62 protein-coding genes and 1 other annotated feature (1 of these 63 running past the window's edge) are annotated in these 57,671 nt (G+C 43.2%); of the genes, 58 read left to right on the top strand and 4 right to left on the bottom strand.

Annotated features, from left to right (window positions below; all coding sequences use genetic code 11):
* The first annotated feature begins 253 nt into the window (after positions 1-253).
* The 6 genes from B3F51_RS13630 to B3F51_RS13655 all read left to right on the top strand — a co-directional run bounded on the left by B3F51_RS13630 (position 254) and on the right by B3F51_RS13655 (position 6,828).
* Positions 254-601: a hypothetical protein gene (locus tag B3F51_RS13630; RefSeq protein ID WP_070371101.1), complete on the top strand. Its 348-nt coding sequence runs from the start codon at positions 254-256 to the stop codon at positions 599-601.
* A gap of 173 nt (positions 602-774) precedes the next feature.
* The gene (locus B3F51_RS13635) at positions 775-2,649 is read left to right on the top strand and encodes a CASTOR/POLLUX-related putative ion channel (protein WP_148636592.1); all 1,875 of its coding nucleotides are present in this window, start codon (positions 775-777) and stop codon (positions 2,647-2,649) included.
* A gap of 168 nt (positions 2,650-2,817) precedes the next feature.
* Positions 2,818-3,414 (top strand): dienelactone hydrolase family protein, encoded by a 597-nt coding sequence (locus B3F51_RS13640; protein WP_070371099.1) that lies wholly within the window; start codon positions 2,818-2,820, stop codon positions 3,412-3,414.
* 28 nt (positions 3,415-3,442) lie between these two features.
* A complete protein-coding gene (locus B3F51_RS13645; RefSeq protein WP_070371098.1) occupies positions 3,443-4,171 on the top strand; it encodes an NAD-dependent protein deacylase in 729 nt (242 codons plus the stop codon).
* Positions 4,172-4,180: 9 nt separating this feature from the next.
* Complete coding sequence (locus B3F51_RS13650; protein WP_250933548.1) at positions 4,181-5,419, top strand: PucR family transcriptional regulator; 1,239 nt, start codon at positions 4,181-4,183, stop codon at positions 5,417-5,419.
* 467 nt (positions 5,420-5,886) lie between these two features.
* Complete coding sequence (locus B3F51_RS13655) at positions 5,887-6,828, top strand: hypothetical protein (protein WP_070371096.1); 942 nt, start codon at positions 5,887-5,889, stop codon at positions 6,826-6,828.
* Positions 6,829-6,887: 59 nt separating this feature from the next.
* Here B3F51_RS13655 and B3F51_RS13660 read toward each other — a convergent pair whose 3' ends face one another.
* From B3F51_RS13660 to B3F51_RS13675, 4 genes are all read right to left on the bottom strand, one after another.
* Positions 6,888-7,973 carry a hypothetical protein gene (locus B3F51_RS13660; protein WP_148636594.1) on the bottom strand — a complete coding sequence of 362 codons (1,086 nt, stop codon included), beginning with the start codon at positions 7,971-7,973 and terminating at the stop codon, positions 6,888-6,890.
* Positions 7,974-8,139: 166 nt separating this feature from the next.
* The gene (locus tag B3F51_RS13665; protein ID WP_286947635.1) at positions 8,140-8,544 is read right to left on the bottom strand and encodes a formylmethanofuran dehydrogenase subunit E family protein; all 405 of its coding nucleotides are present in this window, start codon (positions 8,542-8,544) and stop codon (positions 8,140-8,142) included.
* A gap of 62 nt (positions 8,545-8,606) precedes the next feature.
* Positions 8,607-9,965 (bottom strand): PFL family protein, encoded by a 1,359-nt coding sequence (locus B3F51_RS13670; protein ID WP_070371093.1) that lies wholly within the window; start codon positions 9,963-9,965, stop codon positions 8,607-8,609.
* An 11-nt stretch (positions 9,966-9,976) separates the two neighbouring features.
* Positions 9,977-10,246, bottom strand: a complete 270-nt coding sequence (locus B3F51_RS13675) for an ACT domain-containing protein (RefSeq protein WP_070371092.1) — start codon at positions 10,244-10,246, stop codon at positions 9,977-9,979.
* 271 nt (positions 10,247-10,517) lie between these two features.
* Between B3F51_RS13675 and mraZ the strand changes: the two genes are divergently transcribed.
* The 52 genes from mraZ to B3F51_RS13935 form a co-directional block, all read left to right on the top strand.
* The gene (mraZ, locus tag B3F51_RS13680; protein ID WP_070371091.1) at positions 10,518-10,949 is read left to right on the top strand and encodes a division/cell wall cluster transcriptional repressor MraZ; all 432 of its coding nucleotides are present in this window, start codon (positions 10,518-10,520) and stop codon (positions 10,947-10,949) included.
* Positions 10,950-11,906, top strand: a complete 957-nt coding sequence (rsmH, locus tag B3F51_RS13685) for a 16S rRNA (cytosine(1402)-N(4))-methyltransferase RsmH (protein WP_286947637.1) — start codon at positions 10,950-10,952, stop codon at positions 11,904-11,906.
* A gap of 66 nt (positions 11,907-11,972) precedes the next feature.
* On the top strand, positions 11,973-12,305 hold the full coding sequence (locus B3F51_RS13690; RefSeq protein ID WP_148636596.1) for a hypothetical protein: 333 nt from the start codon (positions 11,973-11,975) through the stop codon (positions 12,303-12,305).
* 60 nt (positions 12,306-12,365) lie between these two features.
* Positions 12,366-14,774 carry a PASTA domain-containing penicillin-binding protein gene (locus B3F51_RS13695; RefSeq protein ID WP_148636597.1) on the top strand — a complete coding sequence of 803 codons (2,409 nt, stop codon included), beginning with the start codon at positions 12,366-12,368 and terminating at the stop codon, positions 14,772-14,774.
* A 156-nt stretch (positions 14,775-14,930) separates the two neighbouring features.
* Entirely contained in the window at positions 14,931-16,313 is a 1,383-nt protein-coding gene (locus tag B3F51_RS13700) for a UDP-N-acetylmuramoyl-tripeptide--D-alanyl-D-alanine ligase (RefSeq protein WP_070371087.1), read from the top strand.
* Positions 16,304-17,278 (top strand): phospho-N-acetylmuramoyl-pentapeptide-transferase, encoded by a 975-nt coding sequence (gene mraY / locus B3F51_RS13705; protein WP_286947640.1) that lies wholly within the window; start codon positions 16,304-16,306, stop codon positions 17,276-17,278. The genes B3F51_RS13700 and mraY overlap by 10 nt, the downstream gene beginning before the upstream one ends.
* Positions 17,279-17,289: 11 nt before the next feature.
* Positions 17,290-18,651 carry a UDP-N-acetylmuramoyl-L-alanine--D-glutamate ligase gene (murD, locus tag B3F51_RS13710; protein ID WP_286947642.1) on the top strand — a complete coding sequence of 454 codons (1,362 nt, stop codon included), beginning with the start codon at positions 17,290-17,292 and terminating at the stop codon, positions 18,649-18,651.
* Between the two features lie 18 nt (positions 18,652-18,669).
* Positions 18,670-19,809, top strand: coding sequence for a putative lipid II flippase FtsW (gene ftsW, locus B3F51_RS13715; RefSeq protein WP_286947644.1), 1,140 nt, complete (start codon positions 18,670-18,672; stop codon positions 19,807-19,809).
* A gap of 3 nt (positions 19,810-19,812) precedes the next feature.
* Positions 19,813-20,916, top strand: a complete 1,104-nt coding sequence (gene murG, locus B3F51_RS13720) for an undecaprenyldiphospho-muramoylpentapeptide beta-N-acetylglucosaminyltransferase (protein ID WP_286947646.1) — start codon at positions 19,813-19,815, stop codon at positions 20,914-20,916.
* Positions 20,916-21,761 carry a cell division protein FtsQ/DivIB gene (locus tag B3F51_RS13725; protein ID WP_286947648.1) on the top strand — a complete coding sequence of 282 codons (846 nt, stop codon included), beginning with the start codon at positions 20,916-20,918 and terminating at the stop codon, positions 21,759-21,761. The genes murG and B3F51_RS13725 overlap by 1 nt, the downstream gene beginning before the upstream one ends.
* A gap of 267 nt (positions 21,762-22,028) precedes the next feature.
* Positions 22,029-23,081, top strand: a complete 1,053-nt coding sequence (gene ftsZ, locus B3F51_RS13730; protein WP_035356806.1) for a cell division protein FtsZ — start codon at positions 22,029-22,031, stop codon at positions 23,079-23,081.
* Between the two features lie 5 nt (positions 23,082-23,086).
* Complete coding sequence (gene nrdR / locus B3F51_RS13735) at positions 23,087-23,569, top strand: transcriptional regulator NrdR (RefSeq protein WP_070371081.1); 483 nt, start codon at positions 23,087-23,089, stop codon at positions 23,567-23,569.
* Positions 23,556-24,104: an NUDIX hydrolase gene (locus B3F51_RS13740; protein ID WP_286947651.1), complete on the top strand. Its 549-nt coding sequence runs from the start codon at positions 23,556-23,558 to the stop codon at positions 24,102-24,104. Before nrdR ends, B3F51_RS13740 begins: the two co-directional genes overlap by 14 nt.
* 212 nt (positions 24,105-24,316) lie before the next feature.
* Positions 24,317-24,958: a site-2 protease family protein gene (locus B3F51_RS13745; protein WP_286947652.1), complete on the top strand. Its 642-nt coding sequence runs from the start codon at positions 24,317-24,319 to the stop codon at positions 24,956-24,958.
* A gap of 2 nt (positions 24,959-24,960) precedes the next feature.
* Positions 24,961-25,698: a segregation and condensation protein A gene (locus B3F51_RS13750; RefSeq protein ID WP_286947653.1), complete on the top strand. Its 738-nt coding sequence runs from the start codon at positions 24,961-24,963 to the stop codon at positions 25,696-25,698.
* Positions 25,688-26,338, top strand: coding sequence for an SMC-Scp complex subunit ScpB (scpB, locus tag B3F51_RS13755; RefSeq protein ID WP_286947656.1), 651 nt, complete (start codon positions 25,688-25,690; stop codon positions 26,336-26,338). The genes B3F51_RS13750 and scpB overlap by 11 nt, the downstream gene beginning before the upstream one ends.
* 14 nt (positions 26,339-26,352) lie before the next feature.
* Positions 26,353-27,042, top strand: coding sequence for a pseudouridine synthase (locus tag B3F51_RS13760; RefSeq protein ID WP_349680225.1), 690 nt, complete (start codon positions 26,353-26,355; stop codon positions 27,040-27,042).
* Entirely contained in the window at positions 27,039-27,437 is a 399-nt protein-coding gene (locus B3F51_RS13765) for a hypothetical protein (protein ID WP_250933534.1), read from the top strand. The genes B3F51_RS13760 and B3F51_RS13765 overlap by 4 nt, the downstream gene beginning before the upstream one ends.
* Entirely contained in the window at positions 27,397-28,008 is a 612-nt protein-coding gene (locus tag B3F51_RS13770) for a tRNA (mnm(5)s(2)U34)-methyltransferase (protein WP_286947658.1), read from the top strand. Before B3F51_RS13765 ends, B3F51_RS13770 begins: the two co-directional genes overlap by 41 nt.
* Positions 28,009-28,010: 2 nt before the next feature.
* Entirely contained in the window at positions 28,011-28,913 is a 903-nt protein-coding gene (locus B3F51_RS13775; RefSeq protein WP_070371075.1) for a MurR/RpiR family transcriptional regulator, read from the top strand.
* Positions 28,914-28,935: 22 nt separating this feature from the next.
* Positions 28,936-30,171 carry an NAD(P)/FAD-dependent oxidoreductase gene (locus tag B3F51_RS13780; protein ID WP_286947660.1) on the top strand — a complete coding sequence of 412 codons (1,236 nt, stop codon included), beginning with the start codon at positions 28,936-28,938 and terminating at the stop codon, positions 30,169-30,171.
* Positions 30,172-30,204: 33 nt separating this feature from the next.
* Positions 30,205-30,858, top strand: coding sequence for a (d)CMP kinase (cmk, locus tag B3F51_RS13785; protein WP_070371073.1), 654 nt, complete (start codon positions 30,205-30,207; stop codon positions 30,856-30,858).
* Entirely contained in the window at positions 30,855-31,436 is a 582-nt protein-coding gene (locus B3F51_RS13790; protein WP_148636603.1) for a lysophospholipid acyltransferase family protein, read from the top strand. Before cmk ends, B3F51_RS13790 begins: the two co-directional genes overlap by 4 nt.
* A gap of 61 nt (positions 31,437-31,497) precedes the next feature.
* Positions 31,498-33,699: a bifunctional 4-hydroxy-3-methylbut-2-enyl diphosphate reductase/30S ribosomal protein S1 gene (locus B3F51_RS13795; protein ID WP_414632379.1), complete on the top strand. Its 2,202-nt coding sequence runs from the start codon at positions 31,498-31,500 to the stop codon at positions 33,697-33,699.
* A 157-nt stretch (positions 33,700-33,856) separates the two neighbouring features.
* Positions 33,857-34,264, top strand: coding sequence for an RrF2 family transcriptional regulator (locus B3F51_RS13800; RefSeq protein ID WP_286947665.1), 408 nt, complete (start codon positions 33,857-33,859; stop codon positions 34,262-34,264).
* 20 nt (positions 34,265-34,284) lie between these two features.
* Complete coding sequence (gene nifS / locus B3F51_RS13805; protein ID WP_286947667.1) at positions 34,285-35,493, top strand: cysteine desulfurase NifS; 1,209 nt, start codon at positions 34,285-34,287, stop codon at positions 35,491-35,493.
* A gap of 34 nt (positions 35,494-35,527) precedes the next feature.
* Entirely contained in the window at positions 35,528-35,908 is a 381-nt protein-coding gene (locus B3F51_RS13810) for an iron-sulfur cluster assembly scaffold protein (RefSeq protein WP_070371069.1), read from the top strand.
* 74 nt (positions 35,909-35,982) lie between these two features.
* Positions 35,983-36,618, top strand: a complete 636-nt coding sequence (locus B3F51_RS13815; protein WP_286947668.1) for an acetolactate decarboxylase — start codon at positions 35,983-35,985, stop codon at positions 36,616-36,618.
* Between the two features lie 109 nt (positions 36,619-36,727).
* A complete protein-coding gene (locus B3F51_RS13820) occupies positions 36,728-37,255 on the top strand; it encodes a hypothetical protein (RefSeq protein WP_286947670.1) in 528 nt (175 codons plus the stop codon).
* Positions 37,255-38,328, top strand: a complete 1,074-nt coding sequence (locus tag B3F51_RS13825) for an AI-2E family transporter (RefSeq protein ID WP_286947672.1) — start codon at positions 37,255-37,257, stop codon at positions 38,326-38,328. Before B3F51_RS13820 ends, B3F51_RS13825 begins: the two co-directional genes overlap by 1 nt.
* A gap of 44 nt (positions 38,329-38,372) precedes the next feature.
* Positions 38,373-38,600, top strand: a binding site (T-box leader).
* Between the two features lie 89 nt (positions 38,601-38,689).
* Positions 38,690-41,329, top strand: a complete 2,640-nt coding sequence (gene alaS, locus B3F51_RS13830; protein ID WP_286947674.1) for an alanine--tRNA ligase — start codon at positions 38,690-38,692, stop codon at positions 41,327-41,329.
* 112 nt (positions 41,330-41,441) lie between these two features.
* Positions 41,442-41,693 carry an IreB family regulatory phosphoprotein gene (locus B3F51_RS13835; protein ID WP_026396169.1) on the top strand — a complete coding sequence of 84 codons (252 nt, stop codon included), beginning with the start codon at positions 41,442-41,444 and terminating at the stop codon, positions 41,691-41,693.
* A gap of 113 nt (positions 41,694-41,806) precedes the next feature.
* Positions 41,807-42,751, top strand: coding sequence for an aldo/keto reductase (locus B3F51_RS13840; protein WP_070371064.1), 945 nt, complete (start codon positions 41,807-41,809; stop codon positions 42,749-42,751).
* A gap of 29 nt (positions 42,752-42,780) precedes the next feature.
* Positions 42,781-43,197, top strand: coding sequence for a Holliday junction resolvase RuvX (gene ruvX / locus B3F51_RS13845; protein WP_070371063.1), 417 nt, complete (start codon positions 42,781-42,783; stop codon positions 43,195-43,197).
* Positions 43,198-43,282: 85 nt separating this feature from the next.
* A complete protein-coding gene (locus B3F51_RS13850; RefSeq protein ID WP_070371104.1) occupies positions 43,283-43,564 on the top strand; it encodes a DUF1292 domain-containing protein in 282 nt (93 codons plus the stop codon).
* Complete coding sequence (sfsA, locus tag B3F51_RS13855) at positions 43,545-44,255, top strand: DNA/RNA nuclease SfsA (protein ID WP_286947676.1); 711 nt, start codon at positions 43,545-43,547, stop codon at positions 44,253-44,255. The genes B3F51_RS13850 and sfsA overlap by 20 nt, the downstream gene beginning before the upstream one ends.
* Before the next feature lie 5 nt (positions 44,256-44,260).
* On the top strand, positions 44,261-44,719 hold the full coding sequence (locus B3F51_RS13860; RefSeq protein ID WP_286947678.1) for a Fur family transcriptional regulator: 459 nt from the start codon (positions 44,261-44,263) through the stop codon (positions 44,717-44,719).
* A gap of 34 nt (positions 44,720-44,753) precedes the next feature.
* Positions 44,754-46,451 carry a ribonuclease J gene (locus B3F51_RS13865; protein ID WP_070371102.1) on the top strand — a complete coding sequence of 566 codons (1,698 nt, stop codon included), beginning with the start codon at positions 44,754-44,756 and terminating at the stop codon, positions 46,449-46,451.
* Between the two features lie 69 nt (positions 46,452-46,520).
* Positions 46,521-46,889, top strand: coding sequence for a YlbF family regulator (locus tag B3F51_RS13870; RefSeq protein ID WP_070371061.1), 369 nt, complete (start codon positions 46,521-46,523; stop codon positions 46,887-46,889).
* Positions 46,890-46,991: 102 nt separating this feature from the next.
* A complete protein-coding gene (gene mltG, locus B3F51_RS13875) occupies positions 46,992-48,071 on the top strand; it encodes an endolytic transglycosylase MltG (protein WP_286947680.1) in 1,080 nt (359 codons plus the stop codon).
* A gap of 66 nt (positions 48,072-48,137) precedes the next feature.
* Positions 48,138-48,797 (top strand): O-methyltransferase, encoded by a 660-nt coding sequence (locus B3F51_RS13880; protein WP_070371059.1) that lies wholly within the window; start codon positions 48,138-48,140, stop codon positions 48,795-48,797.
* Positions 48,798-48,849: 52 nt separating this feature from the next.
* Positions 48,850-50,079: a peptidase U32 family protein gene (locus B3F51_RS13885; protein ID WP_286947683.1), complete on the top strand. Its 1,230-nt coding sequence runs from the start codon at positions 48,850-48,852 to the stop codon at positions 50,077-50,079.
* A gap of 253 nt (positions 50,080-50,332) precedes the next feature.
* Positions 50,333-51,697: a cation:proton antiporter gene (locus B3F51_RS13890; protein ID WP_187389168.1), complete on the top strand. Its 1,365-nt coding sequence runs from the start codon at positions 50,333-50,335 to the stop codon at positions 51,695-51,697.
* A 129-nt stretch (positions 51,698-51,826) separates the two neighbouring features.
* Positions 51,827-52,228 (top strand): hypothetical protein, encoded by a 402-nt coding sequence (locus B3F51_RS13895; RefSeq protein ID WP_148636615.1) that lies wholly within the window; start codon positions 51,827-51,829, stop codon positions 52,226-52,228.
* A gap of 177 nt (positions 52,229-52,405) precedes the next feature.
* Entirely contained in the window at positions 52,406-52,900 is a 495-nt protein-coding gene (locus tag B3F51_RS13900) for a LytR/AlgR family response regulator transcription factor (protein ID WP_243134730.1), read from the top strand.
* An 11-nt stretch (positions 52,901-52,911) separates the two neighbouring features.
* The gene (locus tag B3F51_RS13905; protein ID WP_243134732.1) at positions 52,912-53,127 is read left to right on the top strand and encodes a LytTR family DNA-binding domain-containing protein; all 216 of its coding nucleotides are present in this window, start codon (positions 52,912-52,914) and stop codon (positions 53,125-53,127) included.
* Between the two features lie 131 nt (positions 53,128-53,258).
* Positions 53,259-53,831 (top strand): DUF3267 domain-containing protein, encoded by a 573-nt coding sequence (locus B3F51_RS13910; RefSeq protein WP_263992726.1) that lies wholly within the window; start codon positions 53,259-53,261, stop codon positions 53,829-53,831.
* Positions 53,832-53,849: 18 nt separating this feature from the next.
* Positions 53,850-54,386, top strand: a complete 537-nt coding sequence (locus B3F51_RS13915; RefSeq protein ID WP_228881015.1) for a hypothetical protein — start codon at positions 53,850-53,852, stop codon at positions 54,384-54,386.
* Between the two features lie 101 nt (positions 54,387-54,487).
* Positions 54,488-54,922 (top strand): hypothetical protein, encoded by a 435-nt coding sequence (locus B3F51_RS13920; RefSeq protein ID WP_148636618.1) that lies wholly within the window; start codon positions 54,488-54,490, stop codon positions 54,920-54,922.
* 60 nt (positions 54,923-54,982) lie between these two features.
* Positions 54,983-55,441, top strand: a complete 459-nt coding sequence (locus B3F51_RS13925; RefSeq protein WP_228881012.1) for a hypothetical protein — start codon at positions 54,983-54,985, stop codon at positions 55,439-55,441.
* A 141-nt stretch (positions 55,442-55,582) separates the two neighbouring features.
* Positions 55,583-56,803 carry an exonuclease SbcCD subunit D gene (locus tag B3F51_RS13930; RefSeq protein ID WP_250933496.1) on the top strand — a complete coding sequence of 407 codons (1,221 nt, stop codon included), beginning with the start codon at positions 55,583-55,585 and terminating at the stop codon, positions 56,801-56,803.
* Positions 56,800-57,671 carry the 5' end (the start) of an AAA family ATPase gene (locus B3F51_RS13935; RefSeq protein ID WP_286945498.1) on the top strand. 2,641 nt of this gene lie beyond the right edge of the window, so the window shows 872 of its 3,513 coding nt (coding positions 1-872); it begins with the start codon at positions 56,800-56,802; the stop codon falls past the right edge of the window. The genes B3F51_RS13930 and B3F51_RS13935 overlap by 4 nt, the downstream gene beginning before the upstream one ends.

Genomic DNA, 57,671 nt, shown 5'->3' on the forward strand with positions numbered 1-57,671 from the left:
ATGAGCCTGATTCAAGTTCACTTAGAAATCAATGTTTATGTCTGTATTTTTTTATGGGGCGAAGCCCCAAACGGAGGCGTAGCACAGCGGAGCCGGAGTTGCACAGCTTCATCAAGCGGCAGTAACTTTAAGAGCTGTTTGAGTCGAATATATACTTAAATATCGATAACATGAGCGATTCATGTTATAATTAATAAATGCATTAATAACATTTCAGTCGTGAATGTCGTAGGAGCCGATGTAGGAGCCGATAATGAAAAAAAACTTACCATTATTATTGCCGGTATTACCATATCTGGTAATGACAGCCGTGATCTTTTTTATCTTGCCGATGCTGGAGCCGGATTCAAAATATTTTTTGTTCTTTATGCTCTTGATTATTCCCGGATATTGTTTAATAGCTGGGTTTGTATATGGATTTAAAAATGGTATCGTCTGGTTTTATCCGGTTTTTATAAGCATCATTTTTCTCCCGCTTGTATTCTCGATGATATATATGAAAGTAGTTATATATGGTTGCATATATGGGTGTTTATCATTAATGGGAATGTATTTGGGCAATCTTTTCAAAAAAAAGAAAGATAAAGATTCTGACGTGTAGGAAAAAAGATTCGAAATCGTCAATTGCAAAAAAAAGGGTGTCAACAGTGATTGAAGCGAATGGCTGAATGTGATAAAATGTAAAAATTATAAATGAAATAGAATAGACTCCTTCAAATAATTATCATTAGACGAGACAATCGGCTAAAACTAATAACTTTAAAGAGGTGTAAGATGGATGAAGTTGGATTTTTAGAAAAACTTAGGTACAAATTTGACAATTTGATGTCAAAAGGAACGGGTATACTATTATTGTCATTAGCCAGTGCGACGGCAATTATGATTGCTGTGATTTCCTTGATCGTCTGGATTACCCAATCCGGGCCAACCTCAAGTTTTACTGAGCTGCTGTGGATGGGATTAATGCGTGCCATTGATTCTGGAACGGTCAGTGGAGATACCGGTAGTGCTGGTTATATCTTTTTAATGTTTGTCACTACGCTTGGCGGTATCTTTATCCTCAGTATCCTGATTGGGATTTTAACAACTGGGATTGAAGCAAAATTGGAATCGCTAAGAAAAGGAAGATCCCGAGTGATTGAAAAGGATCAAACCATTATTCTGGGATGGTCAGAGCAAATTTTTACAATTATTGAAGAATTGATTGAAGCGAACAGCAATCGTAAACATGCTTGTATTGTTGTGATGGGGAATCATGATAAGTCCGAAATGGATGACGCCATTCGTGAGCGGATCACCGATCTAAAAACGACCCGAATCGTCACCCGTCAGGGAAATCCAATCGATATTGATGATCTGGAAATCGTCAGTTTAAATACGTCCCGATCAATTATCATCATTCCGGAGGATGATACCCGAGTAATAAAGACGATTCTGGCCATTACCAATAATCCGAATAAGCGCAGTGAGCCTTATAATATTGTTACCGTCTTGCGAGATCCTGAGAACGTTCAAGTGGCCCAAATTGCCGGAAACAATCAGGCGGAAATAATTCTCAGTGATACACTCATCTCCCGCATAATTGCTCAAACCTGCCGTCAGCCAGGTCTTTCGACAGTTTACACTGAACTACTGGATTTTGGCGGTGATGAAATTTATTTCAGTGATTGCGCAGAAATAATTGGAAAAACATTTGGCGAGACCCTGTTTTTGTTTGAGAAATCAACGGTGATCGGCGTTCAGTCCCAGGGGAAAACATATTTGAACCCGCCGATGGACACGGTACTAAAACCGGGAGACCAAATTATTGCCATTTCAGAAGATGATGATACGATTCGAGTAAAATCAGATCAGCAATCTTCGGTTGATGTTGAAGCAATTCGTCAAAACGCATCATCGCAACCGGACCGACCCGAAAAGACGCTGATCCTAGGTTGGAATGACAATGCTCACTTAATTATTCAGGAAATTGACAATTATGTACCGCAAGGTTCGCTTTTGACTGTTGTATCAGATTGTGTTGAAGACGAAGAGTTTCAAATTGCTCTTAGTCAGGTAGTGAATCAGCAAATCGAATTATTGAAGGGAGATCCAAAAGATCGCCGGATTTTAGACGAACTGATGGTCAAAAATTACGATCATGTCATCATCCTGTCAAATAATTCGGAACTCGATGTGCAGGAGTCAGATGCCAATACGCTGGTCGTTCTGCTTCAGCTTCGAGATATTTCCGAAAAACTGAACTGTCGTTTTTCAGTTGTCAGTGAAATGCTGGATTTTAGAAATAAGAAACTGGCCGAAGTAACCAGAGTCAACGACTTTATTGTCAGTGAAAAACTGATCAGTTTAATGCTAACTCAGGTTTCGGAAAACAGAATGATTAATACTGTCTTTGAAGACCTGTTTGATGCAGATGGTTCGGAGCTTTATATAAAAAGGGCGTCAAAATACATTCAGCCAGATAAAGCAGTTAATTATTACACGCTGGTTGAAGCAGCAAAAAGGAAGAACGAAATCGTTATTGGTTATGTGATTGCGGCAGAACAAAAGGATGCTAAAAAGGATTACGGTATTTATATTAATCCCAGTAAATCAACGATGGTTAGCTTGGGAGAAATGGATGGTTTGATTGTAATCGCCGAAGATTAAATGACGATGGATACTATTTTTATCTGTTATAGAAGTCGCTGCAAGAATAATTTTTGCAGTGGCTTTTTTATGGGGATGACGGTTTTTAACGAATTTATATGGGAGGATGCAATTATCGTAAAGATACGATGACATGCAGCGGTTTTAAAAGAAATGGTGTTGAAAAAAATGTCCCGGCAGGACTCAGAAGCAGAACGAGCGGTTATAATCATTCCGGAAATTTATGGGATGAATCAGTATATTCATGACTGGGCAGAGTTTTTTAGAGTGCAGGATTATGACATTTTTTGTGTGGATTTAAGTCCGGAAGAACGTGTTTATCAATACGCTCAAAGCAATGAAGCTTACCAGGCGTTTGTAGAGAATAACAGCTTTGAACGATATCGTGAAATTGCTACCGACATTGAAGAATTAAAGAAATTTTATAATAAAATTATTGTTTTTGGTTCAAGTGTGGGAGCAACCATCGCCTGGCGTTTGACAGAAAATCCATATTGTGATGGAATGATCGGATTTTACGGGTCACGAATCAGAGACTATCTTGATGTCAGCCCAGTCTGTCCCTGCCTGCTGATTTTTTCGGAGCAGGAGGCATCCTTTGAGGTGCGGTCAATCATTCCTCGACTTAATCAGAAGGAAACGGTTGATACTTTTGTGTTATCAGGATGTCATGGATTTGCTGATCGATATGGGGATTGTTATTGTGAACAGTCAGGAAATAAGGGACTGGATATGGTAAAATACTTCCTGAGAAAAATAGGTTAACAAAAAATATTAAAAAAGAGGTCAAATCATGAACGAGATCGAAATGTTACAAGAAATGATTGCCAAGGCTGGAAATATTGTGTTTTTTGGTGGCGCTGGCGTATCCACAGAAAGTGGTATTCCTGATTTTAGGAGTGTCGATGGGCTCTACAATCAAACCTATCGTTATCCGCCGGAAACGATTCTTTCCCATGAATTTTTTATAAATAACACAGAAGAATTCTATCATTTTTACCGGAATAAAATGCTCTATCTGCAGGCAAAACCCAATGATGCCCATCAAAAACTGGCAGAGCTGGAGAAACAACAGCTGTTGACAGCAGTCATTACTCAGAATATTGATGGACTCCATCAATTGGCCGGTAGTAAACGGGTGCTTGAGTTGCATGGATCGGTTCATCGCAATTACTGTATGCGCTGTCATCAGTTTTATCCGGTTAATATGATCGAGGAAAGTCAGGGAGTACCTAAATGCAGTTGTGGCGGAACCATCAAGCCAGATGTGGTTTTATATGGGGAAGGGCTCGATAGCGATGTGATGAATCAGTCGGTTGCGGCCATCAGTAATGCTGATGTGTTGATTATTGGCGGAACGTCGCTGGGCGTTTACCCGGCGGCAGGTTTGATCGATTATTATCGGGGTAGAAATCTGGTTCTGGTCAATAAATCCTCAACCCCGATGGATTCACGGGCGAACCTTGTCATCAACGATAGCATAGGCAAGGTATTTAAACAATTGAAATGGAGTAAAAAATAAAGCACAACGATGGAAAGTCAAACTGAACTGAGATACCGACAGAGCAATCGCTTATTAAGTCTATTACTGGATAATCACACAGTCGAAGAGGTGGTGGAAACCATCAGTTATCTGATGGAAAAACCGGTGGTTTTTATTGATATCAACTTTTCCATTCGCGGCGTCAGCCGAACCAATGAGATCACCGATCCCTCCTGGAATTTAGCCATCGCCAAAGGCTTTTGCAGCCATGAGTTTATATTTGAAATTGTCAACATTGAAGAAGTCAAACGTTTTCCCAAGGAACGAACACCTTATATAGTTGGTCTGGAAAGTGAGTCGAAGGTATTGGTGTCTCCGGTGATTATCCGGGAAAAATATGCTGGTGCCATGGTGATGTTTTTTCAAGATGCAGAAGTGACAAATCAGCATTTAGAGTTGTTGCTTTTGGCCAACGAGGTGTTAACAGAGATTATTCTAAAAATTCCCCAATATAAATATATTCGTGGCAACATGAATGAGGGTATTTTGATGGATTTGATTGAAGGCCGAGATAAGGAAAACGCTGATTTTAAATCATGGGTTCTGGAATCGGAGCTAAACAGCAGTAACAATCTGTGTGTACTGGTTTCGGAGCAAAATGACGATGGTCTGTATCAGGAAGGGATCAAAGATTCATTACGAGATGATTTTTATCATGTTTTTCCGAAATCCCATGCAATTTTTTATGGCAATCAAATGGTTGTTTTATGTACCGACCTGGAAAAAGAAAAAACCGAAAAAGGAATCAGACGTCTGAAGAGTTTTATGGAAAAACACGGCCTACGAATTGGTATGAGTGATTTTTTTAATGGGATTGAAAATTTTCAGTACTATTATTTACAGGCGGGGGCAGCTATCCGAATCGGTGTGTCTGTTCATCAAAAAAAGCGATTCTACCATTATGGGGATTACAAATTTTTTCATCTGATTGAAAAGATTCATGGTGACACAAGAAATAATCTTAAGGACTTTGTGCAAAGCAGCTTGCTGATCCTTGAGAAATATGACCGTCAGCATCAATCAGAATTGTTTTATACGTTAAATACACTGGTTGATCATGGATGTAATTACAAAGAAACCTGCGCAAATCTCCACATCCATCGAAATACGCTCAGCTATCGCATGGAGCGGATTAAGGCCCTTACTCAGCTGGATCTTGCTGATCCAAAGGTTCAATTTGATCTGGCCTACTCTTTTCGGATTTTAGAATTTCTAAGACATCAATAAGTGTTGTGATAAAAATGGGATGATAAACCGAAAAGTATTAAAAGTGTATAATGAATTGAGCAATTATCTGTGCAGAATGCACAGATTAACCATGCTGTTTTGTAACCAAGGGCTGATGATTTTAACTAAAAAATTGGATATGATAGCACATAGGGATTGTGACCCCTGTTTAGCATGGCGTAAAGTTTATACTAAACCCCTTAATTTAAGAGAGCTCAGGCTCTTTTTTTATTTTGCGAAGAATAAGTGTTAGATCATAAAACAGTTTGATGGATATTATTGATTGCCCATGATGCTAATCGTTTGACTTGTGATTAATGCACAAAGATGAATAGATATTTTGGCAATGATGACCATAGCAAAATTTTGTTCTTCTTGTTAAACTGATCTTGTAAACATTATCAGAGCCACTCGATGAACGTTAATGTGTTTACGATAATCTTAATACAATTAAAAGGAGAAAAGAAATGGACTTAACATTATTAATTGCTGCGTTTGGCGGTGGGCTGTTTGCAGCTGCCATCGGCGGTGTGCCATCATTTATTTTTACCGGGTTAACAGTTGTTGCCGCAATTCTTGCCGGAGATTTCGGAGCGCCAGCGATTGGTATCGTCAGCTTTGGATCATGGTTCTCGCCATGTATTGCTTTTGCTGGTGCAGTAGCAGCTGCCGGTTATGCTAAAAAAATTGGTAAATTGGAAGTCGGCGGCGATATTATCACACCGCTTGCTGGCTTAAAAGACGCTTCAGTACTGCTGGTTGGTGGAATCTTTGGTATTATTGGTTACTTATTAAACTTTACCATCGGCACCTTAATCGGAGCTAATGTATTTGGATCAGCAGCGTGGACCGATACGGTTGCCTTAAGCGTGGTTATTTCAGCGATTCTGGTGCGTTTGCTTTTCACAAATTCTGGTTTAACCGGAAAAACGCCAGCCGGTGTGACCCGGCATTATCTGCCTCAGGGTTCAGACATGATTTTCACCCTGGTGATCGGTGCCGGATTTGGGATTCTGGTTGGCGGAATCGTGGCAGCTTTTGGAAACATGGCGTTGGCCGGTTCTGAAGAAGCCGCATATATTTTCTCACAGATGGGTGGTTTTGCCTTTGGGATCGCCGCATTTGGTCTGATTTTTGCCTGCATGGGACTACCTTTCTATGGCTGTCATCATATCGTATTGCCAGCAGCATCCACCGCGATTGTTGTATTCTCGGGTACATTAAGCCCATTGGCAGCGATTATTGCTGCCGCCATCACTGGGGTTTTGGGTGCTTTAATCGGAGAGTTTGCCGGGTTAACCTTTAACAGTTATGCAGATAGTCACATTGACCCGCCAGCCTGTACGATCTGGGTGCTGCAATTGATTAATTTTTCCGTACTACCATTAATTTTGCCATCTATTATGTAGTTTATCATCGAGTGGTAGAGACTTTTGCTTCGGCAGAGGTCTTTTTTTGCGTACGTACATTACTTTAACGATAAATTGCGTTGCAAGTTGACGACAAAATCCTGGATATTGGTGATAATTGATTTGGAGCTGAGGCTGCCCCGATCTTTGAGTTTATTTACCACAAACTCGGAGATATCAACAGTATAAAAATAAACCGGTCGCACTGCGCCATTAATGACCTGGTAGGAGGGGGTCATATTGCCAGTGGCAATGGTATGGAGTTGGGTTGCCAGACAGATGATCGTGGTGGCTTTTCTGGTGTGTACCCGCAGCGCATCCTGGGCGCTGTAAACATCAGCATAGACGCCCGGTAAGGGGCCATCATCCCGAATCGAACCGGCTAAAACCAGGGGTATATTATTGGTAATACAGGAACTGACGATACCATCCGTAATTTTATATTTTTCGATCAGGTTTTTCAGGGAACCGCAGCTCCTGGCCCGATTGATGGTTTCAATATGATGATAGTGACCCAGGGACTTATTTTCTTTGGAGTAAATGTCCTGACCCAAAGCGGTGTTAAAAAAGTGGGATTCCAAATCGTGGGTTGCCAGTGCGTTACCTGCAAAGAGGGCATCGACATAGCCCATCTCGATCAGATGGGTCATGGCATTGCGGGAGTCCTGATCAAAGGTAACCGCCGGGCCGAGAACCCACAAAATATAGCCGTTCTCTCGTTCAAACTCGAGTAATTCATAAAGTCGGTCATAGTCCCGGGAGTAAGCGGTTTCCCGGGAGTTTGACGTTCGAAACGAGAAGTTATCGCCGTTTTCCTGTTTTTTTCTGAAAGCAAAATGATCGACATAAACACCGTTTTCGCCGTCTTCATGACGTCCAACCACAACCGCATCGCCTTTCTTGACGTTTCTGAATTCAATGGCATGGGGCCGATCATCGGCGATCACGACCACGCAGTCCATCCGGCTTTCAGCCATTAGCTGCCAGCTATCATGAATTTTAAAATATTCGGGGAAGATAGTGGTGGCATAAAAGTTTTCCGGAACCACCCCATCCATGGGAGCTGGCATGGTTCGAACACTGGGGGCTTTAACAAAAAAGCTTTCTGTAAAATCAGGAGCTGTGTAAGTTGGCAGAGTAAACATCGGTATACCTCGTTCGATAATTATAGGTTTATTGGTTGCCTATAGTATACCATATCAGCGTCGCCAGCTGGTATCATAAATCGGTGATCGCATAGCGATTAAAAAACACCGCCACCACAGTGATTAGAGACTGAGCTTGACGGTGTTATTAAAAATATCGAGGGAATTAAGCCTGTTCAGGCAATTCAAAATGGGGTTTTTCAAAATCAAATAAATTTGATGCATCAGGTTCATTCAGCAGGAAGTCTTCCATTTCATCACGCTCCATTGCTGGCAGCTCTTTTAAAATCAACCGAACACTCGCACCGGTGGTTTGATTAAAAACCGAAAAAGCCTGTTTTCCACCTTGAATGAAAAACAGATTGCCTTTTTGGCCAGTGCATTCCAGCACCACCCGGATTCCATCAACACTGCAGGATTCATTCTCGGCGACACAGACAATTTTGTCATTGCTGCTCATATCGAGCGAAAGCGCTTTGATCGCTTCCAGCGAAGCCCGGACGCCAATCGCCAGGCCCGGACAGTGATGTCCGTGAAAGGTTACACATTTTTTCCATAATTCTTGATTCATTTAGTTACTCCTTGTATAAAACAGGAGACCTGCTGTTGCAGGCCTCCTGGGTTGATCCGTTGTTAGTTTTTAAAGCTGTGAATCGGGGCTGGAATCTGACCGCCACGATTTACAAAAACTGAACAGTCATTTTTATTGATGGGCATAATCGGAGCTCGTCCCAGAAGGCCACCAAATTCGGCAGTATCGCCGACGTCTTTGCCATAAACGGGAATTACCCGAACCCCGGTGGTTTTATTGTTGATGACGCCGATGGCGGCTTCATCAGCTAAAATACCAGAAATGGTGGAAGCTGGGGTGTCACCCGGGATGGCGACCATATCGATCCCAACTGAACAGACGCTGGTCATGGCTTCCAGTTTATCAAAGGTCAGAGCGCCGCATTCGACTGCTTCAATCATCCCTTCGTCTTCACTGACCGGGATAAAGGCGCCACTGAAGCCACCTACCGAGGTGGATGCCATAATACCACCTTTTTTAACGGCATCATTAAGCATCGCCAGTGCTGCGGTAGTCCCATGGGTACCACAATGTTCCAGGCCCATTTCTTCCAGAATTCGAGCCACGCTGTCGCCGATTTCGGGAGTTGGTGCCAGGGATAAATCTAAAATACCAAAGGGGACATTCAGGCGTTCAGCGACCGTTGTGCCAACCAGATGACCGGCTCGGGTAATTTTGAAGGCAGTTTTCTTAATAATTTCGGCCATTTCGCCAAAGGAAGCGTCCTGGGCTTTTTCCAGGGCCCGCTTGACAACACCGGGGCCGCTGACCCCGACATTGAGAACCGATTCCGCTTCGCCGACGCCGTGAAAGGCGCCAGCCATAAAGGGATTGTCTTCGACGGCATTGGCAAAGGCCACAAACTTGGCACAGCCGATCGAATCAGCATTCCGGGTCAGGTAGGCGGTTTCTTTAATCACCTCACCCAGTCGTTTAACAGCGTCCATATTAATACCGGCTTTTGAGGAACCAAGATTAACCGATGAACAGACGCAATTGGTGGTTGCCAGAGCTTCAGGAATGGAGTCGATCAGAATCCGGTCGCCTTTGGTGAAGCCCTTGGGAACCAGGGCTGAAAAACCGCCGATAAAGTTAATCCCGACGGTTGCGGCAGCGGCATCGAGGATTTTGGCGTATTCAACATAGTTAAGATCATCACTGCTACCAGCGATGAGTGATATCGGGGTCACCGAGATGCGTTTATTGACAATCGGGATGCCCAATTCATTTTCAATCCGCTCCCCTTCTTTAACCAGGTTTTCGGCTAAGCGCGTGATCTTATCATAAATTTTCTGGCGGCTTTTGGCTCCGGAGGAATCAATGCAATCCAGCAATGAAATTCCCATGGTGATGGTACGGATGTCCAATCGCTCTTTTTCAATCATTCTTACCGTCTCAAGGACGTCTTTAAACATTGCCATAATCAGGCCGCCTAAATGGTGTGCATGGCATTGAAAAGATCTTCATGCTGAATGCGGATTGACATCCCGATGTCTTCGCCAACGGTTTCCAGGGCGTTTTTCAGGACATTAAAATCGACAGACATATTTGACATGTCCACCAGCATGATCATAGTGAAAAAATCATGCATAACCGTCTGGCTGATGTCTTCGATATTGACTTCATTTTCAGCCAGAATTTTAGATACATTATAAATTATTCCGGTGCGGTCTTTTCCAATAACCGTAACTACTGCTCTCATTTAAAATAACTCCTTAATTTTCATTATTTTATTAGTTTAAACCAAAACGGATACAATCACAAGTTATAATGTAGAAATTAAGAACAATCAGTAACAGGCGAATTTATTTTTAAGCTATTTGATGTAAAATCAATACAAATGTAGGGAATTTTTAACAAAATAAATATTTGTTTTTTGCTTAATAGCCGCTTTCGTAACTTGTGAAGGGTGGTGGAGTGTGGTATAATGTGGAAGAAAATGGAAGAGTAAAGTAAGAAGGAGGAGGATCTGAATGTTTTTTGGAGAGTATGAACATAATATCGACGACAAGGGACGATTGATCATTCCTTCAAAATTCAGAGAATCTCTGGGCGGAGAATTTGTTCTAACAAAAGGACTGGATTGCTGCCTGTTTGTTTTTTCCATGGAAGAGTGGGGTAATTTTGAAAGTAAATTAAAAGCACTGCCGGTATCGGATAAAGATGCCCGGGCGTTTACCCGATTTTTCTTTGCTGGTGCTGCTGACTGCGAATTGGATCGACAGGGTCGAGCCAGCATACCACTTTCTTTGCGAAAATATGCAAAAATTACCAAAGAGGTAACCATTATCGGGGTGTCAAATCGCCTGGAAATATGGGACAGTCAACTGTGGACGGACTATAACGATAATGAAGACTTAAACTATGAGGACATTGCCAATAACATGGCAATGCTGGGAATATAAATGAAACCACAAACATTTTCACATACCACTGTATTATTGCGGGAATCCATTGACGGTCTGGACATCAAACCAAAAGGCATCTATGTGGATTGCACTCTGGGTGGTGGTGGGCATTCCCAATGGATTTGTGAGTCACTCGATGAAAGCGGCATTTTGGTTGGCATCGATCAGGATGATTTTGCTTTGGAGTATGCGAAGAATCGCTTGGCGGCCTTTGCCTGTCAGCGACATTTTGTAAAAAGTAATTTTGCCAGTTTAGCCAAGGTTCTAAAGGGCCTCCATCTCTTTGGGATCGACGGTATTCTATATGACCTCGGGGTTTCGTCATTTCAACTGGATGACGATACCCGAGGCTTTTCTTATCATAACGATGGTCCGCTGGATATGCGGATGAACCAGTTGGCAGATCTAACCGCCGAAATGGTGGTAAATGACTACGCTCCCGGAGAACTAAAAAAAATACTATTTCTTTATGGCGAAGAAAAATTTGCCAGTCAAATCGTTAAAGCGATTGTTAAAGCCAGAGCGCTTAAGCGAATCACCACCACCCTGGAGTTAAGTGAAATCATCAAGAATGCTTATCCGCCCAGGGAACGTTTTAAAGAAAAACACCCTTCACGCAAAACTTTTCAGGCCATTCGGCTCGAAGTTAATGGTGAACTAAAGATATTGGAAGATGCCTTGAACCAGGGGCTGGAAGCCCTCAAACCAGGCGGCAGAATGTGCGTGATCACCTTTCATTCCCTGGAGGATCGGGTAGTCAAGCAACTGTTTAAAGATAAAGCCAACCCCTGTACCTGCCCTGCAGATTTTCCCCAATGTGTTTGTGGAAAATTGCCGGTGGTAAAACTTATTTCCAGAAAACCAATGGTTCCAGGGGCTGATGAGCTGGAAGAAAACCGACGTTCGCGTAGTGCTAAGCTGCGGATTGTCGAAAAGCTGGGAACAGAAAGTTAAACAAAGGAGTGTTCCATGGCAACTACGCAAAAAAGAGTTAAAATGCCGAAACAAAACAGGAAGCGGATGACCACAAGTTCATATGTGATGATCATTGGCCTGTTAGCGTTTGTGGCGATGATCGGCATCTTGTTTCAACATGCCGTCATAACCGAAAAAAACACGGAGATCCGGGAGCTTCAGAAAACACTGGAGGATGCCGTACAGGTTAATGACAGCAAAGAAGGTCAGCTGGTCACCAACATGAACCTTCAATCGATTGAGGCCCAGGCCAGAGGTTATGGGATGACTGAGCCGGTTCAGGAGCAATACCGGCGGGAGCTGGTAACTGAAAAAGCAGACGAATCACTGATGACAGACTCACAAATTGTCAGAAGCTGGTTTGAAAATTTGTTTTAGTTAGGGTTTATTTAAGCTGAATCAGGTAAGCTTAGCTAAATAAAAATGTGGAGAAAAAATGTGAATATAAAAAAGAAGGCACAACGAGAGATTGGACCGGTCGGCAAGCAGAATCGCATTATGATTGCCATGGTTGTACTTTCATTGTGCTTAATTATTGTTATTGGGAAATTATTTTCCCTGCAAATTGTAAACTCAACCGGAAAATATGAACGGCAAGTTGATCAGCTTGTTGAAGAAGTGCCAATCAAGGCATCCCGGGGCGACATTTATGACCGAAACAAAAATGTGCTGGCCAAGGATTCTTCGGCTACGGCAGTTAACGTCATTCCATATGAGGTCGAAGACCCGGAACGTCTGGCCAAAACACTTAGTAGCAAATTGGGCTTGAAGATTGAAGAAATTCAGAAAAAGATCTCCGTTCTGGAGAATGATATTGTTGAGGTAAAAACTGGGATCAGCCAGGGTGCGGCGGTCATTGTGCTCAGTCATAACTTTGCCGGGGTGACGGTTGAAGATGGTACCTTGTATTTTGAACCGATTAATATAAAAGATCCCGAGGCAGTAGCATCGGCAATTGCTAAAGATCTGGATTATAATTATGAAACGCTCTATGACAAAGCCACCCGAAAAGAAAACCAGCCGGTGCTGATTTTAGGGAAGGTGGACAACGCCCTGGCACTGGAAATCAAAGAATCGGAAGCGATTAAGGATGAAGATGGCGAAATCGAGAGTTACAATGGCATTGAACTGCTGGATGATTACCGGCGGTATTATACCAACGGGAACTTCGCCTCCTATATTCTCGGTTTTACCGGTACCGATTATAGTGGACTCTATGGTGTCGAAGCAACTTATGAAGATGTCTTAAGTGGTGAAGACGGGGTTGTTTATTTTCAGAAAGATGCTGATGGCAACCAGATTCCATCCCAAACCAAAATATTAAAAGAACCGGTTCAGGGGGAAGATATTGTCTTAACCATCGACAGTAATATTCAGCTGATGGCTGAAAAGGCGGTGGAAGAAGCGGCAGCAACCTGGAAAACAAAGAGTGTAACGGCGATCGTGATGGAAACAAAAACCGGTGAAGTGGTGGCCATGGCCACCACTCCGGATTATAACCTTAACGATCCGTTTACCCTGGATGCCAATTTTGCAGCTACCCATGCAGCGGATTTGACGGGCAAAACCGAGCAGGAAAAACTGGCTGAGATGTATAAAAATCAGGCCGTCAGTTTTATCTACGAACCCGGTTCGACCTTTAAAGCCCTGACCGGGGCGGCTGCTCTGGAAGAAGGGGTAGTTACCCCAGATACGGTGGTTTATTGTGGGGGATCGATTCAAATTGGTGATGCTGTAATCAACTGCGCGACTGGGCCCCATGGCAGTGTTACCGTATCGGATGCCATTGCCCATTCCTGTAATCCCGGACTGGTACAGATTATTGAAAAATTGAACCCCGATGTTTTCTATCAGTATGTCTATAATTTTGGACTGGGTGAAACCACTGGTATTGAGTTGGATGGTGAGGAAGCCGGGATTGTCAATCGTTTGTCCACCGCAAATGGTGGTGTCAACGAAGTCGATTATGCGACCTTTTCATTTGGGCAGGGTTTGGCAGTAACGCCAATTCAAATCGTCAGTGCCTTGAACTGTGTTGTCAATAATGGCTATTATGTCAAACCGACCATTATTTCCAGTGAAACCAAGGGACAGGCAAGTGAGTCCCCGAAACAGATTATTTCAAAAGAAACATCGGCTGCCACCAGAGAAATCATGCGCAAGGTGGTGGGTTATGATGCCGATATGACTGCACTCTCAGAAGGTTACAGCATTGGCGGGAAAACCGGGACGGCTGAAAAGTTTATCGATGGTGAGTATTCCAGTTCCAAGTATGTTACTTCCTTTTATTGCTTTTCCCCGGTGGAAGATCCCAAGTATTCGGTGTACGTCGTATTGGATGAGCCGGCGGCAGGGGCCTATGGGAGTACCAGTGCGGCACCAACTGCCATCAGTCTGATCAAACAGGCGCTCAATTATAACTCGGCAGATACCACGATCAATGGCGCAGTAACGGAAGAAATTCAAAAAGGAACCATCACGGTGCCCGACCTGGTTGGACAGAACATTGATTTTGCCGCCAGTATTCTCAATGAAAAGGGAATAAAATATATCGTTGATCCAGCCACCAGCGGTTCCACAGTGGTCAGTCAAAGCTTACCCACCAATTCGGTTTACGATCCGAATAGTGAATTGATCCTGGCATTGGGAAATGATGACAGTACGGCAGCTGGAACGGTCATTGTTCCTGACTTAAAAGGGTTATCGATTCAAAGTGCCAATGAAATCCTCACGGGATTAGGACTTAAGCTTAAGATAACCGGGAATGGTTTTGCATCAAGTCAGACACCAGCTGCAACAACGGTTGTGGAAAAGGGCAGTGACGTCAGCGTAACATTTACCCCATAAAAGATGAAAAGAAAAGCGAGGGGGAAATCCTTGCTTTTCTTTATGTTTAAAGTTTGATATAATATCTAGGTCTTTTTGGGCAACGTGTTTTGTTGGTAAGGACGGCACAACGCCGATGAACGGACTCAAATACGAAAGAAAGATCAGGTAGTATCCATGGAAAGTATCAGTATTGATGAAATACTTCAGATAACCCGGGGAGGATTGCTCCAGGGTAATCCCGCAATGTCGATTACAAATGTGGCCATCGACAGCCGTAAAATTAATAATAATGCATTATATATCCCCATTATCGGGGAAACCAATAACGGTCATGATTACATCAGTCAGGCCTTTTCAAATGGTTCGATGGTTTGTCTGACTCAGGAGCGAAACCGCTCCTTCCCAGCGAAAATGACGGTCATTTATGTGGACTCCACCCTGGCGGCGATGAAAGCATTGGCCAGCTTTAACCGGCATCGTTACAATCTGCCAGTGATTGCCATAACTGGCAGTAGTGGCAAGACAACCACCAAAGACCTGGTGGCCGCAGTGCTGTCGCAAAAGTTCAATACGTTAAAAACAGAAGGAAACTTCAATAATGAGTACGGTATTCCCCAGACCTTATTTAATTTGGGACCAAATCATCAAATTGCCGTGATCGAAATGGGCATGGATCATCTGGGAGATATAAAAAAATCAATCGAGTTGGTGGATCCATCAATCAGTGTGATCACCAATGTTGGTCTGAGCCATATTGAACGCTTGGGAACCCAGGATAATATTTTCCTGGCCAAAAAAGAAATTCTTCAAACCTTAACTGCTGATGGTGTAGCCTATGTAAATGGTGATGATGATTTTTTGAAGAAAATAAAAACAGAGAAGCGTCCTTACCAGGTTAGAACCTTTGGTATTGATGGGGAACATGCTGTTAAAGCCACCCACTATACATCAACTCAAGCGGGCCTGAAAATCCAGGTGGCCTGGGAAGAACGCAAAGAAGTCTATACATTTAACTACCCTGGCAAACATAATGTTTATAATTGCCTGGTAGCGATCGGTTTGGGGTATTTTTATGGAATGACTCAAGCAGAAATTCAAAGCGGGCTGGACGCTTTTGTTCCCAGCGGCAATCGGATGGATATTTTCACGATGGGCTCAATTAAGGTGATAAATGACTCATACAATGCCAATCCGGATGCCATGAAAGCCTCGCTGGATGTTTTAGCGGCGCTGGGGAGTGACTACCAGCGAAAGATTGCCGTTCTGGGGGACATGCTGGAAATGGGCGAACATGGACCGGCAGCCCATGTTGAAGTAGGAAACTATGCCAGGGATAAAGCAGAGCTTCTGATTGGTGTTGGCCAGCTGGGACAGGCGATTTGTCAGGGTTATGATCATGCCGGAAGCGTCTATCAGGTTGCCGATGCACTGGCGGCCGGGGCCTGTTTAAAAGAGCTTATTGAGCCGGGCGATATTATTCTGATCAAAGCATCCCGGGGTATGCGATTGGAACGGGTGATTGATTTTATCAAGGAAGGTGGAAAAGAATGGAAATGACAAGTTTGCAAACAGGGTTGATTAGTCTACTGATTTCCTTTTTGGTTGTCTATTTTGTGACACCCCGCTTTATCCCGATGCTTAAACGCCTGAAATTCGGGCAGGCGATCCGGGAAGAAGGCCCGCAAAGCCATCTGGAAAAATCGGGGACGCCAACCATGGGGGGCCTGGTGATTCAATTGGGCGTTCTGGTGGCGTTTATTGTTTTATCGGCGTTGATTGGAAGCTGGGATTTTTTTCCGATTCTGGTGATGCTCTATTTTGGTTGTGTCGGATTTATTGATGATTATATTAAGGTCGCAAAAAAACATAATCTGGGACTGCGGGCCTGGCAGAAAATGGCACTGCAATGTATTGGTGCGCTGGTCATTGCCCTCTATGCCTATTATTCACCAGCCATTGGTTCGGAACTGGTGATACCCTTGCTGAATCGGACTGTTGATTTTGGAATCTGGTATGTACCTTTTACTTTTTTTGCCGTGGTATCAATTGTCAATGCGGTTAATTTAACCGATGGTTTGGACGGATTGGCGTCAGGCGTTACCCTGATTGTTGCCATATTCTTTTTTGTGGGTTCACTGATTTTGCCCCAGGCCAATACCAGTATTTTTATTGGTGCCATCATTGGTGGCTGTTTGGGCTTTTTAAGACATAATTCCAATCCGGCGGACATTTTTATGGGAGACACCGGTTCGATGGCATTAGGCGGAGCGGTGGTGGTGATGGCCATCATCACCCAGCTGCAGATTTTTTTGCTGATTGCTGGAGCACTGTTTGTCATCGAGGCCTTATCGGTTGTCATTCAGGTGGGCTATTTTAAATCCACCGGGGGAAAGCGATTTTTTAAGATGGCTCCGATTCACCATCATTTTGAATTGTCAGGCTGGAGCGAAACCCGGGTGGTCACCGTTTTTTGGGTCGTCACCGCTATTTTTGTTACCATTGCATTTATTTGTTTAGGTTAGGAGAACGCATTATGAGAAAAAGAACTCTGGTGATCGGAGCCGCACGGAGTGGGGTTGCAGTCACCGAATTATTGTTAAAACACGAAGAAGCAGTGGTGTTAACGGACACCCGGGCAGCAGGGATTGTTTTAAAAGAATTTCCCCAGATTCTGGATTATGAAAAAAACCCCAATTTTGAGTCGATTTTTGGAATGCAACCAGGTCTGGAGATTTTAAAGGTAATTGATGAAGTGGTGGTCAGTCCGGGAGTTCCTCTGATTATTCCAATTATTCAAGCGGCCTACCAACAGGGTATTCCTGTCACTGGAGAGGTTGAAGCGGCCTATCGATTGACAAGAACACCTTTTATTGCGATTACCGGAACCAATGGAAAAACCACGACGACGACGCTGCTGGGAGAACTATTCAAAGCCTCTGGACGGGGAACCTATGTGGTGGGAAACATCGGCGATCCGATTACCAACTATGTCGACACTGCTACCGCCGATGAAGTCTTTGTGACCGAGATCAGCAGCTTTCAACTGGAGACCATTCATACCTTTCGGCCCCGGGCGGCAGCGATTCTCAATCTGACCCCCGACCATCTGGATCGTCACCTGACGATGGAGAACTATGTGAATGCCAAGGGACGAATCTTTGAAAATCAAACCAGTGAAGATCTACTGGTACTCAATGGCGATGATCACTTAGTCTGTCAATTGGGCGAAAGGGCAGTTTCTAAAAAAGCAGTGTTCAGCTATCAAAAAATGGTCGATTATGGTGCCTGGTGTTTAAATGGCGAAATCTATATTAATGACGGTCAGGGAAAGATCTTTGTTTGTCGGGAAGACGAGCTGGGCATTATCGGGCCCCACAATACCATGAATGCCCTGGCAGCACTGACTCTGGCTTATTTTTCAGGCGTTCAGCTGGATGTTATTGTAGAGGTGCTGAGAAGCTTTAAAGGCGTGGAACATCGGCTGGAAATGGTTGGCTGTTTTGCAGGGGTGACCTATATCAACGACTCCAAAGGCACCAACACCAATGCCACCATCACGGCGCTCAATGCAGTAAAAGAACCGATTATTCTGTTGGCCGGAGGCTATGATAAAAAAGAAAATTATTCCGAGCTGATGGAACTGGTGGCAAAACGGGTTAAACATCTGATTGTTTTAGGGGTGACAGCTGATGACCTGATTAAAGCGGCTAGGGCCAAGGGCGTTTTAGCCATCACCAAGGTGGACAATTACGAGGAAGCGGTTGCCTGTGCCAAAGCGCAAGCAGCGTCTGGCGATACCGTCTTGTTATCGCCAGCCTGTGCCAGCTGGGATATGTTTGACAATTACGAGATCCGCGGTCGGGTATTCAAGCGATTGGTGACCGAAAATCAATAAGAAACCGAGGAGTAAACCATGAAGAATGGAAAAATAGATCGACCCTTTTTGATTGCCCTGATGCTGTTGGCGGGTATCGGGGTGATTATGGTATTCAGTGCCAGCATGTACTCATCCACAATCAGTGGCGAAAAAGGCTATGCTCTGTTCTTAAAACAACTTATTTTTGTCATTTTGGGTGTGACTGTTATGGGGATTATGAGCAGGATTGATTACCGGGTTTATAAAAAATACTATCTGGTGGGTATTGTGATTTCTGTTTTTCTATTGATTATTGTTTTAATCCCAGGAATCGGTCTGAAGGTAAATGATGCCAGGCGATGGATTGATTTAAAAGTGACTACCTTCCAGCCATCAGAATTTGCCAAGGTTGCGGTAATACTTTATTTCAGCACCATTATTTCCCGAAAACCCGGTATTATTAAAGAAAACATGCCATTTTTATTAAATTGCATGCTGCCGCTGGGGCTGATCTGCGGGCTGACGGCCATTGAACCATCGCTAAGTGCAGCCATGGCCATTGCTCTGGCCGCCGGTGGGGTGCTTTATTTTGGCGGGATAAAATTTAAACTTTTCTACCCCTATCTGGGCTTTGGATTATTGGCGGTGGTCGGTTTAATGATCGCCGAACCCTGGCGGCTCGATCGTTTTAATGTTTTTTTGGGCAAAGGAGGGTATGATTACCAGATATCCCAGTCGCTTTTAGCCATTGGTACCGGCGGGATCTTTGGCAGAGGTTTGGGTAACGGAAAACAGAAGTATTTGTTTTTGCCGGAGTTGCAGAATGACTTTATCTTTGCGAATATTGCCGAAGAATTTGGTTTTATCGGATGCTTGCTTGTTTTGGGCATCTATGCTTTTGTTGTCTGGCGAGGCTTCCAGATTGCCCAAAAATCCCAGGATACCTTTGCCTATCTGTATACCAGCAGCGTTATGCTGTTGCTGGCATTCCAGGTACTGGTTAATGTCGGCGTGGCTTCAGCGATTATCCCGGTAACCGGGATGGCCTTACCCTTTATCAGTGCCGGCGGTTCCTCGATGGTCATTCTGTTTGCGATGATGGGTCCGATTTTAAATATTTCCAGAAATGTTGATCTCGGCAAGAAACTGGAGCTAAACAGAAAACCAGCATTAAACAAGAAAAAGATTGTGAGGTAGACTGTGAAAGTACTCATTGCAGCGGGTGGAACCGGGGGCCATATATACCCGGGACTGGCGATTGCTGAAAAAATAAAAACCGAAAATCCCGGGGCTGAAATTATTTTTATCGGATCGCTGGTGGGGATGGAAAAAAATATTATTCCCCAGTACGGCTATCCGATTGAGTATATCCGGGTCAGGGGCTTTGAGCGAAAAGCTTCGTTGGAAACCCTGGCGGCGATTAAAGGTATTTTTGACGGACTCAACGACGCCAAAAAAATAATCAGGAAACATCAGCCGGATCTGGTTATTGGCACTGGCGGTTTTACCGCCGGACCATTACTATTGATCGCCAGTCGCCGAAAAATAAAAACGATGATTCATGAACAGAATGCCTATCCTGGCAAAACAAATTTGATGCTGGGCAAACGGGTCGACCGAATTGCCATCAGTTTTAATGAGGCAAAACAATACTTTCCCGGAGAAGGCACCTTTCTGGCCGGAAACCCGGTGCGGGCAGAATATTATCAGATCAACCGCTGCGAATTGCGAAAGCACTTAAACCTTTCTGATGCTCAAAAAATGGTGCTGATTATGGGTGGGAGCCAGGGTGCTGGCTCCATCAATCAGAGTGCGCTATCGCTGATTGCATCATATCAGAATCGGGAGGATCGGGTCATTTATCATTTGACCGGGAAAGATCAGTACCAGTTGATCAAAAAAGAAGTTCAAAACCTGGGGCTTTTCCCATCCGGTCATATTTTCGTTGAAGCTTACAGTAATGAGGTGCATCGTCTTTTAGGGGCGGCGGATCTGGTGATCAGCCGTTCGGGTGCCATGTCAGTGGCGGAAATTCAAGCGGTGGGAGTACCTTCAATTCTGGTACCTTACCCAATGGCCGCCGGAAACCATCAGGAATTCAATGCCAGGGTGATTACGGATCCGGGCGGCGGGGTTCTGATTAAAGACAAAGATCTGACTGGAGCGCTACTGATTCAAACGGTTGAAACGCTGTTGGATGACGAAAAAAAACGTCAGACTATGGGTCAAATTACCAAAGCGCTCAGTATAAATAATGCCGGAGATCGGATTTATGATGAAATCAAGAAATTAATGGAGAATTAATGAAACGATCAAAGAAGAAGAAACCCAAAGAAAAAATCATCAATAAACCGCAAAACCACGAGCCGACAAAGCAGGAACTTCGGGAGCAACGGCGTCGGCAACGAAAGGCCAATAAGCGAAAACGGATCATGAAAGGGCTGACTACCATTCTGGTTATTTTAGGGGTAATTGGTGCGATCAGTTTTGGCGCTTATCAGGCTGTTAATCTGGGAATATTTAATGTTGCTGAAATAGAAGTGGTTGGAAATGAGATTGTTGATACTGAGACCGTTGTAAAAGCATCAGGCATCAACGTGGGCGAAAGTATTTTTTTGATCGATGTCAATCAGGCAAATTACAATATTAATGCCCTGATGAATCTGGATGAATTGGAAATTTCAAAGATCATGCCCAATAAGATTCTGATCCGCATGGTTGAGTCGGTACCGATTTGTGCAGTCAATTATGATAACAAGGTTTATTATCTCACTGAAGACAAAAAACTGATTGAAGACGGGGAGTATTTAAGAAAAACGGATATCCCATTAATTTTTGGCAGTGATGCGGTATCGATATCGGAGATCGGTAAGGAAGTGGTGGTTGAGCCCTACTGGCGCTTTGATACCGTTATGAATATTCTGAAAGATTTGAAAAGTGATGGTAACTTGGCAAAGATTTCCGAAGTGCGGATGACGGATGTGAACACTTACGAAATTGTCACTAAAAATGGAACCGTCATTATTCTTTGTGATTATAATAATTATCTCGATAATAAGGCTTACATTCAAACCAATCTGGATAAAAACACCAGTAACATGATTATTAATCTGGCCGCAGGGACAAAACCAGTCATTAAACCCCGCTAAAGATTCTGCTACATCCCGGCATTTCGGCAAGACATTATTGTGAACAATAAAATATTAACGTTATTTTACTTAATTTATTATTCAATAGTTGAAAAATTTGTCAATAAAGGTTAATATAAAGGGGTGAACATTTCTTTAAGCCCGAATGGGGGAAAGCGATGTTTTAAACGATTAAAAGCAACTGAAATTAGCTAAGTGTTTCAGAAAAAAAGATACAAGTAATATCAATTTAGTAGGGAAAGCTGTTTAGTAAGAGGAGGAATAAAAGTGTTTGAATTAGATGGGAATTACGATAATTTTGCAAAAATTCGGGTTATAGGTGTTGGTGGTGGCGGAAATAACGCCATTAATCGCATGATTGAAGCCGGAATGAAGGGCGTGGATTTTATTGCGATCAATACCGATAAGCAAGCCCTGGCCTTAGCTTTGTCTGAAAAGAAGCTTCAAATCGGGGAAAAAATCACTCAAGGGCTAGGTTCTGGAGGAAATCCTGAGATTGGACAGAAAGCTGCTGAAGAAAGCAAAGATGCCATTGCCGATATGATCAAAGACACTGATCTCCTGTTTTTAACAGCAGGAATGGGCGGCGGAACTGGCTCTGGAGCTGCTCCGATTATTGCAAAAATTGCCAAAGACATGGGCATTTTAACCATTGGTGTGGTCACTAAGCCGTTCTCTTTTGAAGGCCGGGTGCGGATGCGTAATGCTCAGATTGCCAGTGAATTTTTACAGGAAAATGTCGATTCGCTGGTAACAATTCCAAATGACCGTTTATTACGAATGGCCGATAAATCAACCTCGCTAAAGGATGCCTTTAAATTGGCCGATGATGTGTTACTCCAGGGGGTTAAGAGTATTTCGGATCTCATCGCTATGCCAGGTCTGATCAGCCTTGATTTTGCCGATGTTAAAACAATCATGAAAGATACTGGACTCGCTCATATGGGTGTTGGCCGGGCGACCGGCGATAACCGTGCTGAAGAGGCTGCTAAACAGGCGATTCTCAGTCCCTTACTGGAAACCCAGATTGATGGCGCAACCGGTGTACTGCTTAATATCACTGCTGGTGAAGACCTGTCATTATTTGAAGTGGATAAGGCTGCCAGCATCGCCAGAGAAGCGTCAGATCCAGATGCCAACGTTATTTTTGGGGCCACCATTGATGAATCGCTTGGCGATGAAATCAAGATTACCGTTATCGCTACCGGTTTTTTATCCGGCGGTGAAAAAGAAAAGAAGGCCGTTATTAAAAAAGTTGTCAAGAGCGCCAATGATTCCGTTGGTGAATTTTCAATTCCAGATTTTCTGACTCAAGAATAATCCCGATGAAATGTCCGTATTGTGCGTTCGATGACAGCAAGGTGGTCGATTCCCGGCCATCTGAAGAAGGAACAATGATTCGCCGTCGCCGGGAATGCAACCGCTGTAATAAACGATTTACCACCTACGAACGGGTTGAGAACATTCCCCTGATTGTTGTTAAAAAAGGTGGTCAGCGAACGGCCTTTGATAAAAACAAAATATTTAATGGGATGATTAAGGCCTGTGAAAAACGACCGGTGCCCATTGATGCCATTAAAACAGTGGTTGATGATCTGGAACGGAGTCTGTACCAGAGCGAAATGAAAGAAGTGCCTTCTTCGTTGATCGGGGAACAGGTGATGGTTGCCTTAAAGAGTATGGATCAGGTCGCCTATGTCCGTTTTGCTTCAGTATATCGACAATTTAAGGATGTTGCTTCGTTTATGGATGAACTGGAGCGATTGATTTCTGAAAAACAGACCGAGGGTGGACATGAAACAGTTTGAAAAAACCATAAAGAGCGACGCTATTTATGACGGCCGGATTGTTAAGCTACGGATTGATGAGGTTGAACTTCCCGATGGCAGCTTGTCAAAACGAGAGATTGTAGACCATCAGGGGGCAGTAGCTGTTTTGGCGGTTAAAGATGGACAGATGCTTTTTGTGAAACAATACCGGATTGCCAGTCAGCAGCTGTTGACCGAAATACCGGCCGGACTGCTGGAAAACGGAGAAGATCCGGAAGCGGCAGCAATCCGGGAATGTCGGGAGGAAATTGGCTATCGGCCACTTAATCTTTTTAAGTTGGGTGAGTTTATTCCGACGCCTGGTTATTGTACAGAGAAAATTACCCTGTTTTGTGCTACGGAGTTTGTTTGGGATCCTCTGGATGAAGATCCTGACGAATATATTCGAGTTGTTAAAATCCCCCTACGGACGGTGCGAACGCTGTTTATTAACGGACAGTTCATTGACGGAAAAACCGTGGCAGCACTGGGTTATTATTTCACCATTGCCGCCAGAAGAATGATAGCAAAGTAATAATGTTCAATGAGGATAGATGGTTTATTTCGATGCAGAGCATTAGAATAGATCATCTATTTTGTATTATGCATCATCGCTCCGACGCATCGGATAAACACCTAAGCGAAGGAGCTACAAAAAAGTAAAATTGGTTTGATCAAGTGGCAGCTTCAATGGAAATGCGGTTTGAATAAATCAAAGATGCAATCTCAAATTACGAGGTAAGGATAATGTTTAATTTTACACCAGACTATTTTTATAATCTAATCTTGAGCCTGCCGGGAATACTGATTGCCATCAGTTTTCATGAAATGGCTCACGGCTATGCCGCTGATTCAATGGGGGATCCAACCCCTAAAAATGCCGGGCGATTAACCTTAAACCCGCTGAAACACATCGATCCCCTGGGATTTATCTCGATGCTGCTGTTTCGCTTTGGTTGGGCCAAACCGGTACCAGTCAATCCCGGAAATTTCAAAGATCGCAAGAAAGGCATGATTGTGGTATCGCTGTCGGGGGTGATCACCAATCTGATTCTGGCATTTTTAGGAATGGCTGCCTATCTGGCGGTGGTTCCGCTTAACAATGAAGTATTGATGCCGGTGCTGCAGTATATTTATATTTACAACATCATGTTTGCGGTCTTTAATATTATTCCGATTCCGCCGCTGGACGGCTCTCAGATTCTGGTTTTATTTTTACCGCCAAAGGCATTGATGACTTATTATAAATATCAGCGCTATGGCATGATCGCAATTTTTGTTCTGGCTTTTACCGGGTTATTGGGACTCATTATCAATCCGGTTATTAATGGGATATCGAGCCTGTTTTTTGCGATATTACTGCCAATTTTTAATCTGATCTGGTCCTGATTATGGCATATGCAGTTAGTCTGGAGACGTTTGAAGGGCCTCTTGATCTGTTAATCAATCTGATCCAGAAAAATAAAATCGATATTTGTGATATTTCCATTGCCGACATCACCAATCAATATTTATTGCAGATTCGCAGCTGGCAGGACATGGATATGGATGTGGCCAGTGAGTTCATTGTCATGGCGGCCAGACTGCTGGAGATCAAGGCCAAGGCATTACTGCCCAAAACCGAGACTGAGCCTGAAGACGCCGAAGATCTTCAGGCCAGACTGGTTCGTCAACTGGTGGAATATAAGGTCTTTAAAGAGATCAGTCGTTATTTTGCGTCCCGGGAGCAAGAGGAGCTTTGTGCCATTTATCGGGATCCGGAGTACATTCCGCAAAATACCGAAGAAGCGCCACTGGTTATTGATCCCTACGCCCTGGAACAGTGCTTTAAACGGTTGTTGTTTCAGAAGGAAGAGGAATTGGAGGCGATTGCCCCGCCGCAGAAGATCATCAGGGAATTGTTCAGTATTGAAGAAAAAATTGCCGAAATAACGGAGATTCTGGTTCAGGCCGGCGATGATGGAGTCAGCTTTTCAGAGCTGCTGCATCCGAATATATCCCGGGAGGAAGTGGTGGTAACCCTGCTGTCGTTACTGGAGATGGTTAAAACCAGCGGTTTGCGATTGCTTCAAAATCGGGTGTTTATTGATTTTCAAATACATAGGGAGGTGGAGAAAAGTGAACAGTGATGAACTGGCCGGCGTCATCGAAGGGATTCTGTTCGGTGCTGGCGATGGGGTATCGATGTCGGAACTGTGTCGATGTCTTGACAAACCGGTAGCGGAAGTGCAATTTGCGATGGAGATTCTTAAACAGGATTATCAATCACAAGCCAGAGGCATTCGTCTGGTTCAAACAAAGGATACCTACCAGCTTTCCACAAAACCGGAATACTATACGTACATCAAAGAAATTACCCGCCAGCAGGAAAAAACCGGTTTATCCCGAGCTGCGCTGGAAACCCTGGCGATTATTGCCTACCGTCAGCCAGTTACCCGGCTGGCCGTTGATGAACTCAGGGGAGTCAGCTCCAGCAGTGCCATTCAGCGCTTGTTGGATCGGGGGTTGATTTGTGATGGTGGCCGTCTGGAAGCACCGGGTCGACCGATTCTTTATAAAACGACCAACGCTTTTTTAAAAACCATGGGCTTAAGCAGTTTAAAAGAAATGCCGGAATTTGAGGTGTTTTCTCAGGGTAAACAGGAAAGCTTTGATCTGGAGTTGCTCAAGACTGATTCGCAAAACACAACAGAGTCCAGTGAAGCGTTACTGGCCGGGATGCTGGAAAAAACCATGGGCGATGCCCGGATTTTGGAGGCAGCCCAGTGAGAATTCAAAAATACATGGCGCAATGCGGGGTGGCATCCCGGAGAAAATCTGAAGAATTGATCCAGAAGGGATTGGTTCAGGTCAATGGGATCACGATTCATGAGCCAGGTTTCCTTGTTGAACCGGAACAAGATGAGATTATTGTTGCCGGAACACGACTGAGTACAGCTGTAAAAATTTATGTGATGATTAATAAACCCAAAGGGGTTTTATCGACGTCAGAGGATACTCATGGTCGCCAACGGGTGCTGGATCTGGTGCCGATAAAAGAACGGCTTTATACCGTCGGACGCCTGGACATGGATACCGAAGGCTTGCTGCTGCTGACAAATGACGGCGACCTGACGTTTCGGCTGACCCACCCCAGCCATGAGTTTGTCAAAACCTATATTGGTCTGGTCAAAGGCTGTCCCGACAACAGCAGTCTGGAAGCCTTCCGTCACGGTATCGATATTGAGGACTACCGCACCGCCCCGGCTGCCATCAAGGTGCTCAAAGTGGATCGGCAGACCAGTCTGCTGGAAATGCGGATTCACGAAGGAAAAAAACGACAGATCCGCAAAATGTGCGCAGCGATCGGTCACCCGGTCATTGACTTAAAGCGGGTGGCTGTTGGTGAGCTGACTTTGGGAAATCTAAAACCCGGGGAATGGCGGTATTTGAATCATGACGAAATTACTTATTTAAAAGGAGAAAAGCAATGATAAAAATAGGATTTCCAAGAGCCTTTAGTCAAATTCAGGCATTGTTTCCAGAAAAAGAAAAAGAACGGGATCTGTATATCGTGGCAGAGGACACAGCCAAGTCTGAAGTTTTGGGAGCCGTGCGCTTTTTTTATGGTGAAGAACAGGTTGATATTTACGAGATGATTATGACCTATCAGGGGGATCAGGCGATGGCGGTATTTGATGGCATTATTCGAACCCTGCTTTATAAAATGGCTGAAGAAGGCTGTACAACCCTATCGGTACAGGGGGCCACTGGCGAATTTGCCACATACTTTAAAGATCATGAATTAACAGAAGAAGGGGAAATGCTGATCCATCGGGATTTTGTCGGTGAGTTTTTCAAACCCTGTGCCGGTTGCAGTGATAAATAAGCCCTTGCGGGTCACTGATCTGGCTTGGGAATTTTTGCGACCGGTACTGAAACCGGGAGACACTGTAGTTGATGCCACCGCTGGAACCGGTCAGGATACGCTGTTCCTGAGGCAATGTGTGGGTGAAAGCGGCCGGGTTTTTGCTTTTGATATTCAGGCGGTTGCGTTGCAACAGACTAAAAGTTTGCTGGATAACAGCAAATCTGCAGATAACGTAACGCTGATATGTGATAGTCACGAATTGATAAGAATACGACTAGCTGATGCCGGGGTAGGCGAGCAGGCTGTTAAAGCAGTCATGTTTAATCTTGGCTATTTCCCCGGCGGTGATCCAGCTATTATTACAGAAGGTGAAACAACGATCAAAGCACTTAATAGCGCATTGCGACTATTATCGACTGGAGGAATGATGACCATCTGTCTTTATCCGGGACATCCCGGGGGATCAGAAGAAGCGCAGGCAGTGATTGGCTGGTGCGAAATGCTGGAAACCCCTTTTGTGGCCCATCATTTTCAAACATTAAATCGAAAATCCCCCCCGACATTAGTCATCATCCAGAGAACGAGGTAGAAATGAAAGATGTTTCAAGTGTAAAAGAAAGCCGGGATATTTTTTCAGCAATTAAGAAGCGCTATCCAAAGCTCAGTAAATCCCATAAATTAATCGCTGATTTTATGCTCAGCCATTATGAAAATGCGGCTGAAATGTCGGCGGTGTCAGTAGCTAAAAGTGTTGGTGTTAGTGAAGCAACGGTGGTGCGTTTTTCGGTAACCTTGGGATATGAAGGTTATCCGGAGTTTCGTCGAGCGATAAAAAATGAAATCAACAGCAAGCTGACAACCATCGAGCGAATTGACATGACCCTGCGAAATGAGCAAAAAGAAAAAGCCTTGCAGGAAACCGTGCAAAATGTTTTAAAGTCAGATCTATCAAATATCAATGCCACTTTTGAGGAGTTTGATTATGAAATTTTCAAGTCCTGCATTGATCTGATTCTTGATGCCCGAAAAGTGATTATCATCGGTTTTCGTACGACGACCCTGCTAACTGAGCATCTTGGTTATTATCTTAATCTGATTCTTGATAATGTGCGGGTGGTCAATTATGGAGTGTCCGATATCTATGAGCATTTGATCCGGGTTAATGAAGAAGATGTGGTTATTGCCATCAGTTTTCCCCGCTATGCCCAAAAAACTTACGAGGCGGTTGAATTTTTAAAAAACAAAGGGGTAAAAATCATTACGATTTCAGATAATGAGAATGCACCGATCAATGTATTTACCCAACATCGGCTGATTGCTAAAAGCAATGTTTACTCCTTTGTTGACTCACTGGTGGCACCGCTATCGCTCATCAATGCCCTGGTGATTTCGGTGGGGCTTCGAAATATTGGCAAAACCAGAGAAACCTTTAATGAACTTGAAGAAATTTGGCGAGAGCATTATATTTACACCGGCGATGAATTGGAAAAATAGTTCGGGAAAGGAAAAATAATCAATGAGTAGGATAGCAGTAATTGGCGGAGGCCCCGGCGGCATGATGGCGGCGGTGGCAGCGGCGGAAAAAGGGCATCAGGTTGATTTGTATGACAGCAACGAAAAACTGGGAAAAAAACTCTATATCACCGGAAAAGGTCGCTGTAATCTGACGAATGCTGTTGACATCGGCGACTATTTTGATAGCATTGTTCACAATCACAACTTTATGTATAGTGCCTTATATTCATATACCAATGTGGATTTCATGACCTTTCTTGAGAAAAATGGGGTACCCTTAAAAATTGAGCGGGGAGATCGGGTTTTTCCGGTTTCGGATAAATCCAGTGATGTCATCAGCGGCTTTAAGACGGCATTAAAAAACAACCGTTGCCGGGTTTATCTAAATACCAGAATAATTGATCTGTTAATTACGAATAATACCGTCAATGGAATTGTGTTGGAAAACGGCGAAACCCGGAGTTATGACGCAGTAATTCTGGCAACCGGTGGCAAGAGTTACCCATCCACCGGTTCGGACGGTAATTTTTTTAAGAATCTAGAAAAAAGCGGGCATCAGATCACACCGTTGTCCCCAGGATTGGTGCCAATTAATAGCAAAGAAGATTGGCCCCGAGATCTACAGGGGCTGGCACTAAAAAACGTGGCTCTTACCCTCTATAAAAAAACACCAAAGGGACAAAAAAAGGTCAAGTCAATGCTGGGTGAGATGCTGTTCACCCATTTTGGAATCTCTGGTCCGCTGGTTTTATCACTGAGTTCTTATCTGATGGGGAATACCAAAGATTATAGTCTGGAATTGGATTTAAAACCGGCTTTAAGTATTGATCAAATGGATGCCCGGATTCAACGGGATTTTCTTAAATATCAGAACAAGGATTTTGGAAATGCGCTGGGGGATTTGTTGCCATCGAAAATGATTCCCGTGATGGTAGCCCTGTCGGGGATTGATCCGGCGGTTAAGGTTAACCAGATCACCAGAGAACAGCGACAAAAGCTGGTGGCGTGCTTTAAACAGTTAAGAATCGGCATTGCCGGTTTGCGGGATTTTAATGAAGCCATTATTACCGTTGGCGGTGTGAATGTTAAAGAGGTGGATCCGGGAACTATGGAATCAAAAAAGATTAAAAATCTTTATATCGCTGGAGAGATGCTCGATGTCGATGCTCTGACCGGTGGTTATAATATTCAAATTGCCGTTTCCACCGGCTGGCTGGCCGGAAACGCAGTTAAATAGTTTTTTGTAAAGAGTTGAAAGAGGGAGAGTAAGATGCAAATTGCCATTGACGGACCTGCTGGCGCAGGAAAAAGTACGATCGCAAAAAAAATAGCCGCCGCCTATAACATGACTTATCTGGACACGGGTGCCATGTATCGGTGTATTGCCCATTGCGTTTTAAATCAGATCGGTGATCGTTTTGATAACGAGGATGATATTATAAAAATTGCCCAGTCGACTGTGATCCGCTTTGAGGGGAATCAGGTATTTTGTAATGAAAAAGATGTTACCCAGGAAATTAGGACGCCCCTGGTTTCCCGGCATACTTCCGATGTGGCCAGGATCAAAGCGGTTCGGGATCTGATGGTTGCTCAACAACGGGAATATGCCAAAGATCATGAGGTGGTCATGGATGGTAGAGACATTGGTTCAGTGGTTTTACCGGATGCGCAAGTGAAGTTTTTTCTGGATGCCGATGTTCTGGAACGGGCAAAACGCAGAAAAATTGAATTGGATGAAAAAGGCAACGGTAAAGCGCTGGCAGAAATCAAAAACGACATCGAGAAGCGCGACACGAATGATCGCAATCGCTCAGAAGGTCCATTGGTGAAGGTTGCCGATGCCATTGTCGTTGACACCACCGGGAAAAGCATCGAAGAAGTATACCAGGAAATGAAAACCTATATTGATGAGGTTTGCCGATGATTTATAAAATTGGCCGATTTTTAACTTATCTGCTTAGTTTGATTCTTTTTCGGATCACCATTACCGGCAAGGAGAACATTCCAAAGAGCGGTGGTGCACTGATCTGCCCCAATCACATCAGTAATATTGATCCGGTCGTCATTTCCTTTACAACCCCCCGGGAAATCCACTATATGGCCAAGGCGGAGCTGTTTAAAAATCCCTTGTTGAGCTGGTTTTTCAAAAAGGTCAATGCCTTTCCGGTTAATCGCGAAAAGGTCGGGGTGGAAACCATTAAGACATCCTTAAAAATTCTCAAGGAAGACAAGGTTCTGGGGATTTTTCCGGAAGGGCATCGGGTTAACCCGGAAGATCGAACCCCACCGGCCAGTGGTTTTGTCGTCTTTGCGATCAAGACAAAATCGCCGATTGTTCCGGTGCGGATCAAAGGACACTACCGGTTTAGAAGTAAAATCGAAATTATTATTGGCAAGCCCGTTTATCTGGAAGAATACTATGGAAAAAAACTGACAGATGAAGAAACCCGGCAGCTCAGTGAGAAAATTATGGATACAGTTTATGGATTGGAATTGACTTGAGGTTAATATGGAAATAATTATAGCCGACAAGGCGGGTTATTGTTTTGGAATCGAAAACGCCATGAAAATGGTTCAGGATACACTTGAGTCCGGTCCGGAAAAAATATATACATTGGGACCCATCAGCCATAACCGTCAGGAAACCAACCGTTTGGCTGATCAGGGCGTAACAATTATTGCAGACGAGGATATTGTAAACATTGATAGCGGCTGTATCATTCTGCGCTCACATGGGGTTGGCAAGAATATTATTGAAGCGATCAGGGAAAAAGGACTTCCTATCATCAATGCTACCTGTCCCTTTGTTCGGGCGGTTCAAAAAAAAGTTGAAAGCCATGATGCGGCCGGATATCAGATCGTTATTGTGGGAAACAAGGATCATCCGGAGGTAATTGGAGCTAACGGCTGGTGTAGGGAAAAAGCTTTAATAATTAATGATATAAATCAGTTGGAAAATATTGAAAGATATGATAGAATATGTATCGTGGCTCAGACCACCATCATCGAATCCAGATTCAATGAAATTTGTGATGCGATCCGGTCAAGAGTCAAAGAAGTTGTTATATTTAATACTATTTGCAGTGCCACCGCTGAAAGACAAGCAGCGGCAGCAAAAACTGCAAAAGAAGTAGAATATATGATCGTAATCGGTGGATACCACAGTTCGAACACCCAAAAATTGGTGGATATCTGTAAATCCCATTGCGAAAAAACTTGTCACATAGAAACCATCCGGGATTTAGATCTCTCTGAGGTAATGAAATACCAAAAAATTGGTATTACGGCAGGAGCGTCAACACCGGATTGGATCGTTAAGGAGGTATTGGAAGGTATGGAAGAGCAAAACAAAATTGCTGAGGAAAACGTGGTCGTAGAAGTGGCGACTGAAGAACAGCCACCTGTTGTAGTTGAGGAAGTGGTGGAAACCATTGAAAAAGACGAGTATGATGATGCTAATTTCGATTTCGCTGCTGAAATTGAAGAATCATTAAAAACAATTCGTCGGGGTGCTGAAATCGAAGGTGAAGTTATCCACATTGCCGAAGATGAAGTAATCTTAAACATTGGCTACAAAGCAGATGGTATCATCAAAAAGAATGATTTCACATGGAGAAGCGATGAGGTATTATCTGAACTTGTACAATTAGGAGACAAGGTTTGGTGTATCGTAACGGATTTAAATGAGGGTTCAGGAAATGTAAAACTTTCAAAAATCAAATATGATAACCGTCTCGTACAGAAACAGTTAAGTGACGCCTTTGATAATAAAACGATCTTAGAAGGAACAATCAAAGATATTTCTGGAAATGGTTTAATTGTTGATATCGGATTTACCGATATTTATATGCCAGCTTCACAATATCATGTTCGTTACGTTAAAGATTTGAACACCCTGATCGGCGAAAAAGTTAAAGGGATCATCATTGATTACAATCCTAAACGACGTCGTGCGATTCTTTCTCAAAAAATTATTCTGGAAAAAGATATGAAAGAACGTCGGGAACAAGTCAAAGAAATGAAAGACAAGCGTTTTGACGAATTAAACGTGGATGATGTCGTCAAGGGTGTGGTTAAAACCATTACGAACTTCGGAATCTTTGTCGATCTTGACGGTATCGATGGGTTTGTTCATCGCTCCGATCTGACTTGGGAAAAAATTAATGAGCCGAAAGATATTGTTGAAAAAGGCCAGGAAATTGAAGCCAAGGTAATCGCTAAAAATGATGAAGACAAAAAAATCAAATTAAGCGTTAAAGCATTAATGGATCGTCCCTGGGATGATTTCATTGCTAAATATAATGTTGATGATGAAGTAGAAGTTACCATCACGAACATTTTAGATTTTGGTGCCTTTGCTGAAGTGATTCCAGGTGTTGAAGGTTTAATTCACGTTTCTGAAATCAGCTACAACCGGGTTGAATCGGTTGCTTCAGTTTTAAATACTGGTGATGTCTTAAAAGTAAAAATCATCGGCATTAATCCTGAAAAAGAAAAAATCAGCTTAAGTAAAAAAGCAACTGAAGAAGCGCCTGCACGTCCGGCTCCTACACCACGAAGCAGTAACAGCGGCAATGCCAGCTCAGGTGATCGCGAAAGATCCAGCAACTATGGTGGCGGTGATAGAAATCGTAGACCGCAACAAAACCATAGCAGCAACAATCGGAATAAAACAGTTTATGAAGAAACCGCTAATGTAACTCTTGGGGATTCATTCGGTAACTTATTCGATGGTCTTTTCGGAGATAGCGAAGACGAAAAATAAGAATGCATTAATTAAAAGATCCATGCTCTGGTTTTCCGGAGCTTGGGTCTTTTTTTTGAAACTTTTTTTATTTACCTCTTGAAAAATAATAAATTCGTGCTATAATGACATTAAATCCCGGTGGAATACTCGGAAATAATCCAGGGAGGTGTTGCAATTGAGACTTTCAACAAAAGGACGATATGGTGTGCTTGCCATGGTGGAATTGGCGCTTCAATTTGGAGATGGTCCGGTTTCAATTAAGGAAATCGCCGAAAAGCAAAATTTTTCGGATTCGTATATGGAACAGCTATTTTCAACCTTAAAAAACGCCGGTCTGGTCAAAAGCATTAGAGGTGCCCGGGGTGGCTATGTGTTAGCTCGGGAGCCTGGTGATATTACTGTTGGTGAAATTATCAGAGCACTTGAAGGTCCGATCGAATTAGCAGAATGTATTGATGGCGGTGGGAAGCTTACCTGTGTCAAATCACCTGAGTGCGTGACCAGAGGGCTTTGGAAAGATATTAGTGACAGTATCAGTAATGTCATTGACAATCGCTCATTACAGGATTTATTAAGCAAATAAATAAGAAAGAGGTAATTGTTATGAAACGAATATATTTAGATCATGCCGCAACAACGCCAGTTGATCCGGCCGTTGTTGAAACCATGTTGCCATTTTTTACCGAATATTTCGGAAATCCTTCTTCCGTTTACACAGAAGGACGGGGCGTAAAAAAAAGCATTGAGGCAGCCCGGCTCCTGATTGCCAAAGCCATCAACGCGGATCCCCGGGAAATATATTTTACCGGAAGCGGATCAGAAGCGGATAATTGGGCCATTAAAGGCATTGCCATGAAAAATCAGGCGAAGGGAAAACACATTATAACGTCTACCATCGAGCATCATGCGGTGCTTCATACCTGTGAGTATCTGGAAAAGCAGGGCTTTGAAGTAACCTATCTGCCGGTTGACGAATATGGCTTGATCTCGTTGGATGATTTACGAAATGCCATCCGCAAAGACACGATTCTGGTGACAATCATGTTTGCCAACAATGAGATCGGAACCATTGAACCGATCAAAGAAATTGGCGAGATTGTCAAGGAAAAAGGAATTATTTTTCACACCGATGCGGTTCAGGCCCTGGGGAATATCCCGGTTGATGTAAAGGATTTAAACGTTGATTTATTGTCGGTATCGGCGCATAAAATATACGGCCCGAAAGGGATCGGTGCTTTATTTATTCGAAAAGGGGTACCCATTGATAATTTAATCCATGGTGGCGCTCAGGAGCGAAAAAAACGGGCTGGGACAGAAAATACCGCCGAAATAGTGGCTTTTGGTAAGGCCGCCGAAATGGCCACGGAACAGCTTGAAGAAAATGCTGCTCATATGAAGAAATTACGAGATTTGCTGATTAAAGGGGTCATGGATAATATCCCGCAGGTTCGTTTAAACGGTCATCCGGAAAAACGGTTGCCCGGAAATGTGAATTTTTGTTTTGATTATATTGAGGGGGAATCGATTCTACTCAGTTTGGATATCATCGGCGTGGCTGGATCCAGTGGGTCGGCCTGTACATCAGGGTCGCTGGATCCATCCCATGTGTTGCTGGCGATTGGCTTACCGGCGGGAGTTGCCCACGGATCACTGCGACTTACGATTGGCAAACACACAACAGCAGAAGATATTAACTATGTAGTTGACAATCTGATCCAGATTATTGAGCGTTTGCGAAAAATGTCCCCAATCAATGCCGATTGTCCGATTGATGATGCGGTTTTTGATAAAGCCGACCACCACCATCATTAAAAATAAACTAAACTATAAATAAGGAGAAAATAAAATGGAATATACAGATGTAGTAATGGAGAATTTTACCTGTCCCAAACACGTGGGTGAGATTGAAGGAGCAAACGGTATTGGTCAGGTTGGCAGCCCTGCTTGTGGTGATATTATGAAAATCTTCCTGAAGATTAACGATGACGGTATCATCGAGGATGCGTCCTTTAAAACCTTTGGCTGCGGGGCTGCAGTAGCCAGTAGTAGCATGGCTACCGATATGATTATCGGTAAGAGTATTGAAGAAGCGGGAAAATTTAAAAACTCGGATGTCGTTGATGCCTTAGGCGGATTGCCTGCTGAAAAAATTCACTGTTCAGTGCTGGCAGCGGAAGCGATTCAGGCTGCGATTGAAGACTATCACAATAAAAAAGCACAACAATAGTCATATAGACGGCAAAGACGCAGTTTCTGTTACTGGAGACTGCGTCTTTCTTTTGAAAAAATGGAGGACTTCGCATGAGGAATAATAAACTATTTCAGGTTTCAACGCTGACGGCTTTTAAAAACAAAGGGTATGATGGAATAATCTCGATAAAAAAGATGTTAACCTTTGGCGACACCGGATTTGGCACGTTTGATAAACTCAATGGCGAAATGATTGTTGTCGATGGCGTGGTATATCGTGCGTTAGGAGATTGCTCCATTGAAGTGGCGGGTTTGGCAGACACAACACCTTTTGCAACCCTGGGTGCTTTGGGGAAATGTGAGGGTCAGATATTGGCAATAAACGGCGATATGATTTGTGCGGGTGAAAAGCTTAGTCACGCTATTGCCCATCCTGAAAACCCGATATTGGCCAGAATTTCAGGGGAATTTGAGAGTATTGAGATTCATGGAGTGTGGCCTCAGAAAAATCCGTATGAAGCACTGGAAAGAATTGTCAGTAATCAACCAGTACAAGTTCTAAAAAACATCAGCGGCTGCCTGGTAGGGATTTTTTGTCCGGCATCGGCTCAGGGTATGAACATGGTGGGTTGGCACTTTCATTTCCTTTCTGATGATAAAAAAATCGGCGGCCATGTCAATACTTTTAGCGCAAGGCATCTCAAAGTAGCCTTTAATGTAAAAGACGAATTGGCTATTATTAAATAGAAGTTGCATTAGAGTATCCTTTTGTTTATAAATAAAGAAAAATCGACATTGCCATAAAAAAAGTAATAGGGTAAAATAAACACAATGACAAAAAAGAAAGGAACATCAAATGAAAGCGAACATTTTACTCAATGTGGTAGTTATTTCTCAAAATAATGGCCGACGACATGGACTGGTTAAGAGTCTGGTGGTGGTGGATCACGTTGTGAAATATCTGGTAATCAATCCCGGAGGGATTCTCTCCAAGGCTCAATTTTTCAAACCAGAAAACATTGTCGACGTCAATTACAAACGGATGGTGATTGAAAACGAAAAAGACATTATCAAAGTCAACGGCAAAAAAGTGAAAGCGTATCTGGAAGAGGCTTTTCCACTGATGGATTATCAGGTCGTGGATACAAACGGGGAGGCTTTTGGGCACGTGGTCAATGCGACCATTGAAGATGATACATTTGCTATTACTGAATATGAAATTTCCCGAAGTTTTTTTGATGACATCGATCATGGCTTTGCGATCATTCCGGCCGCTGATCTGGTCTATAAGGATCAGGTCTTATATTACGAAAAAGAGATGTTTGATATCGGGTTTAAAAATCAGGGGACAGGCATCGCCAATAAATTGCTGGGGGTTAAATAATGGAAGATTCATCAAACAAAAAGAGATTGTTATTTCTTAACCTTATTGTCGTCGTTTTAATTGCGGCGCTGTGCTTTTTTATCTGGCCAACGCTGGCCGGAATGTTCGCACCCTTCTTTTTTGCGATTGTGTTGGCTTATCTGCTTAATCCACTGGTCAGGATTCTTGAAAATAAAGGGTTAAGCCGGGGCAGTTCGGTATTGATCGTGTTTTTTGCGGTTCTGGCACTGGTGATTGGCGCTTTCATGAGTTTTATTCCCAGTCTGATTACCAATATAGCCAGTATGATCAAGAGCATTCCAAGCTTTGTAACGCAGATGCAGACCTACATAACCAATCTATCGGACTATATTTCAAATTTTACTGGATATGATATTACTCAGTTTTTCAATCTGGAGCAAGTGTTGGGAAATGTCCTGCAGGGATTTGCAACAGCACTTCAGGGGATTTCGAATGCGCTGATTCAGAACAGTGGGCAGCTGATGAACATTATCATTGTTCCACTGGTGACCATTTTTCTGATGATCGATAAAGAATTCTTTATTAAGGGGATTATGTATCTGGTTCCACTACAGTATCGTAATAGTATGCTAAAAATGTGTTGTGATATTGATCTGGTCATTGGCGGTTTTATCAAGGGACAGGGTTTGACTTCGCTGATCGCTGGGATTGCCACCGGGATTGGAACTTTTTTTCTGGGACTCCCCTATGCCAGTATTATCGGCGTAATCGCCGGGGTTACCACGATGGTGCCTTATTTTGGACCAGCGGTGGGTACCATTGTGATTATGCTGCTGGTACTATTCACCAATCCAATGATGATGATTCCAATGTTGATTGTGATTGGCGTGGTTCAGGTAGTGTGCGGCAATTTTTTGGCACCAGCCCTGATGTCCGGCAATGTGGGGCTTCATCCGGTCTTTATTATTTTCTCAATCTTCTTTTTCGGCGCCATGTTTGGCGGTGTCGGGATGATTATGGCAGTGCCGATAATGGGTACGATTAAGGTAATTGGTGGTTATATTATTTCCTTATTTGCCTCAAAAGACGTCACGGATCTAAAAAAGGATTGACATTTAAATATGGAATTAATATAATCATCCTTACAGGTTAATATTAAAATGCATTGAGAACGAAGGCTCTAAATACAACCATTTCAGAGAGAGAGACGCGGCTGAAAGTCTTTTATCGTTGGTTTAGAGTTGCCCCGTTTGAGCAGCTGAAGAAGAAAGTCGTAATCCCATATTCGATCAGTATTTTCAGTCGGGAAACCGTTATTGATAAAGTGAGTTGCCGATTATTCGCAGCTAATTTGGGTGGTACCGCGGATCAAACCGTCCCTTGCAGATTTGCAGGGGATTTTTTGTTTTTAGACACTCCAGATTGCAAATCGGGATTTATAACCAGAGACTAAAATTAGAACAAGGAGAAAAAATGAAACCATTAGGATTAAATGAAATCAGAGAGAAATATCTGGCATTTTTTGAAGAAAAAGGACATTTGCGATTGAACAGTTTTCCGTTAGTGCCAATTAATGACAAGAGTCTGTTGTTGATCAACTCAGGGATGGCACCGCTGAAACCTTATTTTACTGGTGACGAAATACCACCACGAAATCGGGTGACGACCTGCCAGAAGTGTATTCGTACCCCGGATATTGAGAACGTCGGAAAAACGGCCAGACACGGAACCTTTTTTGAAATGTTGGGAAATTTTTCCTTTGGCGATTATTTCAAAAAAGAAGCGATTCCCTGGGCCTGGGAATTCTGTACCAGGGTCATGGAAATTCCGGAAGACAAAATCTGGATTACTATTTATCTGGATGACGATGAAGCCTTCAAAATCTGGAACGAAGAGGTCGGCATTCCTGAAGAAAAAATTGTCCGGATGGGAAAAGAAGATAATTTCTGGGAACATGGTCTGGGACCCTGCGGCCCCTGTTCGGAGCTTTATTTTGACCGTGGTGAAGAATATGGCTGTGACAGTCCCACCTGTGGGGTTGGTTGTGATTGTGACCGTTATGTTGAATTCTGGAACCTGGTTTTCACCCAGTTTGATAAAGATGAAGCCGGCAACTATAATCCGCTGCCAAAACCAAATATTGATACCGGAATGGGGCTGGAACGGTTAGCCGTCGTGATGCAGGGGGTTGGGACCATTTTCGAAATTGATACGGTTGGCCATGTGCTAAACTATATCTGTAAAAAAGCGGGCGTAAACTATGGCGATGATCCCCAGGATGACATCTCCATCCGGGTTATCACTGATCATATCCGTAGTGTCACCTTTATGATTGCTGATGGCGTCATGCCAGGAAATGAAGGCCGCGGCTATGTCTTGCGGCGATTGCTGCGCCGGGCAGTACGACACGGTAAATTGTTGGGAATCAAGGATCTTTTCCTTTATGATGTCGCCAAAGAAGCGATTCTAGTTTCAGAAGGTGCTTATCCCGAACTCAAAGAAAAACAGGATTTTATTCAAAAACTGATCCGTATTGAAGAAGAACGTTTTAAAGAAACCATCGATCAGGGTCTGGCACTGCTCAATAAGGAACTGGACAAAATTATTGAAATGGAAGAAACCGTCTTCCCCGGCGGCGGTGCCTTTAAACTTTACGATACCTATGGTTTTCCTTATGATCTGACGAAGGAAATTGTTGAAGAACGGGGCCTGACCATCATTGCCGAAGAATTTGAAAAAGAAATGCAGGCTCAGCGGGAACGAGCCCGACAGGATCGTCTCAATAACGATTTAGCAGTCTGGGCGGACGATCCCTTTAATCCTCTGGGTCCGGATGCGGTTAATACCTTTGTCGGCTATGATAACCTCGAAGCTGAAGGAACCATCTTAGGGCTCTATGTGAATGAAGCCCTGGTGGATGAAGCCAAGGCCGGAGATGAGGTGTTGGTATTACTTGATCAGACATCGTTTTATGCTGAAAGTGGCGGACAAACTGGCGATCATGGCGTGATCCAAAAAGGCGATGGTTTAATTGAAATCCGTGATTGTAAAAAAGGCAGCCTGAGCCGCCATATTCATTCAGGGATCGTTAAATCGGGAACCTTTAAGGTTGGCGAAAGTGTCATTACCGAGGTTAATAAAGAATTAAGAGATGCGGTACAGCGAAACCACACCTCCACCCACTTATTGCACAAAGCCTTAAAACAGGTCTTAGGTGATCATGTCGAACAGGCCGGATCGTTTGTATCACCGGATCGTTTACGTTTTGACTTCAACCATTTCCAGGCGATGACCCGGGATGAAAAACGACAGGTGGAAGATATTGTTAACACCGCTATTTTAGCAGCTTATGATGTCTCGATTTTTGAAACCAATATTGACAAGGCCAAAGAACTGGGAGCAACCGCTTTATTTGGCGAGAAATATGGTGAGATTGTCCGGGTTGTCAAGGTTGGTGATTTCAGTACCGAACTTTGCGGCGGCTGTCATATCAGTAATTCAGCCAAGGTGGGGATGTTTAAGATCATCAGTGAAGGCGGTGTAGCAGCCGGTGTCCGTCGAATTGAAGCGGCAACCGGTTTTAACGCCTGGCATCTGGTCGAAAAAATGGACGACACCCTGATTGAGGTGTCCAACTTGATGAAAACCAATCCCGATCAATTGTTGGAAAAAGTAACGGAACTGGCTGAAACCAACAAACAGAAGGAACGAACCATTGCCGAACTGAAACAAAAATTTGCCGGCAATGCGATTATGGATATTCACCAGAAAATGGAGATCATCAGTGGTGTTCAGGTGACCATTGCTGAAGTGGAAAAAATGCCCATGGAAGAGCTACGAACCATCGGGGATTTATTAAAAGATCGAATGGGCTCCGGGGTTGTCTTGTTGGGCAGTGCGCTGGATGGTAAGGTTAATTTTGTTGCAACAGCTACTCCGGACATCGTTAAACGCGGCTTCCACGCTGGTAAAGTCATTAAAGAAGTGGCGACAATCGCTGGCGGAGGTGGTGGAGGACGCCCGGATATGGCGCAGGCTGGGGGGAAACTACCAGAAAAACTGGCAGAATCCTTGTCAAAGGGTGAGGCCTGCATTCGGGAGCAGTTGAATTAATTTATTAAGAAAAAGAAAAATTACGTCATATGACTTGTCTTTTCTTTTACGATGGGTTAAAATGATATAAATTGATTGTGAAGGAGGTCAGATGACAATGGGAGAAAATACGGTGATTGATCGAGGAACCATTATGTTTGAGGTCGATAGCGAAAAGTCTCAGAAGATCGACGAAGTGATGCGCAATGTACATAAGGCTCTAGTTGAAAAAGGGTATAACCCCGTCAATCAAATTGTAGGTTATGTCATGTCAGGAGATCCGACCTATATCACAAGTCACAGAGAAGCGCGAAATGCCATACAGAAAATTGAGCGGGATGAGTTACTCGAAGAACTTGTACGACGTTACTTAAAAAGTATTTAGTAGGCTGAAAATTTGGGGCTGTCTCAACCGAGGCAGTCCTATTTTGTTTTGCTTAGGTTAAGGAAAACAAAGGCGCACAAACATTAAGCTTGTGGTTAGGAAACGATTTGCAGATGAAAATGAATACGCTTGGTAATACCGGCATTATGGTATCGCGAATGTGCTTTGGTAGCTTGACCATAGGTCCCCTTCAGAAGAACAAACCCCTTCGGGAGAGTCGGGAAATCATCGCTGCCGCCTTAGATGGTGGCGTGAATTTCTTTGATACCGCCGATCTCTATAATAATTATGATCACTTGCGGCAGGCAATTCAGATGCAGCATGAGGTGGTGATTGCTACAAAGTCCTATGACTATACAGCAGTTGGGGTCCAGAAAAGTCTTCATCGGGCCCTGACTGAGTTGGGTCGCGATTATATTGATCTTTACCTGCTCCATGAGCAGGAAAGTCGCAAAACCATCGAAGGTCATTGGGAAGCCATCGAGGCGTTGATTGCTGCAAGACAGGCGGGAAAAGTCAGAGCCATTGGGATTTCCACCCATCGGGTGGAAGGTGTTTCTGGGGCCAGTCTTTTTCCCGAATTGGAGGTGATTCATCCACTGATCAATTTGACTGGTATCGGTATTGAAGATGGAACGACGGATGAAATGGTCGCCGCCATTCATCAGGCCAAAATCCTGGGGAAGGGCATTTATGGGATGAAGCCATTAGGTGGCGGGAATTTGCTTTCTCAAAAACAGGCCAGTTTTGAGTTTGTTTTAAATTTAAGCGATCTGGATGCCATTGCCATTGGGGTTCAATCAGTTGACGAAGTGCAGTATAATGTAAAAAAATTTAACGGTGAAGTGATACCCGAAGGGTTGGAGAGTGCGGTTGCCAGTGCTCCCAAAAAGCTGCATATCAGTGACTGGTGCAGCGGTTGCGGGGAATGTGTGCGGCGTTGTAACCAGCAGGCCCTGAGCGTAGCGGATGGCAAAGCTCGGGTGGATCAAAAGAAATGTGTGCTTTGTTGCTATTGCAGTGCTGCTTGCAGAGATTTTTGTATTAAGGTGATTTAAACAGCCAAAATAAACAGATGGGATTATGAATGGAAAGAATTTTAGGAATTGATGTCGGCGACAAACGGATTGGGGTGGCTGTGACGGACCCCTTACAGATTACTGCCCAGGGGGTGATGACCCTTAAGCGAAAGACCCGGGATGATGATTTAGAAGCGTTTCGTGACCTCATTGCCAGATATGAGATCAAAAAAGTAGTAGCCGGACTGCCCCTGAATATGGATGGTTCAGAATCGGCTCAAACCCGAAAAACAATAAACTTTTGTCAGTTTATCAAGAAACGGCTGAAGATTGAAATCATCTACATTGATGAACGATTAACCTCATCCTGGTCTGAAAAAGTGCTGATTGAAGGTAACGTTTCCCGGGAGAACCGCAAAGACTACATTGATATGCTGGCTGCCCAGATGATCCTCCAATCCTATATGGATCGGGCCGTTAAATAGTTCATAAATAATGGATTGTTTAAGCATAAAAAGGTATAATTACAAGATTATGAACGAAAAAAATAAAGTTGAAAGAGAAGTTGATATGGAAGAAAAAATTATTTTAGAAGATGAAAATGGCGTTGCAAGAGAGTTTGATTTAGAGATTTCATTTCCGCTCGGCGAAAAGACCTATGTGCTGTTAACCGAAGGTGAAGAAAGTGATGATGTTTTTGCTTTCTTTATCGATGAAGACGAAGAAGGAGAAATTCTGGTTCCGGTTGAAGATGAAGCAGAATTTGCTTTAATTGAAGCGGAATATGATCGCATTATGGACGAAGAATACGAAGATTTTGAGGAAGACGAAGATGAAGGTGAAGTTGAGTAAATATCCCCTTGTAAGTGGGATATTTCTTAGCCGACCCAATCGGTTTATTGCCAAGGTAATGATTAATCAGGAAGAGATCGTCGCTCATGTGCCCAATACCGGTCGCATGAGCGAGCTTCTTGTTTCTGGGGTACGGGCCATTTTGGCATGGAATCCGGCGCCGCATCGTAAAACCGACTATACCCTGTTGCTGGTCGAAAAAGATGGCCATTGGGTCTCGGTCAATTCGATGTTGGCTAACCAGATTGCCTACGAATTTTTAAACGCTCAAGCAGATGTTTCAGAACTCAAGCAAGAAGTAACCTACGGCAACAGTCGGTTTGACCTGGCCTGTCTTAAAGGTGGCGAATATGCCTATTACGAGGTCAAAAGCGTCAATCTGGTGGTGGATCAGATTGCCATGTTTCCCGATGCACCAACGGAGCGGGGATCTAAACACCTTGCCGAATTACTCAGGGCTCACCAGGAGGGTTACCATACCGGGGTTATTTTTGTTGTGCAACGCAATGATGCGAAATCGTTTCAACCGAACAAAAAAATGGATCCCAAATTTTCACGTTTATTGGGTCAATGTCATAGTCTGGGAATAGAGATCCGTGCGCTTTCCTGTGATATTGATGGAGTAAATATAGAAATGATCAGCGAGTTGCCTGTAACTGTTTTATCAGAAGAGACTGTAAAAGAGGTGTGACAACCATGAATAACCAAAAACAAATTGTGGATGCGCTCAGAAAAAGAGGGAACAAAGTAACCCCTCAGCGTCTGGTTGCCATTGAGGTTTTGATGACCTTCAGGGAGCAGCACTTTAGTGTTGAAGAATTATTTCAGGGTGTTAAACAGCGCAATCCTGATGTGGGAATGTCGACCATTTATCGAACGGTGCAAATATTGGAAGAAATGGGATTCATTACCAAACGTAACTTTGATGATGGCTTTGCTCGGTACGAACTCTGCGAGTTGGATGAAAAACACTGGCATCATCATTTAATTTGTTTAAAGTGCGGAAAGGTTATCGAAATGCAAGACGATTTCCTGGAAGTTCTGGAAAAAGAAATCGAAGAAAAGAAGGAGTTTATTATAATCAATCACGAACTTAAGGTGTACGGATACTGTTCGGATTGTTATGGAATAACGAAAGGAGAACAATTTGACTGAAAACAAAAACTTAATAACAACGGGGGCCCAACGACTGGAAGGTCGTTCACGATCCAGACGAAAACCTCAGGCTCAGAAAAACAAAGATAAGCTGAGATTAATACCACTAGGAGGCCTAGGTGAAATCGGGAAGAACTTAAACGTATTTGAGTACAAGGATGACATCATTCTTGTCGATTGCGGTCTCAAGTTTCCCGACGATGATATGTTCGGAATTGATATCGTCCTACCGGATTTTAACTACCTGATCGAAAATCAGGAAAAGATTAAAGGGGTCGTTATCACCCATGGCCATGAGGATCATATTGGGGGGCTGGTTTATCTCTTGAAAAAGATCAATATCCCCATTTATGCGACCAAATTCACTGTGGGCCTGATCGATAAAAAGCTGAAGGAACATGGCTTATTAACAAAAACTACCCGAATTATTGTTAAGCCCAAAGATCGGATTGATATTGGCGAATTTAATGTTGAGTTTATCCGGGTCAACCACAGTATCGCCGATGCTGTGGGACTTTGTATTAAATGTGCAGCAGCAACCGTTGTCCATACCGGTGATTTTAAAATTGATTATCATCCCATTGGCGGCGAAATAATCGACTTGCAGCGATTTGCCAAAATTGGTTCCCAGGGTGTGGATCTGCTGATGTCAGACAGTACCAATGTTGAAGGGGCTGGGTTTACACCCTCAGAAAGTACCGTGGGACCAACCTTGTATAATTTGTTTCGAGGAGCTAAAGGGAGAATTATCGTAACCACCTTTGCCTCCAATGTCCATCGTCTGCAACAGGTAATTGACGCTGCGGTTGAATATAATCGAAAAGTCATTATCTGTGGCCGAAGTATGGAAAACGTCACTGAAGTGGCCATGGATTTGGGATACATGAAAATACCACCCAATGTATTGGTTCAACTAAAAGACATCAAAAACTATAAGGACAAAGAACTGGTTATCATTACCACCGGTAGCCAGGGCGAGCCGATGGCAGCACTGGGAAGAATGGCATTGGGTGAGCACCGTCACCTGACCATAAAAAAAGAAGATATGGTTATTATTTCGGCATCACCAGTACCAGGAAACGAGAAAATGGTTTCTGAAGTGATTAATAAACTGGTGGAACTGGGATCGGATGTTGTTTACGGACGCTTTGCTGAAATCCACGTTTCTGGTCATGCCCGTCAGGAAGAATTAAAACTGATGATTACCTTGGTCAAGCCCAAGCACTTTCTTCCTGTCCATGGTGAAAGTCGGATGCTGATGCAGCATGCTGAGCTGGCCCAAAATGTGGGAATGAATAAAGAAAGAACCTTTATTGCTGAAAATGGCAATATTCTGGAAATTGATAAACGGAGTGTCCAGGTTGTCGGCAAAACTCAGGCGGAGCCGATTCTGGTTGATGGACTGGGTGTTGGTGATATCGGTAATATTGTTCTTAATGACCGGAAGCGATTGTCAGAAGATGGTCTTTTCATTGTAGTGTGCACGATGCATAAAGGCAAAGCGGTTTCAGGACCGGATATTATCTCCCGGGGCTTTGTTTATGTAAGAGAATCAGAAGAACTGATCAATAATGCCCGGGAAGAGGTCAAGAAAGCCTTGATATCTTGTGAAGAAAAGGGTATTATTGACTGGAATTCCATCAAAAATGTGATTCGGGAAAGCCTGTTTAAATATCTCTACGAAAAAACCCAAAGAAAACCGATGATATTGCCTATCTTGATGGAAGTATAAATTGAATCGGGTGATTGTTTAAAAAATTTGATAACAGTTACCACTATAATTTTAAATGAGGAGTAAGGTATGAATGTATATGATGAAGCCAACAATTTGGCACGAGCCCTGAAAGAATGCACCGAATACAAGAATTTTGTAGCGGCAAAAGAAAAACTGGAACAGGATCCGGAAAAATTTGAAATGGCCAAGGATTATATGCGCAGACAGATGGAAATTCAGTCCTTTCAAATGCTGGGCAATGAATTATCCGAAGAGCAGATCACGGCGTATAACACCTTAGCCAATACCATTATGGGCATTCCGGAAATTGCCGATTTTTTTCAGGCGCAAATGTATTTTTCCGTGATTTTTCAGGACATTACCGATATTATGGCAAAGGCTGTCGATCTGGGGATGCATCTGTTTGATTCCGAAGAAGAAGGCTGTGGCGCTTAAACAACCATTCAAATAGAAACAATTTTAAAAAGAATATAGGTGCCCACCTCTATCGCGGTCCTATATTCTTTTTATGGTTTTAGAAATGAAAGCAGGTGAACGATGCGTAATCGAAGCAATCAAACCAGACCCTCGTCCCGTAAAACGGGAAAACTTATTGCCATTATACTGTTATTATTAGTCGTTTTTGGCGCAACTGGGATATTCAGTTTTAATTATTTTATTGGTCAAATGTTAGAACCAGTAGGCGAAGGGGAGCTTGCCTATGTTCAAATTGACGATGGGGCCGTGATCAGTGATGTCGCCGAGACATTGGCAGAAAATAACCTGATCCGGGATGCTTTTGCCTTTGAAATGCTGGCCAAGAAAGAAAATACCGCCAACCAGATCCAATCGGGCTATTATACCTTCAGTCCCACCGAATCCGCTCAACAGATTTTAGACCGTCTGGTCAGCGGTGATGTCGCTGATGCTACCGTGACCATTCCGGAAGGCCGCAATATTTCTGAATTCGCCGAAATTTTAGAAGAAAAGAATGTCTGCGATGCCGATGCCTTTATTGAAGAAACAAAGAAAGTTGCCGAATATCAAAAAAATTATCCGATCCTCAGTAGCATTCCCCTGACTGAAAAAGATGGGGTGAGCCGCACTCTGGAGGGGTATCTCTTTCCTGATACCTATAGCTTTTCACCGGATACTGAGCCATCAGAAGTTGTAACCGCCATGTTGGATCGTTTTGTGGAGGTTTATGATCAGGACTATTTAAAACGAACCAAAGAAATGGGTAAAACCGTGGATGAGATTGTCATTATGGCGTCGATTGTGGAATTGGAAACCAAACTGGTTGAAGATAAAGCCAATGCCGCCAGTGTCTTTTACAACCGGATTGCTGCCAATATGCCGCTGCAGTCTGATATCACGGTGGATTATGCCCGGGGTGAAAAAACAGCCGTTTTAACCACTGAACAAACCCAATTTCCATCGCCCTATAATACCTATATCAATACCGGATTACCCTATGGACCGATTTGCTCTTTTGGCGAAACATCCCTGGAAGCGGCTTTGTACCCGGCTGAAACCAACTATTTATACTTTGTCGCTGATATGAATTCGGGAAAAATATATTTTAATGAAACCTATGAAGAACATCTTCAGGATGTGGAAAAATACATGGGGAATTAGTCAATAATGAAACAACCAGATGGCCCCGTAAAGGGGCCATTATTTTAGAAGATTGAAGGAAAAACAGTGAGTGAAATTGTACAAGATTATATTGAAGACTATCTGAGAGGATTAATTCCGGCAGATCGTCCCCAAATTGAAGAATTCCGCAAAAGAGCCATGGATGATGCGATTCCGATCATCCATAAAGAAGTGCAAAAACACATTGAACTATTGATCGCGGCTCAAAAAATTCGAACCATTCTGGAAGTTGGTACAGCCGTCGGGTTTTCGGCATCAATTTTTGCCCAAGCCATGGGTTCTTTGGGACAGGTGGATACCATTGAACGAAATTTAAATATGGTGGTTCAAGCCGACGAAAATATTACCAGTCTGGGACTGAAAAATCAGATTAATCTGATGGTCGGGGATGCTCAGGAAAAACTGGCCAAATTGGAGAAAACCTATGATATGATTTTTTTAGATGGCGCCAAAGGTCACTATATCCACTTGCTGGATGATTGTTTGCGGTGCTTAAAACCTGGTGGACTATTGATTTCTGACAATGTGCTGTTTAAAGGTATGATTGCCACCAATGAGCTGGTTATTCGCCGGAAAATAACTATCGTTAAACGGATGCGGGTGTATCTGGAAACCATCTCGAATCACCCCCAATTGATAACTAGCATCCTGCCCTTAGGAGACGGGTTGGCAATCAGCTGGAAAAAGAATATTGAAACGATTTAGTTATTATTAATAGGAAGAGAATTTAAACAAGAGTTAAAGAACGGAGAAACATATGAAAAAACCGGAACTATTAGCACCGGCAGGAAATTTTGAAAAATTGAAGTATGCCCTCCATTACGGTGCCGATGCAGTCTATTGCGCCGGCAAGAAATTTGGGCTCCGCGCTAAGGCGGACAACTTTGACAATGAAGAACTGGCAGAGGCTGTTGCGTATGTTCATGAACAGAATAAAAAAATTTATGTCACCTTGAACATGATTCCCCACAATGACGACCTGGTAGGTCTGCCCGACTATGTCAGTGAACTGCAGAGTCTCGGAATTGATGGCGTAATCGTGGCTGATCCCGGGGTTTTTTCGGTGGTTCGGGAAGTGGCGCCGGACTTAAAAATATCGGTGAGCACCCAAGCCAACAATACCAATTGGCGGAGTGTGGCATTCTGGCATGCCCAGGGCGCCAGACGGATTGTCCTGGCCCGGGAGCTGGGCCTTCGTGAAATCCGGGAAATCCGGGAACAGGTGGCGCCGGAAATGGAAATTGAAATATTTGTACACGGTGCGATGTGTATCTCCTATTCGGGACGTTGTCTGCTCAGTCATTACATGACTGGTCGAAATTCCAATCAGGGCGACTGTGCCCATCCCTGTCGGTGGAAGTATCACTTGATTGAAGAAACCCGGCCCGATGAAGCGTTTTCGATTGAAGAGGATGCCAGCGGTTCGTTTATTTTCAACTCCAAGGATTTATGTCTGATTGATGAAATTCCCGATCTGATGAAAGCCGGGGTCGATAGCTTTAAAATCGAAGGACGGATGAAAAGTCTTTATTATGTGGCGACGGTGGTGTCAGCCTATCGTAAGGCCATCGATTATTGTCTTGATCACCCCGGCGTAACTGAGCTTGATGCGAGCTATTATGAGGAGCTTACCAAGGTCAGTCACCGTAATTACACAAAGGGGTTTTATAGTGGCAAAACGACAGCGGCTGACCAGAATTACGGAACCGGCAGTTATACCCGGGCTTATGATTTTGTCGGTCTGGTGCTGGAATATAATGAGCGCACCGGCATGGCCCTGATTGAACAGCGCAACAAGGTGTCAATTGGTGATACGGTTGAGATTATGATTCCCGGAAAAGGTTTTATCAGCCAAACGATTACGATGATGACGGATGTCGAGGGTGCAGCCATTGAGTCGACGCCCCACCCTAAAATGCGTTATTATCTACAGATGTGCGCACCAGTTAAACCGATGGATATACTACGAAAACAGGACAAAGTTTGATAGAAAAATAACGAAAAAACAGCGTCTCGTTTACATAAAAAATCACGTAAAATTATTATAAAAAGCCATTGACACATCAATTTCAAAGTGCTATACTTCAGGAAGTTTCATAAGTATACTAGGTTAACATCAATAACCAGTTAGTATACTATTGTTTAGACTCGGACGTATCAAAGGTGATAACAAGGTGAGCCTATTTTGTTGTCGCCTTTTTTTTGCGCAAATTTTTTTGATGAATCAAAAGGAGAAAGAAATGTATAACTTTGATCAGTTGCTCATCCTGTTCAGCGCCCTGCTTTTATTAGTGGTTGTGTTTAGTTTTATTAATGAAAAAACAATAAAACTACCTTATGAAATCGGACTGGTTGTTTTTGGATTTATCTTTGTTGTGCTTTATATTATTGGCCGAAACCTGAATCTGGTTCATATCCCGATTGAGTTTTTAAATCTCTACCGGGAGTTTGACTTTACGGATTTCTTATTTAAAGGCGTTCTCTGCTTTATGCTCTTTAGTGGGGCTTCACGAATCGAATTTGGTGATTTCAAGGCAGATAAATTTTTAATTGGCAGTATGGCGGTAATTGGAACCCTGGTATCAACCGTTGTGTATGGACTACTGTTCTTTGGTTTGGGCTATCTGATTCATGTCAACATTACCTTTCTGGAAGCCTGTATTCTGGGAGCGATTGTGGCGCCAACCGATCCGATTTCGGCGATGAGTATTCTGGCCAAGGCGGGTTTACCCAAACGCATTGGCCTGATCATTGAAGGTGAAGCCTTGTTCAATGACGGGGTGGCCGTAGCGATTTTTGCAACCCTGCTGACGGCTTTAAAACTTTCGAGCAACAGTGTCTCCGTGATGAGTTTTACCTGGGGTCTGGCTACCGAAATTTTGGGGGCCGTAGCAGTCGGTTTTATCATCTCTTTTCTGTTGTTTGAAGTGTTTAAGCAGTCAAATGATAACTTTATCAAAATCTTTACCAGTATTTTAACGGTAATGCTGTCTTACCTGGTTTGTGAATACTTTTCGTTCTCGGGTCCCATCGCCGCCGTGATCTGTGGCCTTTACTATGCCACTGCCATTGCCGGACTGCAGCGAAATAATCATATCTGTATGACCGAGGAATTACGAGATTTATTCTATTCCTTCTGGTCAGTGGTCGATAATCTGCTAAACGGGATCTTATTTTTGCTAGTCGGGGTATTATTACTTAACATCAAAAACATCAATACCCTGTCAGTGGGGATGATCTTCACCATTGCCATTGGATCGATTCTTTTCAATACCATCGCCAGACTGGCGGGAGTCTATGCATCAATGATCTTTAATAAAAATCCGCCAAAGAGCAAGGGCATGCCAAACCATAGATTTATTGCCTTTATGACCTGGGCCGGATTAAAAGGCGGCTTGTGTCTAGCCTTGATTATGGGCACCAGTATCTCGCTGGCAACCCCAACCTATAACCTGTTTTTGGTCGCGACCTATGCCATTGTGCTGTTTACCACTGTGGTGCAGGGGTTATCCGTGGGTAAGGGCTATATTTGGCTCAGTGGCAATGGCAGTAAAGTCAAACCACAGAAGAAAAACGTCAAAGTTGCCGGCAGTGCGGTAAAATAAATTATCCAATGATAATTTGACTGGTGCAGCACGGTATTCCCGATTGGAGAGACAACCGCTACTTGTGAATAAGAGCAGAGCCGGTTATAATAAACAGAGAGCTTATCTTATTCGCAAAGTGGAGGAATCATGAGAATATATATTGCTGCATCATGGAAGCATCAGCATGCGGTTGAAATGCTGACTGATTTATTGGAAAGCCGGGGCCACACAATCCTGTCCTGGATCCGGGAAGGACGGCCGGAAGAAGCCTTTCTTTCGCAAAAAGAGCTGACGCATTTTATTGAGTCAGCTGAAGGAACACGGGTTTTTGATTTTTGTATCTCATCGGTTACCAGTGCCGACCTGATTATCTACGTCGGGCCATCCGGCTGTGATGCCTGGGCTGAAATCGGTGCGGCTTACGGCTCCAAAATTCCAATCTTTGGGCTGCTGGCCAAAGCTGAACAGGTGGGGCTGATGCGCCATATGATTAAAAACTGGTACAGCTCGATTTCGGAGTTGATGACCGCTGTGGATGCCATCAACTAATAAATAGACATTTTTACTATTGAAAGTGTTGACAGTACCAACGAACAAAAAATTGTTCGTTGGTACTGTTTTTTATTGCTTACAGTTTATAAATTCGCATTCATATTATTAGCACGGCTGGACAGTTGTTTTATTTTCCGGTAAAATGAGTTTATTGTCTAGAAAAGAGGTGCCAAAATGTTTAGAATCGGGATATGTGATGATAAAAAAGCCATCTGTTCTCAATTAGAAGGGATTATTTTAGAAAACCAAGGTATTTTTGTCGAGGAAATCGAAATTGATGTGTTTTATTCTGGTGAAAGACTGGCTGAGTTTATAAAACATGAACATGATTTTGATCTGGTCTTTCTGGACATTGAAATGGAAGGTCTAAATGGTCTTGAGCTGGGTCGGAAAATCCGCGAGGAGATGGATAATCAAACGATGCAGATTGTCTATGTGTCTGGGAAAGAAAATTATTATAAAGATCTTTTTGAAGTACGCCCGATGCATTTTCTTTCAAAACCCATTAATGCAGCAATGCTGATAAAAGACATTAATCTGGCAATGAAATTAAATGGCTGCCTGGGGGGCGTTTTCTGCTATCGAAAGGCAGCCGTGACATATAAGATTCCCATCAAAAATATACTCTATTTTCAAAGTGTGAATCGGAGATTAAGATCACCACGATAACGGGAGAAGATATGTTTTACGGCAAGCTAGGGGATATCTACCCCCAGCTAGAAGGTGATCAATTCATGAAGATTCACAAATCTTATCTGGTTAATTATGAACATGTCGTCACCTTTAAATATAATGAGGTCAGGATGTCAAATTCGGACTGTCTGCCAATTAGTCAGTTAAAGCGAAAAGAAATCAGAGCTTTGCAGCTGCGTTATGAGATCGAAAGGTTGGGGTAATGATACCGCTTTAAATTTGAATAAGAATCTTAGAACACTACAAAAAAATACATCAATTTCAACATAATCTCGCACAAATGAAAATGTGTGGTAGATTTAGGCCAGTAAAAGACATAAAAGGAGCCAGCATCATGAGATTTCTATTTGAAAAAATTCCGGAAAACAACGACTTTGATCCTGAGAATGAGGGTTATCATGCCATTGATGAGCCGAGTTTTTTAAAACGTTGTTTGATGTCAATTCCAGTTATTCTCATTTCCATGTTTATTATTGGGCTGATGTTAAAGATCCGGCTGGGAGCGGATTATCATTTGAGTATGATTGATAGTTTTCAAGATTTTGTGATTTTATTAGCCTTAGTGCCCATTCATGAAATGCTACATGTGATAGTTTTTCCAGATAAAATTTCATCAAGGGATATTTTTATTGGAACGTATAGAGGTGCTATTTACGCAACATATTTATGGGATATAAAAAAAGAAAGATTTTTATTGGGGTTTAATATTGCCGATCATTGTTTAACGGTTATACCCGTTCTTTTTTTAATGATCTCAAATATAAATTACCCACTTTTATCAAAAATTGCGATTATGAATATGGTTTTATCGAGTCTGGATGTCCTGTCATTTTATGGGATTTTGACCAAAATTCCGGCGAATGCAAAAATTCAAAATAAAGACTCGCGGTCATACTGGAGATTTTAATAGCGGAGGTGCTTGAAAATGAAAAAACAATATTATCTTGATTTAGGACTACTAATCATAATCCTGGGATTATCGGTTTACTTATTGTTTCAGGTTGATAACCCTATTGACACCATAATTTTGATTGGCTTTGCCGTCATCTTCTTCTATATCAATCTGAGATTTAGAATTATCTTTAAATATCCCTATGAGGGTAAGTTAAGTATTGGCAATTATTCCGGCTATTTTCAAATTCTGTTGGGAAAGCTGTTGTACATTATTGGTCTATTAAGTCTTACAAATGCGGATTTTGATAAGCCGCATCATTTAATTATCTACGGTTTTATTCCTATTATCTGGTATCTATCGATCTTCCACAATACGGCTTATATCTGTAACAATTATTTAATCTACAATTTTTCAAGGGTTATTGATATCAAGGATATTGACCGGTACGAGATGAAGAAAAAAACGTTGGATACATACTCTCTAGTTGTCCATTTGAAAAACAAAGAAGTGCTTAAACTGGGCCTGAATGATTTTAATTATCACAAATTAAAATTGCTGATTGAGTAATAAGAACTGCACCATACAGAATTATAAAAGGGGAGAAAAGTCTGCCCAGCCCTGGTTGCGGCAGTAGCAGACGGTGTTGTTCAGACAAGGAGAATGATGATATGAAGGAAAAAATGATAAACGTTGCTTTAATGATCGGGTATCTGCTATTTTTTATACTGATGGATACTTGGGTCATATCCATTCAGAACAGCTTTAATACGATGGAATCGCTGAGTTATGGTTTTTATTCAAGTCGTTTTTGGGGGATGATGCTGATTGGATTTTTTAAATGGTTTATGCTTGGCTTTCTACTGCATTTTATGTGTAAGAGTGGAAAGCTGCGACTTAAAGTTGATCTATTCTATGTTGTGATTGCGCTTATAGGTGCAGCGATATATTTTATGATACATCTAGGTATCCTTGTGCCAATGCCAGCGATTATTTATAGTGAAAAATCTATGACCCAATTAATATGCCTGATTCCGATTTTATCTGGATTCTTTATGTTTGAGAGTTTGTTTTCAGGTAGGTCGTCTACAAACACCGACCAATAAATTATAATAATGGATAGCTGAAAAATAGTGAAGCGTTTTTATAGAAAGGAAGCCCTTGTTTTGCGAATTTTAGAAAAGATTTATCCGTATCTGGTTATACCATCAGTGATAATCTATATAGGTATTATTGAAAAGGTGAAATTTGTAGTAAAGAATAGTCCGATCGATTCAAACTTTAATTCAACCTTGCCATTTTTTTTCAGTGATGGTTTTTTCTTTATGGCTATTACGCTACCTCTGATTAGCATGATGTTTGGAATGTTGTTAGAATTATTGACCAGAAAACCAGCAACACTTAAAATTAAAATAAACGGACCGTTTCTGATTATTGCATTTATTGTTGGCTTTTTATATTATATGCCTTACACACCGGCAGCTATTCTTTTCTCATATATGAATTTCAACTCGGCTTTGATTACAAATGCGCCAGCTTTCTATCTCATCCCGACCCTGGCTGGATTTTATTTGACAAGAGGCTTATTTGCTTCAAAAGAGAGTGCAATGACAAACTTTGATTAATGATTATACGCTTTAGCAGAACAATGGTGATAGAAGCACAATAACCTCTCGCTCCGGCATTGGCCGGAGCTTTTTTTAGTCTATACAAAAAAAAGCGGCTGTGGGATAATAAACAAAACGGATACGAGTGAGGACACCCAAATGAGAATATTACATACCGCCGATTGGCATTTAGGCAAAAATATTGAAGGTCATAGCCGGATGGATGAGCAGGCCTGCTTTCTGGCGGACTTTGTTAAAATCGTCAAAGACGAAAAAATAGATCTGCTGATCATCGCCGGGGATGTTTATGACAGCTATAATCCGCCAGCCCGGGCCGAGGAATTGTTTTATGAGACCTTAAAGCAATTGTCCGACGGTGGCAAACGGCTGATTCTGGTGATCGCCGGTAATCACGATAATCCCCAGCGGCTTGAAGCGCCGGGACCGTTGGCCCGGGATCATGGTATTCTGATGGCCGGAGTACCCAAAACGATCATCCCCACCGGGGCTTACGGCCAGCATCAGGTGGTGGCAGCGGGAGAAGGTTATGTGGAACTGGAGATCAACAGCGAGCGGGCCGTGATTCTGCTCTTGCCCTATCCCAGTGAAAAACGGCTCAATGAGGTTTTATATGATCTGACCACCGCCGAAGACGAAAATCAAAAGTCCTACAGTGATCGGATTCACAGCTATTTTTCGCAACTGGAGTGCCATTTCAGAGACGATACCATCAATCTGGTGACCACTCACATCTTTGCCATGGGCAGCGAGGAAGCCGGTTCAGAGCGAACCATTCAGCTGGGCGGCACCTATATTGTCGATGGCCAGTGCTTTCCCGAAAAAGCCCATTATATCGCATTGGGACACATTCATAAACCACAGGTAATTCCCGGTACCAATGGCCGGGGCCGCTATGCCGGGTCACCGATTCATTTTAACCGCCGGGAAATTGCCTACGGGAAAAAATGCATAATCGCTGAAATTGTTGTTAGCAATGGCGTTACAGTCAAAAATGAAATCAGTGAAATAGATCTGAAAGTATACAAGCCCATCGAAGTCTGGAAATGTGACAATGTCGATGATGCCATCGCCCGATGCGCGGCCAATGCGGATCGATCCTGCTGGGTTTATCTGGAAATTGAGACGGATCATTATATCCGGGAAGATGAAATCAAAAAAATGAAGGCCCATAAGAATGATATTCTGGAAGTAATCCCCCGGCTGACCACTTTAGAAACTGAGGCTAGCCTGGAAGCCTTGACAGAGAAATCCTTTGGCGATGTCTTTAAAGAATTTTACCGCCGGGAACGGGGCACCGAAGCCGATGATGAGGTGCTGGAACTGCTGCTGTCGCTGGTTGTTGAGGAGGATAAACAATGAGACCGATAAGGCTAAAAATTAAAGGCATTAACAGTTTTCAGGACGAACAGCAAATTGATTTTGAAACCCTGACCGAGGCGGGTATTTTTGGCATTTTTGGCCCTACCGGTAGCGGTAAATCGACGATTCTCGATGGCATTACCCTGGCGCTTTATGGCAAGCTGTCCCGCAACAGCTCCAATTACATCAATGTCAACGACGACAAGGCCAGTGTCGTCTATGAGTTTGTCATCGACGGTGCGGAGGAAAAAACCTATCAGGTCAGTCGGGAGTTTAAGCGCAATAAAAACGAAGGCATCAATCAGGGAAAATGCCAGTTATTGGAATTAAGACCGCAAGGGCCGCTGGTGTTGGCGGATAAAACCACCGAGGTGACCAATGCCTGCGAGGAAATCATTGGCCTGGGTCTGACCGATTTTACCCGAACCGTGGTGCTGCCCCAGGGTAAATTCAGCGATTTTCTGAAGCTGGAGGGCAAGCCCCGCCGGGATATGCTGGAGCGGCTGTTTAATTTGTCCAAATATGGGGATGATCTTGCCAATCGGCTCAAGTCCGAGCGGATCAGGGAAGTGGAAAAGCAAAACCAAATCCTCGGCAGCATGAATACCTATGAGGGTGTTACTCCGGAAGCGCTGGCCGAAAAAAAGCACAGTTATGAAGAAAATCAGCGCCAGCTTCAAACAAACCGGGAAAAGTTTAATACGCTCGATATCCAGTTGTTAGAAGCAAAAAAATTAATGGCCTTGCTGGCAGAGCAAAAAGATACCAAAGCAGCACTTACGGACCTGGAAGCGAGAAGTGCTGAAATAAAAAGCAAGGAACAGCAACTGCGGCTGGGAAAAAAGGCATTAGAGGTGCGTCCCTTTCT

Origin of the sequence: Acetobacterium sp. UBA5834, from assembly GCF_002435675.1 — a bacterium.
GTDB classification, from domain to species: domain Bacteria; phylum Bacillota; class Clostridia; order Eubacteriales; family Eubacteriaceae; genus Acetobacterium; species Acetobacterium wieringae.

Coding starts and splice junctions, on each gene's coding strand:
- B3F51_RS13860 (WP_286947678.1), top strand. CDS start 44,261: ATGAATAACCAAAAACAAATTGTGGATGCGCTCAGAAAAAGAGGGAAC.
- B3F51_RS13825 (WP_286947672.1), top strand. CDS start 37,255: ATGGAAGATTCATCAAACAAAAAGAGATTGTTATTTCTTAACCTTATT.
- B3F51_RS13700 (WP_070371087.1), top strand. CDS start 14,931: ATGGAAAGTATCAGTATTGATGAAATACTTCAGATAACCCGGGGAGGA.
- B3F51_RS13660 (WP_148636594.1), bottom strand. CDS start 7,973: ATGTTTACTCTGCCAACTTACACAGCTCCTGATTTTACAGAAAGCTTT.
- B3F51_RS13765 (WP_250933534.1), top strand. CDS start 27,039: ATGATAAAAATAGGATTTCCAAGAGCCTTTAGTCAAATTCAGGCATTG.
- B3F51_RS13795 (WP_414632379.1), top strand. CDS start 31,498: ATGAAAATGGTTCAGGATACACTTGAGTCCGGTCCGGAAAAAATATAT.
- B3F51_RS13920 (WP_148636618.1), top strand. CDS start 54,488: ATGAAGGAAAAAATGATAAACGTTGCTTTAATGATCGGGTATCTGCTA.
- B3F51_RS13745 (WP_286947652.1), top strand. CDS start 24,317: ATGTTTAATTTTACACCAGACTATTTTTATAATCTAATCTTGAGCCTG.
- B3F51_RS13790 (WP_148636603.1), top strand. CDS start 30,855: ATGATTTATAAAATTGGCCGATTTTTAACTTATCTGCTTAGTTTGATT.
- B3F51_RS13895 (WP_148636615.1), top strand. CDS start 51,827: ATGAGAATATATATTGCTGCATCATGGAAGCATCAGCATGCGGTTGAA.
- B3F51_RS13775 (WP_070371075.1), top strand. CDS start 28,011: ATGAAAGATGTTTCAAGTGTAAAAGAAAGCCGGGATATTTTTTCAGCA.
- B3F51_RS13630 (WP_070371101.1), top strand. CDS start 254: ATGAAAAAAAACTTACCATTATTATTGCCGGTATTACCATATCTGGTA.
- rsmH (WP_286947637.1), top strand. CDS start 10,950: ATGAAACCACAAACATTTTCACATACCACTGTATTATTGCGGGAATCC.
- B3F51_RS13740 (WP_286947651.1), top strand. CDS start 23,556: ATGAAACAGTTTGAAAAAACCATAAAGAGCGACGCTATTTATGACGGC.
- B3F51_RS13870 (WP_070371061.1), top strand. CDS start 46,521: ATGAATGTATATGATGAAGCCAACAATTTGGCACGAGCCCTGAAAGAA.
- B3F51_RS13905 (WP_243134732.1), top strand. CDS start 52,912: ATGTTTTACGGCAAGCTAGGGGATATCTACCCCCAGCTAGAAGGTGAT.
- B3F51_RS13900 (WP_243134730.1), top strand. CDS start 52,406: ATGTTTAGAATCGGGATATGTGATGATAAAAAAGCCATCTGTTCTCAA.
- B3F51_RS13890 (WP_187389168.1), top strand. CDS start 50,333: ATGTATAACTTTGATCAGTTGCTCATCCTGTTCAGCGCCCTGCTTTTA.
- B3F51_RS13650 (WP_250933548.1), top strand. CDS start 4,181: ATGGAAAGTCAAACTGAACTGAGATACCGACAGAGCAATCGCTTATTA.
- B3F51_RS13885 (WP_286947683.1), top strand. CDS start 48,850: ATGAAAAAACCGGAACTATTAGCACCGGCAGGAAATTTTGAAAAATTG.
- murD (WP_286947642.1), top strand. CDS start 17,290: ATGAGAAAAAGAACTCTGGTGATCGGAGCCGCACGGAGTGGGGTTGCA.
- B3F51_RS13670 (WP_070371093.1), bottom strand. CDS start 9,965: ATGGCAATGTTTAAAGACGTCCTTGAGACGGTAAGAATGATTGAAAAA.
- B3F51_RS13690 (WP_148636596.1), top strand. CDS start 11,973: ATGACCACAAGTTCATATGTGATGATCATTGGCCTGTTAGCGTTTGTG.
- sfsA (WP_286947676.1), top strand. CDS start 43,545: ATGAAGGTGAAGTTGAGTAAATATCCCCTTGTAAGTGGGATATTTCTT.
- B3F51_RS13910 (WP_263992726.1), top strand. CDS start 53,259: ATGAGATTTCTATTTGAAAAAATTCCGGAAAACAACGACTTTGATCCT.
- B3F51_RS13665 (WP_286947635.1), bottom strand. CDS start 8,544: ATGAATCAAGAATTATGGAAAAAATGTGTAACCTTTCACGGACATCAC.
- B3F51_RS13930 (WP_250933496.1), top strand. CDS start 55,583: ATGAGAATATTACATACCGCCGATTGGCATTTAGGCAAAAATATTGAA.
- B3F51_RS13840 (WP_070371064.1), top strand. CDS start 41,807: ATGAAAATGAATACGCTTGGTAATACCGGCATTATGGTATCGCGAATG.
- alaS (WP_286947674.1), top strand. CDS start 38,690: ATGAAACCATTAGGATTAAATGAAATCAGAGAGAAATATCTGGCATTT.
- cmk (WP_070371073.1), top strand. CDS start 30,205: ATGCAAATTGCCATTGACGGACCTGCTGGCGCAGGAAAAAGTACGATC.
- B3F51_RS13820 (WP_286947670.1), top strand. CDS start 36,728: ATGAAAGCGAACATTTTACTCAATGTGGTAGTTATTTCTCAAAATAAT.
- B3F51_RS13850 (WP_070371104.1), top strand. CDS start 43,283: ATGGAAGAAAAAATTATTTTAGAAGATGAAAATGGCGTTGCAAGAGAG.
- B3F51_RS13810 (WP_070371069.1), top strand. CDS start 35,528: ATGGAATATACAGATGTAGTAATGGAGAATTTTACCTGTCCCAAACAC.
- ruvX (WP_070371063.1), top strand. CDS start 42,781: ATGGAAAGAATTTTAGGAATTGATGTCGGCGACAAACGGATTGGGGTG.
- B3F51_RS13640 (WP_070371099.1), top strand. CDS start 2,818: ATGTCCCGGCAGGACTCAGAAGCAGAACGAGCGGTTATAATCATTCCG.
- B3F51_RS13675 (WP_070371092.1), bottom strand. CDS start 10,246: ATGAGAGCAGTAGTTACGGTTATTGGAAAAGACCGCACCGGAATAATT.
- B3F51_RS13780 (WP_286947660.1), top strand. CDS start 28,936: ATGAGTAGGATAGCAGTAATTGGCGGAGGCCCCGGCGGCATGATGGCG.
- B3F51_RS13760 (WP_349680225.1), top strand. CDS start 26,353: ATGGCGCAATGCGGGGTGGCATCCCGGAGAAAATCTGAAGAATTGATC.
- B3F51_RS13645 (WP_070371098.1), top strand. CDS start 3,443: ATGAACGAGATCGAAATGTTACAAGAAATGATTGCCAAGGCTGGAAAT.
- ftsW (WP_286947644.1), top strand. CDS start 18,670: ATGAAGAATGGAAAAATAGATCGACCCTTTTTGATTGCCCTGATGCTG.
- B3F51_RS13655 (WP_070371096.1), top strand. CDS start 5,887: ATGGACTTAACATTATTAATTGCTGCGTTTGGCGGTGGGCTGTTTGCA.
- B3F51_RS13750 (WP_286947653.1), top strand. CDS start 24,961: ATGGCATATGCAGTTAGTCTGGAGACGTTTGAAGGGCCTCTTGATCTG.
- B3F51_RS13725 (WP_286947648.1), top strand. CDS start 20,916: ATGAAACGATCAAAGAAGAAGAAACCCAAAGAAAAAATCATCAATAAA.
- nrdR (WP_070371081.1), top strand. CDS start 23,087: ATGAAATGTCCGTATTGTGCGTTCGATGACAGCAAGGTGGTCGATTCC.
- B3F51_RS13815 (WP_286947668.1), top strand. CDS start 35,983: ATGAGGAATAATAAACTATTTCAGGTTTCAACGCTGACGGCTTTTAAA.
- nifS (WP_286947667.1), top strand. CDS start 34,285: ATGAAACGAATATATTTAGATCATGCCGCAACAACGCCAGTTGATCCG.
- mraY (WP_286947640.1), top strand. CDS start 16,304: ATGGAAATGACAAGTTTGCAAACAGGGTTGATTAGTCTACTGATTTCC.
- mltG (WP_286947680.1), top strand. CDS start 46,992: ATGCGTAATCGAAGCAATCAAACCAGACCCTCGTCCCGTAAAACGGGA.
- B3F51_RS13635 (WP_148636592.1), top strand. CDS start 775: ATGGATGAAGTTGGATTTTTAGAAAAACTTAGGTACAAATTTGACAAT.
- mraZ (WP_070371091.1), top strand. CDS start 10,518: ATGTTTTTTGGAGAGTATGAACATAATATCGACGACAAGGGACGATTG.
- B3F51_RS13915 (WP_228881015.1), top strand. CDS start 53,850: ATGAAAAAACAATATTATCTTGATTTAGGACTACTAATCATAATCCTG.